Here is a 55325-nt window from a genome sequence, read left to right as displayed (position 1 = left end):
CCATGACGGGCCAGTCGGAGTCCGACCCCATGACGATGCCTACAACAGGGCTCATTCGGTGATCGTGCCTCTCAGGTAGCCGGCTGCGTGACGGGCGCGCTCCAGCACGTCGTCCAGGTCGTCGCCGTAGGTGTTGACGTGTCCGACCTTGCGGCCGGGCTTCACGTCCTTGCCATACATGTGGATCTTGAGCTTGGGGTCGCGGGCCATGCAGTGCAAGTACGCGGAGTACATGTCGGGGTAGTCGCCGCCCAGGACGTTGGCCATCACGGTCCACCGGGCGCGCGGGCGCGGGTCGCCCAGCGGCAGGTCCAGGACCGCGCGGACGTGGTTGGCGAACTGCGAGGTGATCGCGCCGTCCATGGTCCAGTGGCCGGAGTTGTGCGGGCGCATCGCCAGCTCGTTGACGAGGACGCGGCCGTCGCGGGTCTCGAACAGCTCGACGGCGAGGTGCCCGACGACGTCCAGCTCCTTGGCGATGGTCAGGGCCATCTGCTCGGCGTGCAGGGCCAGGTCCTCGGGCAGGTCGGGCGCGGGTGCGATCACCGTGTCGCAGACGCCGTTCACCTGCCGGGACTCCACCACCGGGTAGGCGACGGCCTGGCCGTGCGGGGAGCGTACGACGTTGGCGGCCAGCTCGCGGGCGAAGTCGACCTTCTCCTCGGCGAGGACCGGCACGCCGGCCCGGAACGGCTCGGAGGCCTCCTCGGCGGTCTCCACGACCCACACGCCCTTGCCGTCGTACCCGCCGCGGACGGTCTTGAGGACGACCGGGAAGCCGTCCCCCTCGGCCGCGAACCGGACCACGTCCTCCGGGTCGGCGACGATCCGGTGCCGGGGGCACGGGATGCCGATCGCGTCGAGCTTCGCGCGCATCACGCCCTTGTCCTGGGCATGCACGAGCGCGTCGGGGCCGGGGCGCACGGGGATGCCGTCCGCCTCCAGGGCCCTGAGGTGCTCGGTGGGTACGTGTTCGTGATCGAAGGTGATCACATCGCAACCACGCGCGAACTCACGGAGCGTGTCCAGGTCGCGATAGTCGCCGATGACGACCTCTTGTACGACCTGCGCCGCGGAATCCTGGGGAGTGTCACTGAGAAGCTTGAACCTGATGCCCAACGGGATGCCCGCTTCGTGCGTCATACGCGCGAGCTGCCCCCCGCCGACCATGCCGACTACCGGGAACGTCACACCCCTAGCGTATCGGCCACGCCGGTGCGGCCGGATCGCGTCCCTCCCACGGCCTCTTACCCGGCGCTTCCCCGCCTCTTTCCGACCTGTTTCCCGGCTCTCGCCCGGTCCACGGGCACCGGCCGTCCGGCGCGGCTAGCATGACGGGGTTGACGAAACCTACCGACGGGAGCTGCCCAGCCATGGAACCTCGTTCCTCGGGGCTGCAACGGCTCGTACGCGAGGTGGTCAGGTTCGGCGCCGTCGGCGGCGCCGGTGTCCTGGTCAATCTCGGCGTGTTCAACCTGGTCCGGCACGTGTCAGACCTGCCGGTGGTGCGCGCCAGCATCATCGCGACCGTCGTGGCGATCGTCTTCAACTACGTCGGGTTCCGTTACTGGACGTACCGGGACCGCGACAAGAGCGGGCGCACCAAGGAACTCACGCTGTTCCTGCTGTTCAGCGCGGTCGGCCTGGTGATCGAGAACGGTGTGCTGTACCTGGCGACGTACGGGTTCGGCTGGGACAGCCCGCTGCAGAGCAACGTCTTCAAGTTCGTCGGCATCGGCGTCGCGACCCTGTTCCGGTTCTGGTCGTACCGCACCTGGGTGTTCCGGACGCTGCCGGGCCGGGAGGCCGTGGCCGGCGCCGAATCGATTCTGGAGCGGGAGTCGGAGCGGCCGGCGCAGAGCGAGCGCGTCCCGTAGTCCTCGGCGCCTCGGCCCCGCGGCCTCTCGCTAGCGGACCGTCGGCCGGTCCCCGTCCGGCTTGCGCGCCGGGTGCGTGCGGGAGAGGAACAGGCCGAAGACCGGAGGCTGTGCCTGGAGCAGCTCAAGCCGGCCGCCGTCGGCCTCCGCGAGGTCCCGGGCGACGGCCAGGCCGATGCCCGTGGAGTTCCGCCCGCTGATCGTGCGCTCGAAGATCCGCGCGCCGAGGTCGGCCGGCACACCGGGCCCCTCGTCGGTGACCTCGATCACGGCCTGGTTGCCGGTGACCCGGGTGCGCAGGGCGACCGTGCCGCCGCCGTGCATGAGCGAGTTCTCGATCAGCGCGGCCAGCACCTGCGCGACCGCGCCCGGCGTGCCCACGGCCTTCAGATGCCGCTTGCCGGAGCTGACGATGGCCCGGCCGACGCTGCGGTAGGCGGGCCGCCACTCGGCGAGCTGCTGCTGGATGACCTCGTCCAGGTCGAAGGAGACCGCGGAGCCGGTGCGCGGGTCGCGCGAGTTGGTCAGCAGCCGCTCCACCACGTCGGTCAGCCGCTCGACCTGCGTCAGCGCGATGGTCGCCTCCTCCTTCACCGTGTCCGGGTCGTCGGTGAGGGTGATCTCCTCCAGGCGCATGGACAGCGCGGTCAGCGGCGTACGGAGCTGGTGGGAGGCGTCGGCCGCGAGGCGCCGCTCGGCCGTCAGCATGCGCCCGATCCGCTCGGCGGAGGAGTCCAGCACATCGGCCACCCGGTCCAGCTCGGGGACGCCGTACCGCTTGTGCCGCGGGCGCGGGTCGCCGGAGCCGAGGCGCTCGGCCGTCTCGGCGAGGTCGGTCAGCGGGGAGGCGAGCCGGTTGGCCTGCCGTACGGCGAGCAGCACCGCCGCCACCACCGCGAGCAGCGCGACCAGCCCGATGATCAGCAGGGTCCGGCCGACCTCGCGGGTCACCGCGGAGCGGGGCTCCTGCACGGTGACCGTCTCGCCCTCCTCGCCGCGCTGCGTGGAGTGGATGGTGTCGCCCTGGGGCTTGCTGCCGATCTCGATGGGCGCCCTGCCGGGCATGCGGATGACCGCGTACTGGTCCTTGCTGACGGGATTGCGCAGCACGTCCGCGTTGACGTTCTCCGCGGCGAGGATCCGGCTGTCCACGATGCTGGCCAGCCGCACCGCCTCCGACTCCACCCGCTCCTGGGCGCTGTTGCTGATCGTCCGTGTCTCGACGATCACCAGGGAGACCCCGAAGACGGCGATCACCACGAGGACGACGGCGAGGGTGGACTGGATGAGACGTCGGCGCATGTTCCGTTACCTGAAGTGATCGCTCGACCCGGGGAAGGGCTCAGCTTTTCTCGAAGCGGAAGCCCACTCCACGCACCGTCGCGATGTACCGGGGGTTCGCCGCGTCGTCGCCGAGCTTCTTGCGCAGCCAGGAGATGTGCATGTCGAGGGTCTTGGTCGACGACCACCACGTCGTGTCCCAGACCTCGCGCATCAGCTGGTCCCGGGTCACCACCCGGCCGGCGTCCCGCACCAGCACCCGCAGCAGGTCGAACTCCTTGGCGGTCAGCTGGAGTTCCTCGTCGCCCATCCAGGCGCGGTGCGACTCGACATCGATCCGCACCCCGTGGGTGGCCGGCGGCTGCTGCGGTTCGGCGGCGCCGCGCCGGAGCAGGGCCCGTACCCGGGCGAGCAGTTCGGCGAGCCGGAAGGGCTTGGTGACGTAGTCGTCGGCGCCCGCGTCCAGACCGACGACGGTGTCCACCTCGTCGGCCCGCGCGGTCAGGATGAGGATCGGCACGGTGTGGCCGTCGGAGCGCAGCCGGCGGGCGACCTCCAGGCCGTCCATGCCGGGCAGGCCCAGGTCCAGCACGACCAGATCGACACCGCCCTGCATTCCGGCGTCGAGCGCGGCGGGTCCGTCCTCGCGCACCTCGACCTCGTAACCTTCCCGGCGCAGGGCGCGGGCCAGCGGCTCCGAGATGGACGCGTCGTCCTCGGCGAGCAGTACACGGGTCATGAGGTGATGGTAGACCGCCCGCGCACGGTGCCGAGGTGTGATGAGCACCAGGGATTCTTACCTTCGCGTCCCGCTGGTACGAACCATTGACCTGGGGATGCGATCGTAGGAGAGACCTTCGAATGCAGTTGCGTGGTTCCCGCGACACCTGTGATCCGCGTCTCAAGTCCTTCCATATCCGGCACTGTCCTGCCGTATGGTGACCTGAACGCCTGTAGCACACACCGGGGACCTTTGGCGGGCACTAGACGCTGAAGGTCTCTTTTGTGTGCGGGCTGACAAAGATCAGCCTCGAAAGGAATGACCTCTGGCCGGGCTCCGGACGCAGCGACGCGTCGTGGGGCGTGGATCCCGGTGGTCGCCGTCCGCCGCGCCGTGATCCGGAGCGGACTCCCCCCTGGGCGTGGGGGGTGGACGACCGACCCTGCCGGTGCCGGCCGCACCCCCACCGGGCGCGCAACGCTCCAGCGCGCGTCCCGACCAGCAAGGAACGACCATGGCGTCCAGCCTGACGAAGGACTCGGTCCGCCCGGGCACCCCCGGTTCCGAGAAGACCTTCTTCGGCCACCCCCGCGGACTGGCCACTCTCTTCATGACCGAGATGTGGGAGCGCTTCAGCTTCTACGGCATGAGGGCCCTGCTCGTTGTCTACCTGCTCTCCGGCGGCCCTGACGCCAAGAAGGGCAGCATGGGCGGCGGGCTCGGCATGGACCTGGCCACGACGACCGCGATCTACTCGGTCTATCTGTCGATGGTGTACCTGCTCGCCATGCCCGGCGGCTGGCTCGGCGACCGTGTCTGGGGCCCCCGCAAGACCGTCGCCATCGCGGCCGTCACGATCATGGCCGGTCACGTCGTACTGGCCCTGCCCGGCGGTCAGGCGCCCTTCTTCGCCGGTCTGGGACTGGTGGCGCTCGGCTCCGGTCTGCTGAAGGCCAACATCTCCACCATGGTCGGCCACCTGTACAACGGGCCCGACGACCCGCGCCGGGACGGCGGCTTCACGATCTTCTACATGGGCATCAACGCCGGTGCCTTCTTCGCGCCGCTCGTCATCGGCACGGTCGGCCAGGAGGTCAACTGGCACCTCGGCTTCGGTCTCGCCGCGGTCGGCATGGCCATCGGTCTCGCCGCGTTCCTGCTCGGCACCCGCAACCTGAGCCCGCAGAGCAACGTCGTCCCGAAGCCGCTGGCGGCCGAGGAGCGCGCCACCTGGCTGCGCAAGGGCCTGATCTGGCTGGCCGTCGCCGCCGTCTTCTACGGCATCGTCGGCTTCACCGGCCACTTCACCCTGAACTGGGCGATGATCCCGCTGACCGTCATCGGTCTGGTCATCCCGGCCGGCGTGCTGCTGCGCATCAAGCGCGACAAGGACCTCTCGGACGTCGAGCAGTCCAAGATGACGGGCTACATCTGGTTCTTCGTGGCCGCCGCCGCCTTCTGGATGATCTACGACCAGGGCGGCTCCACCGTCCAGGCCTTCGGTGAGAACAAGGCCGCCGGCTCGCTGTTCGGCCTCGACTTCCCGTCCTCGTGGTACCAGTCGCTGAACCCGGTGTTCATCATGGCGCTGGCCCCGGTCTTCGCCTGGGTCTGGCTGTGGCTGAGCCGCCGCGGCAAGGAGCCGAGCACGGTCGCGAAGTTCGCCGCCGCCCTGTTCTTCATCGGCGTCTCGTTCTTCTTCTTCCTTCTGCCGCTGGGCATGGCGTCCGACGGCACGAAGGTCAGCCCGATGTGGCTGGTGGGCATCTACCTGATCCAGACCGTCGGCGAGCTGTGCCTGTCGCCGGTCGGCCTGTCGGTCACCACCAAGATGGCTCCGGCCAAGTACGCCAGCCAGATGATGGGTGTCTGGTTCCTCGCGGTCACCGCGGGCGACTCGGTCACCAGCCTGCTGTCCAACCCGGCCATCGCCGGCGTCGACCTCAGCGGGTCCGGCGCGGTGCTGGTGGAGGCGATCCTCGCCGCCGTCGCGGGTGTCGCGGTCTACATGTACCGCCGCAACGTGAAGTCCCTGATGGGCGACGTGCACTGACCTGACCCCAGGTTCCGGGAGGGCCACCGCATCCTCGGATGCGGTGGCCCTCCGTCGTCACCGGCGGGCCCGGCGCCCCGGCAGGAACGTGAACACCGCGCCGCCCAGCAGGATCGCGGTGCCCGCCACCAGGCCCAGGGCCTTCAGCGCGCCGTGGTCGCTCGCGCCGGTCTCGGCGAGCCCGCCGTCGTCGCCGGTGGTGCCGGAGGAGGTCCCGGACGAGGACGAGCCCCCCGAACCCCCCGAGCTTCCCGAACCGCCCGAGGTCGACGTGCCGCCCGCCGCGCCGCCGGGCTGCTCCGCGGTGTCCAGGGTGAGCGAGACCTCCGTCTTCTCCGGCGTGCACGTGGTGGTCGTACCGAGCGCCTTGACCGTCAGCACGCCCGGGGACAGCGTCGAGGAGCCGCTGGCGCCGGGCTTGTAGATGCCGGTGAGGTCCGGGATCTCGATCGGGTCGCCGGCCTTGATGGGCTCGGCGTTCGTCGGCCCCTCCACATGGACGGTGCCCTTGTCGGCGCCGCCCAGCACCACCTCCATGGACGGCTTCACGGAGTCCTTCGGGATCTCGGCGGGGCTGTCCATCACCGACTTCTTGAACTGCACGGTGAGGGCGTAGTCGCCCCCCTTCTTCCTGGCGTCGATCTGCACCGGCGAGGTCGCCTTCTTGTCGCCGATCGGCGTCTTGCAGGCGTAGGGGACCTGGACCTCCTTGCCCTTGAAGTCGGTGCCGCCGGTCGGGGTCGCGCTCTTCGTCGGTGTCGTCGACCGGGTCGGGGGCGGGCTGGACGTGCCGCCGCCCGCCGTCACCTGGATCGTGGCGGCCTTCTGCACGGCCTCCTTCGGCGTGCACTTGGTGTCGGTGGACATCGCGTTGACGGTGTACGCGTCCGGCGTCAGCGTCACCTCGCCGGCCGCCGTCAGCTTCAGGCTGCCCTTCATGTCGGACAGCACCATGTCCCCGCCCTTGGGGATCGCGGGGTTCTCCCGCGGGCCCTGCATCGCGATGTCGGCGGTCTGCGCGCCGGCCGCCTTCAGCACGCCGGACGGCTGGACCGAGTTCGCGGGCAGGTCGATGATGTCCGGGTTCTTGGACGCGGCCTGGGCGAACTTCCACACGATGTCCACGGTGTCGCCCACCTTGGCCGTGGCCGGCGCGGTGATCCCGACCTTCGTGGTGCCGTCGACGGGATCGATGCCCGCGGGCGGCACGCAGTGGGTGGCGTACGACACGTCGGCCGCCAGCGCGGGTGCCGCGGCCACGCCCAGCAGGACGCCCGCACCGCCCAGCGCCAGCGCGGCGCCCGCCGCCGCCAGTCTGCGTCCCCCGGCCGCTGTGCCTCTCCTTCGCATGCTCACGCTGGTCCCTTCGTGGTCGGAGTCGTAGGACTCGTCGGGCTGTCGTCGTGCGGTGCGGAGGGCCGGCCGGCCGGGCCGCCCGGAACGGCGTCCGGGGTGAACCACGGCAGGGTCGGAGTCGGGGCGTCCGCGTCGGCCGTGCGGGCCGGGGGCCCGGCCGTACGGGAGCGCGGCAGGGGCAGGGGCAGGCGCAGGCGCGCGGCGGGCCGGGGCGGGCGGCGCCGGTGCCCGGTGCCGCCCGGGCGGCGCGGCCGGATCCGGTCCACCACGGCCATGCCGACGCGGAACAGCGCGGTCGGCACGACCAGGCAGAGCAGGATCCAGAACAGCGTCACGCCCCACGGCCGGCCCACGCCCCAGGGCTGTTCGGCGAGCACCCGGCCGGCGTACTTCAGCGTCACGGTGTAGTCGCCGTGCGCCCCTGCCGACAGTTCGACCGGCAGCTCGACCTGCGCCTTCTTCCCGGGTGCCAGGGTGCCGTGCCACTGCCGCTCGTCCCACTCGGGGGCGAAGACGCCGTGCGCGGTGCCGACCCGGAACACCGGGTTCTCGATCGCGCCGGTGCCGGTGTTGCCGACGGTGAGGACCAGGGTGCGGCTCGGCGGCGCCCCGAACCAGGTCAGCAGGCCGCTCGACCCGGTCAGCCGGGTGTCGGAGAGCACGGCCAGCCGGCCGGCGGAGGGCTCGGCGGGCAGCGGGGCCACCGGATGCCCGGCGACCTCCAGGACGGCGTCGGCCTCCGCCTCGGCACCGGTGACGGTGGCCACGTGCACCACGCAGGGGCAGGGCACGGGCGGTTCGGCGACCGGGAGTCTCCGGCTGAAGGCGCCGTCGGCGTCGGTGGTCACGGCCCGGCCGTCGCCGTTGGCACAGGAGTTGGTGCCGCCGATGACACCCCGGGCCGGGGTGGCCCGCCCGCAGACCAGCACCATCAGCAGCGTCCGGGGCCGCCAGCCGGTGCCGCCGACGGTGACCGAGCCGCCGGCGCCGGCCTGCGCCGCCGACAGCTTCACCGCCGGCCCGTCCGCCGCCCGTACCGGCCCGGCCAGAGGGGCGAGGACCAGCAGCAGCGCGACGAGCACCGCCCCCGCGACCCGCCTCACGACACCGCTCCCGCCAACTCGCCCTCGCCGGACCGGAGGTGCCCGCGCCGCCTGAGGAGAAACACAGCCACACCCGCCGCCACCGCACCCACGCCGCCGGCCACCGCACCCCACGGCACGTACGCGGCCGACGTGCCGGCCGTGTCGCTCGCCCCGCCGGCCGCCGTCACCGTCAGCCGGACCCGTACCTCGTCCAGCACCGGACGGCCGGGCCACGGCTCGTCGAGGGTGCGCCGGGCACCCGGGGGCAGCCGGACCGGGAGGGTGCGCGGGGCGCGGTCCAGGACCCGGCCGAAGAGACCGTCGGCGCGTACCGCGAGCTTCGGCACGAGCACCGTCGTACCGCGGTTGACCAGCTCGTACGTGATCCGGTCCCCGTGCACGGCGAGGTGCTCGACGGTCAGCGCGGCGAGCGCGGGGCCGCCGACCCGCAGCCGGACCGGCACGGTCGCGGTACGGCCGTGCGTGTCCCGCGCGACGATCGCACCGGTGCGGTCACCGGGCGCGGCACCCTGCGGCACGGTCACCGTGAAGGGCACCTCGGCCCGGGTCCGGGCGGGGATCCGGACACCGCTCCGGGCGAACACCGCCGGCACACCGGTGCCGCGCAGCCGCACCGTGACCGCCGTCCGCCCGGCGTTGGTCACGGACACGGTGTCCCGCAGCACCGCTCCGGGAGCACCCTCGGCGTAGAACGCGGGCCGCCCGTCCCCCAGAGGCGCGAGCGACCACCCGCCGGACTGCGCCACGGCGGGCGGGGCGGCGGTCAGCAGGGAGAAGAGGAGGGTGAGGACGGCGGTGCCCACAGGGTGCGGGGCGCCCGAGGGCGGGCCGAGGACGCGTGCGGCGGGCGGCATGGGCGGCTCCAGCGGTGGTGGCCGGACGGTTCGGCGGGCGGCACGGGGTGCGGTCCGGGCGGGTCGGTCAGCGACGGGCCGGCTGGCCGCGCCGGGTCAGCCACAGGGCGCCCGCCGCTCCGGCCAGGAGGACCGTGCCGCCGAGCGTGCCCAGGGCGACCGCGGAGTCCTCGGGGCCGGTCTGCGGCAGCTGCCCGCCGGAGGTCGTACCGCCCGAGGACGACGAGGAGCCGCCGCCGGAGGACGAGCCGCCGGCCGCCGTGACGTCCAGGGTCAGGGACGGCTTCGGGTTGTTGGTCGGCGTGCAGGTCGTCGTCGTACCGAGCGCCTTGATGGTGAGCGTGCCCGCCGTGAGGGTGACCTTGCCGCTCTTCCTCGGCGTGTACGTGCCGCTCAAGTCGCTGATCTTTATCGGGGTGTTGGCCGGGATCGCGGCGGCGTTCGCGGGGCCGCTCACCGCGAGTGTGCCGCTGTCGGCGCCGCCCAGCTTGATGGTGGCGCTCGGGCTCATCGCCCCTTTGCCCAGCTCGACCGGGCTGGAGGAGACGCCCTTCTGCCAGGACATGGTGACCTTGTAGCCGCTGCCGCTCTTGACGCCCTTGATGTCGATGGGCGAGACGGCGCTCTTGACGCCGATCGGCGTCTGGCAGCGGTAGTTGACGTCGACGACGTCGGCGTGGGCCGCCGGCGCGGCCAGCAGCACCGCCGAGCCGGCCAGGGCCGCGGCGGACACGAGCGCGGCGGTTCGTTTCGGGTACGACACGGTCGGTCCACCCCATTCATTCCTGACGGCATATCAGATTCGGCCGTCAAGGTACGCCGGGGGTCGTGAGGAAGGAAGACACGTCACACGCCGGAGTTGTGGTGATCCGGCGCGTGCGAAGGGGTGCCGGAGTGGAGACGGGGGCTCGGGTGCCCGCCGGCAACGGTCAGGCGGGCGCGCCCAGTTCCGCCCACACGGTCTTGCCCGAGCGGCCCGGGGTACGTACGACGCCCCAGTCCAGGCACAGTCGCTGCACGATGAACATGCCGTGGCCGCCGGGGCGGCCGGCGCGGTGCGGGGTGCGCGGGGCCGGCTGGCCGGTGCCCCGGTCGGAGACCTCGAGCCGGATCACCTTGTTGTCGCAGGCGATGACCACTTCCTCGGGGCCCTCGGCGTGCAGGCAGGCGTTGGTGACCAGTTCGGAGACGACGAGCAGCACATCCTCGGCGGCGGCCCGCTGGTCGGCGGTGGCGGCGGGCAGCCAGCCCCATGCGTACAGCGCCTGGCGGGCGAAGTCGCGGGCCAGCGGAACGACCCCGCTCTCGCCCTCCAGGGGGAGTCTGCGCACGCGTCGGCCCGCGGCCGGCGGTGTGCCGTCGGCCGGTCCGGACGTCACGGACGGCGCGGCTGCCCCCGTGGCTGCGCCGGCGGACGGCGCCTCCCCCTCGGACACCCCGGAAGCGCCGCTGGGCTCCGGGCCGCGGTCGCCCGGCGAGCAAGGCCGGGTGGTGCTCATCAGCGCTTCACCTCACCGATTCACCAGTTCACGATTCAATAGTCCGGTCAGCAGTCCGGACCGCGGCCCGGCGAGCAGCCGGGTCACCGGTCCGGCACGGTCGACGCCGGCCGGTCGTACGCCGTCCGGCCGCCGGCCGGGCACCGCCCGCCCACCACCGGGGCGGGGTCCCGTACCGGACAGATCCTGCCTTCTTCTGCCCTCTCCTGCCCGACCGATCCGGCGGAACACCCCCCTCTTCGGCGTGACGGACGCGACGCCCGCGAAGGCCGGTGCGCGGACCGGGCCGGCGGGGAGGGTCGACGGGGTCAGTCGGCACCGTCGGCCAGGGCCGCCTCCACGGAGTCGTGGACGGTGAAGACCGCCTCGGCCCCGGTGATCTCGAACACGCGGGCGACCACCGGCTGCATTCCGGCCAGATGGACCCCGCCCCCGGCGGCCTCGGCCTTCAAGCGGGCACCGAGCAGGACGTTCAGCCCGGTGGAGTCACAGAACTCCAGGCGTGTGCAGTCCACCACGAGCCGCGAGAAGCCCTTGTCCAGGAGGTCGTCGAGGGGCTCGCGCAACAGATCGGCGGTGTGGTGGTCCAGCTCACCCGCCGGTGTCACAACGGCGCTGGAGCCCTCTTCCCGCACCTCCACCAGAAGCCGGCCCGACTGTGCGCTGCCGACCGTCCCGTGGTCCATGCCGTCTCTCTCCCGAGGTCGTGGCTGCTGATGCCCGTGGCTGCTGATGCCCTCGAACATTACGCCCTCCCTGCGCACTCCGACACCCGAACATCCGCACAGAATCGGACATACTACCACAGAACGCACTTGCGACCCGCTCGGTGTACCGGGTAGGGCTAGTAAGGACACACATTCCTACACGCCGGCTTCGGAGGCGCCGCACACCGCAGTGCACGTACTGGCTTCGGCAGCCATATGCCGAGAACGATGGAGGACACCCATGTCACCCCGGCTCGACGCATCGCATACCCCGATCGCGACGTCGACACCCCCACCGGAACAACTGGATCATCCCATCGACCCCCTCGACTCCTTCGAGGGACTCCCGGAGATCCCCCCGTACGACGAGATCGGCCCGGTCGATGCGCGGGCCCTGTCCAAGACCCTCTTCGAGCGGCTGGAGTCGCTGGAGGAAGGGACGCACGAGTACTCGTACGTCCGCAACACCCTCGTCGAGCTGAACCTCGCGCTCGTCAAGTTCGCCGCCTCCCGCTTCCGCTCACGCAGCGAGCCGATGGAGGACATCATCCAGGTCGGCACCATCGGCCTGATCAAGGCGATCGACCGCTTCGAACTCTCCCGCGGTGTGGAGTTCCCCACCTTCGCGATGCCGACCATCATCGGCGAGATCAAGCGGTTCTTCCGTGACACCTCGTGGTCCGTGCGCGTCCCGCGCCGGCTGCAGGAGCTGCGGCTCGACCTCGCCAAGGCGGGCGACGAGCTGGCGCAGCAGCTGGACCGCGCCCCCACGGTCACGGAACTCGCCGAGCGCCTCGGCATCTCCAACGACGAGGTCGTCGAGGGCATGGCCGCCTCGAACGCCTACACCGCCTCCTCGCTGGACGCCCAGCCCGAGGAGGACGAGTCCGAGGGCGCGCTCGCGGACCGCATCGGGTACGAGGACCACGGGCTCGAAGGCATCGAGTACATCGAGTCGCTCAAGCCCCTGATCGCCGAACTCCCGCCCCGGGACCGGAAGATCCTCTCCCTGCGCTTCGTGGCGAACATGACCCAGTCGGAGATCGGCGAGGAACTCGGCATCTCCCAGATGCACGTGTCCCGGCTGCTGTCGCGCACGCTGGTACGGCTGCGCAAGGCGCTGACGCTGGACGAGTGACGCCTGGCGTGCCGCGGTGAGCGGTCCGGCCGACGACGCCGGGCCGCCGCGCGGCACCCGGGCCACCACACCGGGTGGTGGGTACCCGAAGCCCCAACCGTTATGCGGTTACTCACGGAAACATCTATCCGCGACGCACCCCGTCCACCACTATGGCCCCCCAACCGGCTGGTATGTCAGCTGCTTTCGGGACGGGGGTGTCGCATGGCCGAGGCGGGCCACGTCACGGCGGAGGGCCACGAGGACGCGCCGGACGCACGGCTGACGGAGCTGCTGCGCTCCGCCACCGCAACGGCGTACCCGGCGCTCCAGGAGCTGCGCCGGCGGCACCACCCGGCGGTCCTCCGCTACGCCCGGCTGTGCGCGGTGAGCGAGCCCGTGGCCGGCCGGCTGGCGGCCGAGGCGTTCACCACGGCGGCCCGCGAGACGGCCCGGGGCGTCGAGCCGGCCGTCCCCCTGCGGCACCGGCTGCTGCTGCTCACCGCCCGGCTGGCGGCCGGCTGGGCGCACGACGAACGCTCGGCCGGAGTCGACCCGGGCCTGCTGCTGGTGCTGAACGCCGCCGGCCGGCCCGAGGGTCCGACCCCGCCCCTCCTCCCGGCGTTCCAGTCCCTGCCGTCCCGCACCCAGGGCCTGCTCTGGTACGGCGTCCTCGACGCGGAACCCGCGGAGCGCACCGCCGCCTTCCTCGGCCTGAGCCGCACCGACGTCGCCTACGGCACCCCGCAGGCCGTCAAGGCCCTGGCCCAGGCCTGCCTGCGGCACCGCCTGGCCGCCTCCGACGATCCGCGCTGCGCGGACTTCCGGCGGCTGATCGAGGAGGCGGTACGGCCGAACGCGCCGCGCCACAGCGCCGACCTGGACGCCCACATGGCGCGCTGCCCGCACTGCACGGCCGCGTTCGAGGACCTGCGGGCACTGCGGGACGCGCCGCGGCAGGCCCTGGCCGAGGGCCTGCTGCCGTGGCGCGGAACGGCGTACCTGCGCCAGGACGAGCCGACGGCGCCCGCGCCCGTACCCGCCGGGGCGGACCGGGCGGGCCGGCACCGCGTCCTTCTGGGCTCGGCGGCCCTGGGCGTGGCCCTGGTCCCGCTCCTGGTCCTCCTGCTCGCCCCCGCGCACTCCGACGACCGGCAGCCGACGGCGGCCACCCCGGCCCCCGTCGCCGTGACGGTGACGGCGACGGTCTCCGTCACCCCGTCTCCGTCCCCGTCCCCGTCCCCCTCCTCCTCTCCGTCCCCGTCCCCCACCTCCAAGTCCCCTTCTCCCGAGCCGACTTCCCGCCGTCCGGCCCCGCCCCCGTCCCCGCCGCGCCGGAAGACCCCCAGCCCGACGCCCCCGCCCGCCCCGCCGGGCACCGCGTACGCCCAGGTGGTGAACCTCGGCACGGGCCGCTGTCTGGACATCCGCTACGGCGACCTGTCGCAGGGCAACGACGTCGTCACGGCCCCCTGCACCTCCTCCGCCACCCAGCGCTGGCGCGTCGACCCCTATATGGGCGTGCTCCGCTCGGCGGCCGACGACGCGTTCTGCCTGGACAGCCGGGGCTCGGTCGACCGGGGCGTGGGCATCTGGGAGTGCGACGCGGTCTACAGCCGCAACGGCGCCAACCTCCGCTTCACCGTCGACCCCGACGGCACGATCCGCCCGGCCATCGCCATCGAGACGGCGGTGACCCCGGACGGGGAGGACGGCGTGGCCCTGCGGTCGCTGGACGGCGGCCGGGACCAGCGGTGGCGGGCGGGCGCGGCCTGAAACGACCCGCGCTTAGGCTGTCCGGGCCCGGTGACCTGCGACTGGGCGACGACTGCCGCACGCCGTACTCGGTGACCCCGGTGCGCCCGCCGTCGGCTCTTCCCCGCTTCCCGCACGTCCCCGAGGAGTGTCCATGCCCGTCACGGCGGCCCGCAGCGGCCGACTGGCCGATCTTCCCGTTCTGCTGGTCGCGGTGGTCTGGGGCTCCAGCTACCTGGCCGCCAAGGGCGTCACCACGGAGCGGACCGTGCTCGCCGTGCTGGTGCTGCGGTTCGCCGCGGCCCTGCCGGTGCTGATGGCCGCGGGACGGCGGCGGCTGCGCGCGCTGAGCGCGGTGCAGCTGCGCGGCGCCGGGCTGCTGGGGCTGATCCTCGCCGGGATCTTCCTGCTGGAGACGTACGGGGTGGTGCACACCTCGGCGACGAACGCGGGCCTGATCATCAGCCTCACCATGGTGTTCACCCCGCTCGCCGAGAGCGCGGTGCGCGGCACCCGGCTGCCGGGGTCCTTCCTGGCCGCGGCCGGGCTGTCGGTGCTGGGCGTGGCGCTGCTGACCCAGGGCGCGGGTTTCACCGCCCCGACCGGCGGCGACCTGCTGATGCTCGGTGCCGCCGTGGCCCGTACCGTGCACGTCCTCGCCATGTCCCGGATGGAGTCGGTGCGCGGCGCGGACGCGCTGTCGCTGACCACCGTCCAACTGGGCGGGGCCGTCCTCGTGTTCGCCGCCCTGGTGGCGCTGCCGGGCACCGGCGCCTCGCCCTGGTCGGCCGCGGCCGGCTTCGACGGCGGGGACTGGCTGGGGCTGCTGTACCTGGCCGTGTTCTGCACGCTGTTCGCGTTCTTCGTGCAGATGTGGGCGGTCCGCCGTACCTCCCCGTCCCGGGTCAGCCTGCTGCTCGGCACGGAGCCGGTGTGGGCGGCGGCCGTCGGCATCGCCGTCGGCGGCGACCGCCCGGGCCTCCTCGGCCTCCTCGGCGCGGTCCTGGTGCTCGCCGGTACGGCGTGGGGGCGGTCGGTGGCGGACCGGGAGCGGGACGTCGCCGGGACGGGTACCGGCGACGGGAAGGCTCCTGCGGGCGGGGGCGTTCCGGAGAGCGGCGCGATGGAGCGCGCCTGACCGGCGCGGCCTGGCCGGTCGTCAGACGACGCGTGCGCCCCTGCGCCACACCTCGCTGACCAGCGGCACGCCCGGCCGGTACGCCAGGTGGACGTGGCTCGGGGCGTCGAGCAGGACGAGGTCCGCCCGGGCGCCGGGGGTGAGCCGGCCGATGTCGGTGCGGCGGAGGGCCGCGGCGCCGCCCGCCGTGGCCGACCAGACCGCCTCGTCCGGGGTCATCCGCATGTCCCGGACGGCCAGGGCGATGCAGAACGGCACGGACGAGGTGAAGGACGAGCCGGGGTTGCAGTCGGTGGAGAGGGCGACCGTCACGCCCGCGTCCAGCAGGCGGCGGGCGTCGGGCCACTCGGCGCGGGTGGAGAACTCGGCGCCGGGCAGGAGGGTGGCGACCGTGCCGCTGTTGGCCAGGGCGTCGACGTCCGCGTCCGTGAGGTGGGTGCAATGGTCGGCGCTGGCCGCGTCCAGCTCGACGGCCAGCTGGACGCCGGGGCCGTAGGAGAGCTGGTTGGCGTGGACGCGCGGGTGCAGGCCCTTGGCCTTGCCGGCGGTGAGGATCGCGCGGGCCTGGTCGCCGTCGAAGGCGCCCTTCTCGCAGAAGACGTCGATCCAGCGGGCGTGCGGCGCGCAGGCGTCCAGCATTTCGCCGGTGACGAGGGCGACGTAGGCCGCCGGGTCGTCGGCGTAGTCGGGGGAGACGATGTGCGCGCCGAGGTACGTCACCTCGTCGGTGTGCTCGGCCGCGATGCGCAGGGCGCGGGACTCGTCCTCGACGGTCAGGCCGTAGCCCGACTTGGTCTCGAAGGTGGTGGTGCCCTGGCGGAGCGCCTCCGTCAGGTAGTGGGTGAGGTTCGCCTCCAGTTCCGCGTCGGTGGCGGCGCGGGTGGCCGCGACCGTGGTGCGGATGCCGCCCGCCGTGTACGAGCGGCCGGACATGCGGGCGTTGAACTCCTGGGTGCGGTCGCCGGCGAACACCAGGTGGGAGTGGGAGTCCACGAAGCCCGGCAGCACCGCCCGGCCGCCCGCGTCGACCCGGTTGTCAGTGGCGGGTGCTTTGCTGGATTCACCGGTCCACGCGACGCGGTCGCCGTCGATGACGACGGCCGCGTCCTGGATCAGACCGAGAGGGGAGCCGTCACCGAGGGAGGGGTCGTTGGTGACCAGCGTGGCGATGTTGGTGATGACGGTGCTGCTGCTCATGGTGTCCTCAAGGATGACGATGGGGTTCAGCCGCGCAGGGCGTCGATGGCGTCCGCGAGCGCTGCCGGCACGTCCGGTACGAGCTGGTGGACCCCGTCCCGTACGACCTGACGTCCGCCCACGACCGTGTGGCGCACGTCCGCCGCGGAGGCGGCGAATACGGCGGTCTCCGCGCCGAGTCGCGGCACCGGTCCCGCTGTCCTGACGGAGTCGAGGGCGACGGTGGTGAAGTCGGCGAGCGCCCCCGCCTCCAGCGTGCCCGCGTCCTGCCAGCCCAGAGCCGCGTGGCCGTCCGCCGAGGCCGCGCGCAGCAGAGCCGCGGCCGTCCAGTGGCCGCGGGTGCGGGTGCGCAGCCGCTCGTTCAGCTCCATCGCGCGCGCCTCTTCGAGCAGGTCGATGACGGCGTGGCTGTCGGAGCCGAGGGAGAGCGGGGAGCCGGCCCGCTGGAGGGCGACGGCGGGGCCGATGCCGTCGGCCAGGTCCCGCTCGGTGGTGGGGCACATGCAGGTGCCCGTGCCGGAGCCGCCGAGCAGGGCGATGTCCTCGTCGGTGAGATGGGTGTTGTGCACGCCGGTGGTGCGCGGCCCGAGGACACCGTGGTCGGCGAGCAGCCGGGTGGGTGTACGGCCGTGCGCGGCGAGGCACGCGTCGTTCTCGGCGGTCTGCTCCGACAGGTGCACGTGCAGCGGGGCCCGCCGCTCCTCCGCCCACCCGGCCACGGTCGCCAACTGCCCTGCGGGCACGGCCCGTACGGAGTGAATCGCCGCCCCGATCCGCGCGTGATCCCGCTCCTTGAGAACTGCACAGCGTTCGGCCCAGGCCTCCGCGCTGCCGTCGGAGAAGCGCAGCTGGTGCCTGTTCGGCGGCTCCCCGAAGCCGGAGGAGAGGTAGCAGGTGTCGAGGAGGGTGATCCGGATGCCGGCCTCGGCGGCGGCGGCGATCAGCGCCTCGCCCATGGCGTTGGGGTCGGCGTAGGGGGTGCCGCCGGGGGCGTGGTGCACGTAGTGGAACTCGCCGACACAGGTGATGCCGGCCAGCGCCATCTCGGCGTACACCGCGCGGGCGAGCGCGTGGTAGGTCTCCGGGGTCAGGTGGTCGGCGACGGAGTACATGACCTCGCGCCAGGTCCAGAAGGTCCCGGAGCCGACCTGGACGGTGCCGCGCAGGGCGCGGTGGAAGGCGTGGGAGTGGGCGTTCGCCAGGCCCGGGAGGGTCAGACCGCGCAGGATCTCGGCGCCGGGCGGCGGGGTGGGGACGCCGGTGCGGACGGCGGTGATCCGCCCGCCTTCCACGTCGACGGCCACGCCCGGCTCGACGTGGGTGTCGAGCCAGGCGTGCTCCAGCCAGTACGTCCGTGTGGTCACGTGCAGGCCAGCCCTTCCAGTACGTCGGCGAGTGCGCGCACCCCGGCCACGCAGTCGTCCTCGGCCGCGAACTCGGCCGGGGAGTGCGAGACACCGGTGGGGTTGCGCACGAACAGCATGGCGGTCGGGATGCTCCCGGAGAGGATCCCGGCGTCGTGTCCGGCCCCGGTTCCCAGGACGGGCACCGTCAGGCCGGTGTCCTGGCCCAGGATGCGGCCGAGTTCGTCCCGCAGGGCGTGGTCGAACTCCACGACCGGGGTGAAGGACTCCCGGACCACGTCGAGATCGATGCCGTGCGCGGTGGCGTACTCGCGCGCGGCCTTCTCCACTCCCCCGACGACCGCGTCCAGGGTCTCCTGGTCGGCGGCGCGGGAGTCGAGCCAGCCGCGCACCAGCGAGGGGATCGCGTTGACCCCGTTCGGTTCCACCGCGATCTTCCCGAAGGTGGCGACGGCACCGGCGAGGGCGGCCTCCCGGCGGGCGGCGAGCACGGTCTCGGCGTACGACAGCATGGGGTCGCGCCGGTCGACCAGCCGGGTGGTGCCGGCGTGGTTGGCCTCGCCGCGGAAGTCGAACCGCCACCGCCCGTGCGGCCAGATGGCACTGGCGATGCCGACCCGGTCACCGGAAAGGTCCAGCGCGCGGCCCTGCTCGACGTGCAGCTCCACGAAGGCGCCGATCCGGGCCAGCCGCTCGGGGTCGGGTCCGATGCCGTCGGGGTCGTACCCGGCGGCCTCCATGGCCTTCGGCAGGCTGATCCCGTCACCGTCGGTGAGCCGGTGGGCCTGCTCGACGGTCAGCTCCCCCGCGGTGAGCCGGGACCCGACACAGGCCAGCCCGAACCGGGCGCCCTCCTCGTCACCGAAGTTGACGATGGCGAGGGGCTTGCGCGGCCCCGCTCCCCGGCCGCGCAGTTCGTCCAGGGCGGCGAAGGAGGACACGACCCCGAGGGGCCCGTCGAAGGCGCCGCCGTCCGGCACGGAGTCCAGATGCGACCCGGTGACGACGGCGTCCCCGGCGGCCGGGTCCCCGAGCCAGGCCCACTGGTTCCCGTTCCGGTCGACCTCGTAGGTCAGCCCCCGCGCCTCGGCCTGCTCCTTGAACCAGGCCCGGCAGTCGGAGTCGGCACCGGTCCAGGCGTAGCGGCGGTAGCCGCCGGAGGCGGAGCTGCGGCCGATCGGCAGCAGCTCCGCCCACATGCTGTGGAAGGTCACGCCTGGTCACCCTCGCGCATAGGCACCCGCACCCCGCGCTCCTGCGCGACCGACTCCGCGATGTCGTATCCCGCGTCCACGTGCCGGATGACGCCCATACCGGGGTCGTTGGTGAGCACGCGACGGATCTTCTCGCCGGCCAGCTTCGTACCGTCGGCCACCGTGACCTGCCCGGCGTGGATGGACCGGCCCATCCCCACGCCACCGCCGTGGTGGAGGGACACCCACGACGCACCGGACGCCACGTTGACCATCGCGTTCAGCAGCGGCCAGTCGGCGATGGCGTCGGAGCCGTCGAGCATGGCCTCGGTCTCGCGGTAGGGGGAGGCCACGGAGCCGCAGTCGAGGTGGTCGCGGCCGATCGCCAGGGGAGCCGCCAGCTCACCGCTCGCGACCATGTCGTTGAACCGCTCGCCGGCCTTGTCGCGCTCGCCGTAGCCGAGCCAGCAGATGCGGGCGGGCAGACCCTGGAAGTGGACGCGCTCGCCGGCCATCTTGATCCAGCGGGCCAGGGACTCGTTCTCGGGGAACAGCTCCAGGATCGCCTTGTCGGTCTTGGCGATGTCGGCCGGGTCGCCGGACAGGGCCGCCCAGCGGAACGGGCCCTTGCCCTCGCAGAAGAGGGGCCGGATGTAGGCGGGGACGAAGCCGGGGAAGGCGAACGCCCGGTCGTAGCCGGCGAGCTGGGCCTCGCCGCGGATGGAGTTGCCGTAGTCGAAGACCTCGGCACCGGCGTCCATGAAGCCGACCATGGCCTCGACGTGCTTCGCCATGGACTCACGCGCGCGGGTGGTGAAGCCGGCCGGGTCCTTCGCGGCGGCGTCGGCCATGTCCTCGAAGGCGATGCCGACGGGCAGGTACGACAGCGGGTCGTGGGCGGAGGTCTGGTCCGTGACGATGTCGATGGGGGCGTTCATCGCGAGCAGCTGCGGGACCAGCTCGGCCGCGTTGCCGAGGACGCCGATGGACAGCGGGCGGCGGGCGTCGCGGGCCTCGGTGGCCAGCTGGAGCGCGTGGTCCAGCGAGTCCGCCTTGACGTCCAGGTAGCGGTGCTCGATGCGGCGGTCGATGGCGCGCGGGTCGCAGTCGATGCAGATGGCGACGCCGTCGTTCATGGTCACGGCGAGCGGCTGGGCGCCGCCCATGCCGCCGAGGCCGGCGGTGAGGGTGATCGTGCCGGCGAGGGTGCCGCCGAACTTCTTCGCGGCGACGGCGGCGAAGGTCTCGTAGGTGCCCTGGAGGATGCCCTGGGTGCCGATGTAGATCCAGGAGCCGGCGGTCATCTGGCCGTACATGGTCAGGCCGAGGGCCTCCAGGCGGCGGAACTCCTCCCAGTTGGCCCAGTCGCCGACCAGGTTGGAGTTGGCGATGAGGACGCGCGGGGCCCACTCGTGGGTCTGCATCACGCCGACCGGGCGGCCGGACTGGACCAGCATGGTCTCGTCCTGCTTGAGGGTCCTCAGGGTGCGGACCATGGCGTCGAAGGAGCGCCAGTCACGGGCGGCCTTGCCGGTGCCGCCGTAGACGACGAGCTTGTCGGGGTGCTCGGCGACCTCGGGGTCCAGGTTGTTCTGCAGCATGCGCAGTGCGGCTTCCTGCTGCCATCCCAGGGCGCTGAGTTCCGTGCCGCGCGGTGCTCGTACGGGGCGGGGTCCCGACATCGTCTGCCTCCTCCTGTGCCTACGTCTATTCACATCCTGTCGTTCTGAATAGAGCTAGTCAATACATCGGGGCGAGCGCGTCCGGGCACGGCGGGTGTTTGGCTGGAAGCACCTAGACCCTGACAGGACGGGGAAGCCGTGGAAGAGATCGAGACCATGGAGGACATCGAGAGCGAGGCCCGGGAGCGGGCGGACCGGCGGGACCAGGCGGTGCGGGCCGCGGTCGAGCGGGGACTGCTGGGCCCGGACGCGGCCGTCGTGGGCCTGCTGGACGTCACCGGCATCCAGGAGTCGGCGGCGGCCCTGCGGTCGGCGTTCGAGGCGGTGACCGCGCCCGGCACCCCCGTGCTGCACGCCTTCGCGGTGAAGGCGACCCCGCTGGTGCCGGTGGTGCGCCTGCTGCACGAGGCCGGCATCGGCGCGGAGGTGGCGAGCCCCGGCGAGCTGGCGCTGGCCCGCGCGGCCGGGGTGCCGCCCGCCCGGACGGTGCTGGACTCGCCGGCCAAGACCCCGGCGGAGCTGCGCGAGGCGCTGGCCCTGGGCATCGCCGTGAACGCGGACAACCCGCAGGAGCTGGACCGCCTGGACGCCGCCATCGGCTCCGCGCCCACCCGGTCCCCGCTCGGCCTCCGGGTCAACCCGCAGATCGGCGCGGGCACGATCGGGGCGACCTCGACGGCGACGCGGACCTCGAAGTTCGGGGTGGCACTGCGGGACGAGGGGGCGCGCGCCTGGGTCGTGCGGGCGTACGCGGCCCGGCCGTGGCTGACCCGGCTGCACGCGCACACCGGCTCGCAGGGCATCCCGCTGCCGCTGCTGGCCCAGGGGGTGGCGGAGGTGTACGCGCTCGCGGAGGAGATCAACGCGGCCGTCGGACGGCGGCAGGTCGACACGATCGACATCGGCGGCGGGCTGCCGGTGAACGTCACGTCGGAGGAGACGGCACCGTCGTATGCGCGGTACGCGCGGCTGCTGGCCGCACAGGTGCCGGGGCTGTTCGACGGGCGGTACGGGCTGGTGACCGAGTTCGGACGGTCGCTGATGGCCAAGAACGGGACGGTGGTGGCCCGGGTGGAGTACACCAAGAGCGCGGGCGGGCGGCGGATCGCGGTGACGCACGCGGGCGTGCAGGTGGCGGCGCGGACGGTGTACATGCCGGGGGCGTGGCCGCTCAGGATCGCCGCGTACGACGCCGAGGGGCGGCCGAAGACGGGGCCGGAGACGGTGCAGGACGTGGCCGGTCCGGCCTGCTTCTCGGGCGACCTGCTCGCCGAGGGACGCGCGCTGCCCCTGCTGGAGCAGGGCGACTACGCGGCGGCGCTGGACACCGGCGCGTACTACTTCGCCCACCACTACGCCTACAACTCCCTCGCCCGGCCGGGCATCCACGGCTTCGCCCCGGACGGCGCCGGAGGCATCGCCTTCGCCGTCGTGCGGGAGCCGCAGACCGTCGCGGAGGTGGTGGCGGAATCCGGAGGGGCGCACGCGTCCGCGCTGACCACCCTCCGCGCCCCCGGGAGCCGTTGACACGCCCCGGCCACCCCTCGAACAAATGGACCAACTGCCGTGACACACACGTCAGTTGACCAACACTAGTACGCCGCAAGCATGTTCCACCGGAAAATGCCAAAGGCCTCACTCCCCGCGCACACGTTGCGTAGTGTCGACGTCACTCAGCCGGAGTCCCAGGCGGGAGGGGAGCCACGGTGCCCGGAATCGACGAGTGCCTGCTGGAAGCGATGCGACTGCCCGGCGCGCGGGGAGCCGCGCTGGTGGACTGGACGAGCGGACTCGCGCTCGGCACGGTCGGGGAGGCGCCCGGCGACGATCACGAGACGACCGCCGCCGAGGCCGCCGAGCTGGCCCGGATGGCGGCCGAGCACGGCACCTTCGCGGCGCGCGGCGCCGACCCGGCGCCGGTGGAGGACGTGATCATCAGCAACGGGGACAGCTACCACCTGCTGCGCTTCGTGGACACGTCCTTCGACAGCAGCGTGTTCCTGCACCTGTGGGTCGACCGTGAGGAGGGCAACCTCGCGCTCGCCCGGATCCGGCTCGGCGAGATGGCCGCCCGGCTGGTGCTGGGATGACCGTGGTCAGGACACCACCGCCGGCGCTGCCCGTGCGGGACAGGCGGGCCACGCGCGCCCTGTCCCCGATGCTGACCCGGCTCGCCGAGGAGCGGGCCACCGGCGTCCTGGTCCGCGAGCACGGCACCCTCCACCTGGCCGAGGGCCGGGTGGTGCACGCCGAGAGCCCCCTCGCCCCCGGCCTGGACGTGCTCCTCACCGCCCACGGCACCCTCGCGGCCACCGCCTGGCAGCAGGCCGCGGCACGGGCCCCGGGGCCCCCGCACGCGGCCGAACTCCTGCTGCGCTCCGGAGTGCTGCCCACCGGCGCGCTGGAGCTGTGCCACCTGGACGCGCTGTACGACGCCGGGTACTTCGCGCTGGCGCCGAGCGGCACCCCGGGCCGGTTCCGCTACGACCCCGCGCCCCGGCTCGGCCCGCTGCCCTCGGTCCCCGTCGTCGCGCTGGAACGCGAGACGCTGCGCCGCCGTCTGCTGCTGCACCGGCTGTGGCCCGACCCGGCCGCCGACAGCGCCCCGCTGAGCCGCGCGGACCCGGCGGGCCGCACCGCGGCGGCGCCGGTCACGCCCCGACAGCGGGCCGTCCTGGACCGCGTGGACGGCGTCCGCACGGCCGCCGACATCGCCCGGAACCTGGGCCGGCAGGCGTTCCACACGCTGGTCGACGTGCGCCGGCTCACCGCGGCCGGGCAGATCACGCCCGTGTCCACGGCACCGGCCCCGCCGCCACCGCCCCCATCACCGCCACCGCCCCACATGGTCACCACCGACCCCGACATCGCGCTGCTGAAGAGGCTCAGGGATGCGCTGGAGGCGCTTTGAACGGCACCGCCCCGCCGAGAGGAGACACCTGATGGCGACCGAGGAGGACCTGCGGACCGTCCTGGCCGAGCTGCACCGGCTGCGCGCCCGGGTACCGCAGCTCACCGGCGCCCTCGCGGCGGGCGTCGACGGCCTCGTCGTCGCGCACGACACCCCCGGGGCCGACCCGGAGGGCCTTGCCGCGCTCACCGCCGCCGCGCTCGGCGTCGCCGTGCGGATCACCGACGCCACCGGCAACGGCGGCTTCCGGGAGCTGCTCGTGCGCGGCGAGCGCGGCTACATCGCCACCTACGCGGCCGGCCGCACCGCCGTACTGACCCTGCTCGCCCAGGACCGGGTGAACGTCGGCCGGCTGCACCTGGAGGGCCGCCGGGCCGGCGCCCGCATCGGGGAGCTGCTGGACGCCGCCGAGGCCGCCGCCCAGGCCGCCAGCCCGCCCGGCAGGGCCCTGGGCGCCGTCAGCGCGGCGCCCCCGACCCGCACCCGGACCACCCGGACCACCCGCACCGCGAGCGCCGAAGCGCGCACCGCGACCGACAGTTGAACCCTTCGAGAGGAACGGCCATGGCCAACACCGAGACCGCACTGAAGGAAGCCCTCACCTCCATCGAGGGCGCCACCGGCGTCGCGCTCGTCGACTACACCAGCGGGATGGCGCTGGGCACGATGGGCGGCAGCAAGAGCTTCGACCTGAACGTGGCCGCCGCCGGCAACACCGACGTGATCCGCGCCAAGATGCGCACGATGGAACACCTGGGCCTCAAGGGCGAGATCGAGGACATCCTGATCACGCTGTCGGACCAGTACCACCTGATCCGCCTGCTCAAGGGCCGCGGCGGCAACGGCCTGTTCCTCTACCTGGTCCTGGACTCGTCCCGGGCCAACCTGGCGATGGCCCGGCACCAGCTCAAGAGGATCGAGGAGGACCTGGAGGTCTGACGGCACCTCAGACGTGCGCCGCGGTACGGCGGCGGGCCCCGCCCGGGGCCGCGTCGCCGGCCGCGATGCCCGTACCGCGCAGGCCCTTCACGGCCTTGCCCGCCGGGCGCCCGCCGCGCCGGTCGAGCCAGTCGACGCGCACCCACAGCAGCGTCTGCCCGGCCCGCTCCAGCCGCCCGAGCCAGGCGGCCTTCAGCCGCAGCCCGGTGCCGAGCCCGGCCAGCAGCATGCCGCCGGCCGCGGGCACCGCGAAGGCGGAGCCGAGCGCGACCGCCCAGCCGAGCAGCAGCCACCAGCGGTGCCCCCGGCGCCAGGCCCGCACGGTCACCGCCCGGTCCTGGAGGACGTCGTACTTGCCCGCGCGGGCCGCCCCGCGGGCGAGGGCCCGGTACCGGCCCCGCCGGACCAGCGGCACCACGGCCGCGCCGATCAGGAACAGCGCCGCCCCCGCCAGTACGCCGATCCGGCGCCCGGTCACTCCCTCCGGTACGGCACCGACCCCGGCGGCGACCACTCCGAGCCACCACAGCGGCGCGGCCCCCGCCCGTACGACGACGGCCATCCGGGCCAGTCCCTGTCCTCCACGTCCTCCACGCGCCACGTCAGCCTCCCGCGTCACATGTTCCACACAGCGCATGCGTCTCACAGGGACGCTAAGGGCAGAACGTGAGACGAGTCTGAGAAAGGCCGTGCGGGAGAGTCACTCCACGAACAGCCCGCGGGCCGCCGCCTTCGCGTCGAACTCCTCCAGGCGGGCCTGGGCGTCCGGCAGGTCGTCGCAGAGCGCCTCCAGCAGCACCCGGCCGAGCAGCATCGGCGCGCACGCGGTGTCGAAGGCGAGCCCGGTGCCGACGGCGGCGGGCAGCAGCAGGTCGGAGTACTTGGCGACCGGCGCGAACGCCGAGTCGGCGACCGTGACGACGGTCAGGCCCGCGTCCCTGGCGTAGGAGAGGGTGTCCACGACCTCGCGCGGATGCCGGGGCAGCGCGAAGCACAGCAGGGCGGTGGCGCCGGCCCGGACGGCGGCGTCGACGCGGTCGTGGATCATCGTGCCGCCCTCGTGGAGCAGCCGGACGTCCGGGTGGACCTTGGCGGCGAAGTAGGCGAAGCCGTAGGCCTGGGAGGCGGCGGCGCGCAGTCCGAGCACCGGCAGCGGGCGGGAGGCGGCGAGGATCCGGCCGGCCTTCTGCACCGGCCGCGGGTCGGCGAGCAGCTCGGCCAGGTGCTTCAGGTTCTCGATCTCGGCCTCGACGGCCTGCTGGTACTCGTTGTACGCACCCGCCTCGGCGGCCGGCTCGGCGGGCACGACCTCGCGCAGGTGCTTGCGCAGGGCGGGGTAGCCGTCGAAGCCGAGGGCCACCGCGAACCGGGTCACCGACGGCTGGCTGACCCCGGCCAGCTCCGCCAGCTCCACGCTGGACAGAAAGGGCACGTCGGCGGCGCGGCGCACCATGCTGTGCGCGATGCGGCGCTGGGTCGGTGTGAGCCGGTGGCCCTCGAAGAGCACCTGCAAGCGGTTCGCAGGGCTGTCGTTCGCGCTCATGACGTACTCCCCCTCCAGATCTCCTCGACGCCCCGGGAGAGTACAGCGCCGAGGCATTGACAAACACCGGCCACCTATTCAGACAGTGTGTCGCTGCATACCGTTATACAGCCCGGCGTGGGGAGAACGCATGGCACAGCTCGTGGAACTGCGCTCCATCGACGTCGTCCCGGACGAGGAACGGCACGGCACGGCCTTCAGTCAGTTCACGCTCTGGCTCGGCGCCAACCTGCAGATCACGGCCGTCGTCACGGGCGCCCTGGCGGTCGTCTTCGGCGGTGACGTGGTGTGGTCGGTCACCGGACTGCTGCTCGGCAACCTGCTCGGCGGCGCGGTGATGGCCCTGCACTCCGCCCAGGGCCCGCGCCTCGGCCTGCCGCAGATGATCCAGTCGCGGGCCCAGTTCGGGGTGCGCGGGGCGGTCGTACCGCTGCTGCTGGTGATCGTGATGTACGTCGGCTTCTTCGCGTCCGGCAGTGTGCTCGCCGGGCAGGCGGTGGGCGAGCTGACCCACACGAACGACACCACGGGGATCGTCGTCTTCGCGGCCGTCACCGGGGTCATGGCGACCGTCGGCTACCGGGTCATCCACGCCCTGGGCCGGATCGCGAGCACGGTCTGCGCGCTCGCCTTCGTCTATCTCGCCGTACGCCTCCTGGACCGCGCCGACACCTCCGCGCTGCTGCACGACGCGCACTTCTCGCTGCCGGTGTTCCTGCTGGCGATGTCCCTGTCGGCGTCCTGGCAACTGGCGTTCGGACCGTACGTGGCGGACTACTCGCGCTATCTGCCGCGGACGACGTCCCCGAGGGCGACCTTCGGGTGGACCCTGGCCGGCTCGGCACTCGGCTCGCAGTGGTCGATGACCTTCGGGGTGCTGGTCGCGGCCACGGCGGGCGAGGAGTTCCTGGACAGCCAGGTCGGCTATGTCGTCGCGCTCGGCGGCACCGGCCTGGCCGCGTCCTTCTTCTACCTCGTCATCGCGCTCGGCAAGCTCACCGTCAACGTCCTCAACACCTACGGCGGCTTCATGTCGATGGTGACGAGCGTGAGCGGCTTCCGCGGGCAGCGGCGACTGTCCCGGGCGGGCCGGGCCGGGTACATCGCGCTGGTCATGGTCGCCGGCACCGCGGTGGCCCTGCTGGGCAAGGACAGCTTCCTGGCCTCCTTCAAGGACTTCCTGCTGTTCCTGCTGACGTTCTTCACGCCCTGGTCGGCGATCAACCTGGTCGACTACTACCTGATCTCCAAGGAGCGGTACGACCTCCCCGCCCTCGCCGACCCGCACGGCCGCTACGGCGCCTGGCGCTGGGACGCCCTCGCCGTCTACGCGCTCGGCCTCCTCGCCCAGCTGCCGTTCCTCTCCACCGGCTTCTACACCGGCCCGCTGGTGGACCCGCTCGGCGGCGCGGACATCTCCTGGATCGTCGGCCTGGCCGTGCCCGCGGCGCTGTACTGGCTGGTCGGACGGCGGAACGCGGTGGCCGTGCCGGACCCGGACCAGGGGGCTAGCCCCAGTGCGGCGGAGCGCACCGCTCCCTAGGCTGACGGCATGAACACTCTCGATCCGCGTGACGACGTCGACCTCGGGAAGGACCCCCACCTCGGGAAGGAGCTCGACGCGACCGTACGGGCCCGCAGGGAGCTGGGCGAGGAGTACGACTCCGCGCTGGTGGAGTCCTTCCTGGAGAAGGTCGAGCAGCGGATCGACGACGCGGTGGACCGCCGGGTGCGGCGGTCGCTGGCCGAGCGGCAGATGGCCACGGCCCGCGAGACCCGGCGGCCGAAGCCGTCCGACTCCTGGACCGAGCGGTACGGCTTCGCCCTGCTCACGCTGGTCCTGGCGATCCCGTTGTCCGCGATCGCCGGCGCCCTCGCCGGTCTTTCCGGGATGGTGGTCACCTGGATCGGCATCGTCGGCGTCAACGCGGTGCAGGCCGTACGGCTCAACCCGGAACTCCTCGCCGGCCGCCACGGCCAGGACAGCCCCGCCCGGGACGCCGGCTGAGACGGCGTCACGCCTGCCGGGTCGGCAGCACCATGATCTGGCGGAGGTTGACGTGCCGGGGCCGGCTGGTGGCGTAGGCGACGACGTCCGCGACCTCCGCCGCGGAGAGCGCGCCGATCGCGTCCAACATGCCGTCCAGCTGCCCGGCCAGCTCCGCGCTGTCGATGTGGTCCTTCAGCTCGGTGCCCGTCAGTCCCGGCTCGATGTTCGTCACCCGCACGTCCTGCGGCCCGAACTCGGTGCGCAGGGACTGCGAGAGATAGGTGACGGCGGCCTTCGTGGCGCCGTACACCGCGTAGTCGGGGAAGGGGATGTGGGCGCCGATCGAGGAGATGTTCACCAGGTCGGCAGTGCGGCCCTCGCCGGCGGCGGCCACCAGGTCGGCGCCGAAGGCGCGGATGACCCGCAGCACCCCGGTGACGTTGGTGTCGAGCATCCGCTGCCACTCGTCGAGCCGGCCCTGCGCGATCGGGTTCGGCAGCATGACTCCGGCGTTGTTCACGACGAGGTCGACGGCGCCGAAGGTCTCGTGCGCCAGATCCCGGGCGGCCGTCACGGACGCGTCGTCGGTGACGTCGGCGGCCACGGCGAGCGCCTCGCCCCCCTCGGCCCGGATCTTCTCCACCAGCGCCTGAAGCCGGTCCGCGCGCCGGGCGAGCAGCACCACCCGGGCGCCCTCCGCGGCCAGTTGCAGGGCCACGGCCTCGCCGATCCCGCTGGCGGCTCCGGTGACGACGGCGGTACGGCCGGACAGGTTCTCGTACGACATGGGGGTTCCCCCTGGGTGTGGGCACCGGGGCGGTTCCCCGGCGGCTGACACCACCCTCGCCGCCTCCGCCGGCCGTACCCAGGGATGCGCTTTTCCTGGGTCTGCCAGTACCAGGTTGGCGGCCGGCCGCTCGCCTACGATCGCCTTATGGACGGGGACTGGCTGGAAGGGGAAGTCGGCGACTTCCTGCGCTCGCGACGTGCACGGATCCAGCCCGAGGAGGTGGGGCTGCCCAGCCACGGGCGGCGCCGCGTACCGGGCCTGCGCCGCGAGGAGGTGGCCCAGCTCGCGGGGGTCAGCGTCGACTACTACATCCGCCTGGAACAGGGCCGGGGTACGAGCGTCAGCGACGCCGTGCTGGACGCGATCGCCCGGGTGCTGCGGCTGGACGGGACCGAGCAGGCGTATCTGCGGACGGTGGCCCGTCCCCGCCGGCAGCGCGGGCGGCAGCGGCAGACCGCGCCCCGCGTCCGCCCCGGCGTCCAGATCCTGCTCGACGGCATGGAGCGCAGCCTCGCGTTCGTGCTGGGCCCCCGCATGGAGGTCCTCGCCTGGAACGCCCTCGGCGACGCGGTGAACGGCTTCAGCCGCCTGGAACCGGCGGAGCGGAGCATGCCCCGGCAGGTCTTCCTCGACCCCGCCGCCCGGGAGCTCTACCCCGAGTGGCACGCGGTCGCCGCTCAGACGGTGGCCCACCTGCGCGTCAACGCCGGCCGGTACGCCGACGACCCCGAGTTGTGCGCGCTGGTCGGCGAACTCGCCCTGAAGAGCGAGGACTTCCGCCGGCTGTGGGCCGACCACGAGGTCAGGGAGTGCGCGTACGGCGTCAAGAAGCTACGGCACCCGGTGGCGGGCCTGCTGACCCTCCCGTACGAGACCCTCACGATCCCGGCGACCCCGGAGCAGACGATCGTGGTGTACACCCCGGAACCGGGATCGGAGACGGCCGAGCGCCTCGCTCTGCTGGGAAGCTGGGAATCCAGCACCGCTCGCTGAGCCGCCGGCAAAAGATATGCGCGGGGACCGCCGCACCCCCGTTGCCGGGGGGCGGGACGACGGCGGTCCCCGCGAGGGACGCGGGCCGGGTCAGGGCCGGGCTGCGCGTCCGTGGCGTCCATGGAGGTCCGGGAGCCGCTCCGGAGGTCCTTGGCGCCGTTCGGCGCCGGCCTGGGTGGGGAGCCGCTCCCACCCCTGCCGACACCCACCAATCTGCCGGACCCGTGTTAAGCGAGTGCTGCGCGGACGTGACACCCTCGTACCACTTCCGCGAACCCCGGTCCTCGGCCGAGTCGGCTACTTGTTGCCGCCCTTGGCAGAGTGCTGCCGGTGCCGCCCGTGGACGTACGCCCCCCCTCCCGGTCCGCCCGACCGGAGCAGGAAAGACCTTGTACGCGTGCCCAAGCCACGCCACGCAGTTTCCGCCCAGTCCTGCTCTCGAAGAGCTGCACTTGGGCACGTGAGCAAGGGCTGAGAGGGGCGGGCGGGCTGCTCGTCCCTGAGCACAGTGGACGCCGCCTGGGGTGATGCGGAGCTTCCGCCCACCGGTTTTAGAGAGAACGACGAAGGTTCATGATGGAGGAGTGCAGTTCGCCGGGCTCATTCTCTCCGCCATCGCGGTCTTTTATGCGGTGCTTGCCTATCACCGGCCCCCCACACCGAGGCAAACAACGCAGCAGAGCAACCCAGCCCACAATGCTGATCGAACTTCGGCTCCGTCACGGTCTATGCCTGGTTCTGGGATGGGTCGCAGTCGCGCCTCTACCGCGTATCGTGGCCCTCAGCTGCCACCGCCAGCGCCGCACGGTCGTCAAGGTGGATCACGGATGGCGGCCAGGACCAAGCCAAAGTGGCTGATCTTCGCGCTAGGTGTGGGGCTCGCAGCCGCGCTCGCCTGGCTCGTATCTCCAAGCCTCACGCTCGTGGTAGGGGTGCCGGCCATTCTCGTCGTCCTCATAAGGCAAAGCCGCAGGTGAGAGCGCTTCGCCCGGTCACGGCGCACCCATCGGCGGCCACGGCACTCTCCGGGGTACCGAGTACGCGTGGAAGTCCGGCCGACACACCCCGTGAGCTGTCTGACCACCTGGACCAGCGCGCACCGAGAGCCGCCAGACACAGCACGGCCCCCCGCTCGACTACTCGGGAGCAGGGGGCCGTTGTCTGCGGCTAGGCATCCAGGGTCAGGCAGCCTGAGGACTGATCACGGTCCAGACCTCCGCCCACGACTCCTCAGTGATCTTGGGAAGGAGCTTGCTCAACTCCTGGGCAACCCACTCGTTGAGGTCTTGCGTCGTCTCGGTCTTCTCGGCCATCTGCACTCCTGTGTGGTCTCACGTTGCCGGATTCGCGAGGAAGGCCAGGAGGTCTTGACGGGTGACGATGCCGGCGGGCTTGCCGTCGACCAGGACCACTGCGGCATCGCGGCCCTCAAGGGCAGTCATCAGCCGTTCCACAGGTTCGCCGGATCCAACGACGGGCAGGGGCTCCGACATGTACTTCTCCAGCGGAGCGTCAGAGGGGGCGTGATCGGTGATCAGGGCGTGAAGCAGTTCCCGCTCTTCCACAGCGCCGATCACCTCTCCCGCCATCACGTCGGGGTGTCCCGCTCCCGGGGCCACCACAGGCATCTGAGACACTCCGAACTCTCGAAGCACGCTGATCGCCTCCCCTACGGTCTCCGTGGGGTGCATGTGCACAAAGCTCGGGATGCCTCCCTCCGCGCTGACCTTCTGCGTCAGAACTGCCCCGACCGTCTGGCCGGTCGAGGTGTCCTCGCTGAACCCATGTTGACCGATCCACTCGTCGTTGAAGATCTTGCTGAGGTAGCCCCGGCCGCTGTCCGGCAGCAGGACGACCACGACGTCGTCCGGGCCGAGCCGCTCGGCGACCTCCAGCGCGGCCACGACGGCCATGCCGCAGGAGCCGCCCACCAGCAGGCCCTCCTCCTTGGCCAGCCGGCGGGTCATCTGGAAGGAGTCCTTGTCGGAGACGGCGACGATCTCGTCCGCGACGGTGCGGTCGTAGGCGGTGGGCCAGAAGTCCTCACCGACACCCTCGACCAGGTACGGCCGGCCGGAGCCGCCGGAGTACACCGAGCCCTCGGGGTCGGCGCCGACGACCTTGACCTTCCCCTGGCTGGCCTCCTTCAGGTAGCGGCCGGTGCCGGAGATGGTGCCGCCGGTGCCGACGCCCGCCACGAAGTGGGTGATCTTCCCCTCGGTCTGCTCCCACAGCTCGGGGCCGGTCGAGTGATAGTGCGAGAGCGGGTTGTTGGGGTTGGAGTACTGGTCGGGCTTCCACGCGCCGGGCGTCTCACGGACGAGCCGGTCGGAGACGTTGTAGTAGGAGTCCGGGTGCTCCGGGGCCACGGCGGTCGGGCAGACGACGACCTCGGCGCCGTACGCGCGCAGCACGTTGATCTTGTCGGTGCTCACCTTGTCGGGGCACACGAAGATGCACTTGTAGCCCTTCTGCTGGGCCACGATGGCGAGACCCACACCGGTGTTCCCACTGGTCGGCTCGACGATCGTGCCGCCCGGCTTCAGCTCCCCGCTCTGCTCGGCGGCCTCGATCATGCGCAGGGCGATGCGGTCCTTCACGGAGCCGCCGGGGTTGAAGTACTCCACCTTGGCCAGGACCGTCGCCTGGATGCCCTTGGTCACGTTGTTGAGCCGCACCAGCGGGGTGTTGCCGACGAGGCTGATCATCGAGTCGTGATATTGCACCGTTGTCTCCGGTCGCTGCAAAAGAAGTGTTTTCAGTGGTGTCGCCAGCCTAAGGCCAGCGATGTGGCGAGCGCGGCCGTTCACTCCCCGTTGAGATTGGCGCACGGCCTGTACGGGGCAAGGAGTGGGTGTACGGCTACAAGGAGGTGGCGGCGACGCATGACGAGCATGTCGAGGGCGAGGGTGGCCCGGCGCATCGCGGCCGGGGCGGCGTACGGCGGGGGCGGGGCCGGTCTGGTCGGCGCGGCGGTCGTCGGTCTGGTGCTGGCGGAGGTACGGCTGGCGCGGCGGCATGTGGGCAACGGCAGCGGCGGGCGGGTGCCGGTGGCCGACGGCGTGTACGGCCACGCGTACGACATCCCCGGCGAGCCTCCCCTCCGCCTGACCATGCTCGGTGACTCCACGGCCGCGGGGCAGGGCGTGCACCGGTCGGGCCAGACCCCGGGGGCGCTGCTGGCGTCCGGCCTTGCGGCGGTGGCCGAGCGGCCGGTGGAGCTGCGGAACGTGGCGCAGCCCGGCGCCCAGTCCGACGACCTGGACCGCCAGGTGGCGCTGGTGCTCTCCTGTCCGCTTCCCGTCCCCGACATCTGCGTGATCATCATCGGCGCGAACGACGTGACCCACCGGATGCCGCCGACCCGCTCGGTGCGGCACCTGTCCGCGGCGGTACGGCGGCTGCGCACGGCCGGCGCCGAGGTGGTGGTCGGCACCTGTCCCGACCTCGGCACGATCGAGCCGGTGCAGCAGCCGCTGCGGTGGCTGGCCCGGCGGGCGTCGCGGCAGCTGGCGGCGGCCCAGACGATCGGGGTGGTGGAGCAGGGCGGGCGCACGGTGTCGCTGGGCGACCTGCTCGGCCCCGAGTTCGAGGCGAACCCGCGGGAGCTGTTCGGCCCGGACAACTACCACCCGTCGGCGGAGGGGTACGCCACGGCGGCGATGGCGGTGCTGCCCACGGTGTGCGCGGCGCTGGGGCTGTGGCCGGCGGAGGAGGAACGGCCGGACGTGTCCCGCCGCGAGGGCTTCCTGCCCGTTGCCCGGGCGGCGGCCGAGGCCGCGTCGGAGGCGGGCACGGAGGTGACGGCGGCGATGCCGACGGGTCCGCGGGGACCGTGGGCGCTGCTGAAGCGCCGGCGTCGTCGGCGGGTACCCGAGGCGGAACCGGCGACTCCGTCGCTCTGACCCCGTTTGCCCGCGAAACGGAGGCTCTTGACCAAGCAAGCGCTTAGACAATTGCGGTCAGTGTCACACGGCAACACCGGTGACCCGGCCCATACGTACGGGTAACTTCCCAACCGGCCCTGCCCAATCCCTGTTCACTGGAGCCGTGATGCCCGAAGCCGTCATCGTCTCGACCGCCCGCTCCCCCATCGGACGCGCCGGCAAGGGTTCCCTCAAGGACCTGCGCCCCGACGACCTGACCGCGACCATCATCCAGGCGGCGCTCGCCAAGATCCCCGAGCTGGACCCCCGGGACATCGACGACCTGATGCTCGGCTGCGGCCTCCCCGGCGGCGAGCAGGGCCACAACCTCGGCCGGATCGTCGCCGTGCAGATGGGCATGGACCACCTGCCGGGCTGCACGGTCACCCGCTACTGCTCCTCCTCCCTCCAGACCTCCCGCATGGCCCTGCACGCCATCAAGGCCGGCGAGGGCGACGTCTTCATATCGGCCGGTGTCGAGACGGTCTCCCGTTTCGCCAAGGGCAGCTCCGACGGTCTCCCGGACACGCACAACCCCCTCTTCGCCGAGGCCGAGGCCCGCACCGCCGCCGTCGCCCAGCAGGAGGGCACCACGTGGCACGACCCGCGTGAGGACGGTCTGGTCCCCGACGCGTACATCGCGATGGGCCAGACCGCCGAGAACCTCGCCCGCTGGAAGGGCGTCACCCGCCAGGAGATGGACGAGTTCGGCGTCCGCTCGCAGAACCTCGCCGAAGAGGCCATCAAGAACGGCTTCTGGGAGCGCGAGATCACCCCGGTGACCCTCCCGGACGGCACGGTCGTCAGCAAGGACGACGGCCCGCGCGCCGGCGTCACCCTGGAGGGCGTGGCGGGCCTCAAGCCGGTCTTCCGCCCGGACGGACTGGTCACCGCCGGCAACTGCTGCCCGCTCAACGACGGCGCCGCCGCCCTCGTCATCATGAGCGACACCAAGGCCCGTGAGCTGGACCTGACCCCGCTCGCCCGGATCGTGTCCACCGGCGTCTCCGGCCTCTCCCCGGAGATCATGGGCCTCGGCCCGGTCGAGGCGAGCAAGCAGGCGCTGCGCCGCGCCGGCCTGACCATCGACGACATCGACCTGGTCGAGATCAACGAGGCCTTCGCCGCCCAGGTGATCCCCTCCTACCGGGACCTCGGCATCGACATCGACAAGCTGAACGTCAACGGCGGCGCCATCGCCGTCGGCCACCCCTTCGGCATGACGGGCGCCCGGATCACCGGCACGCTCATCAACTCGCTGCAGTGGCACGACAAGCAGTTCGGCCTGGAGACGATGTGCGTCGGCGGCGGCCAGGGCATGGCGATGGTGATCGAGCGCCTCAGCTGACCCACCGTCCGTAGCGAGCCACGCACGGTATGTCGCAGCAGGGCCCGGACCCGAGGGAACACCAAGGTTCCGGGTCTTTCCGTGATCCAATCTCCCCCAGGATGTGACCTATCTCGCCCACCTGGCACATCGATGCAGGTCAGGGCGGGTCAGCACGGCGTACGACCACATAGCAAGACCAAAGTCCTGCCCGTTTCGTGACGTTACGCACTGACAGCTGGATAGTCCGCCCTTCAAGCTGATGTAGGAAGTCGGGGGTCGACTTTGAACCGGGAGTATGTCAGTGAGCGCCATGCCGATCGCCCTGCTGCTCACCACGGCTGCCACCGGCGCCGTGGGCGTCGCCGTCCTGCGCACCGTCCTGAAGCTGCGCCGCCAGCTCACCGAGCTGCAGCGCCGGCTGGCCGAGGACCAGGCGGCGGCGACGCGCGCCCTGCTGCCGCACGCCCGCACCACCGCGGACGCCGGGGAGATACGCGCGGCGGTGGCCGAGGCGCTCGCCGAGGAGCGGGAGCGCGAGCTGGCCGAGGCGCGCGCCTTCTGGGCGGCGCAGGAGGCCCGTGACGCCTCCGACGCGCCGCTGTTCGGGCTGCCGGAGGCCGACCTGTTCATGCCCCGGCAGGCGGACTTCGTGGGCCTGGAGCCGCTGGAGCCGGTGGCCGAGCCGGCCGTCGAGGCCGACGAGTTCTCCCCGAAGGACTTCGTCCAGGGAGGAGCCCCGGCGGAGTCCCCGGAGCTGGCCGCGGCCCGCCGCCGGCACCCCTCGCACCCCGACTTCGTGCCGGTGCAGTCGCCTGCCGTGAACGACCACGAGCGCACGGTCACCGCCCTGGAGCAGCTGGCCGCCGAGCGCGTCGAACTCTCCGATGTCCGCCCCGGCCCGCTGGGCACGCTCGACGTCTACGTCTTCGCCGACGGCACCACCCTGTGCATGACCCCGGGGCACCGCGAGACGGCGGAGCGCCTGGCGGCAGCCCTGGAGTCGGGCGAGACCCCGTACCTCCTGGGCGGCTCGGGCATCTCCGGCGCCTACACCCTGACGTTCGCGTGCGGCGAGGACATGGTCTACATCCTGGCGGACAGGGTCATCGCGTCCCTCTGACGGTGCTTCGCGTCAGACCCCCGCCCTCCCCCGCGCCTCCTCGACCACCCGCACCGCTTCGGCGACCTCGTCGTCGCTCTTCAGTACGAGGGCCAAGTCATGCGCGGCCACCAGGATCTGGTCGGCCGCCGCGAACATTCCCGCGTCCGGCATCTCCCGGGGTTCGGCCCCCGGCTCCTCGACAGCCTGGGCGCGCCGGGCCAACTCCCGGGCGAGCGCCAGCGCCTCCGCGGCAGCGCCCCGCTGGAGCCGGCTCTGCGGCGCCGCGCGCAACCTGTCGGCGAAATGATCCACTGCTTGGGTCAAGGGCGTCGTATCAACCACGCGCCGAGCGTAACGCGCCGCACTGTTGCCAATACGCGAACGCTCAGGCACGGTGACGTGAAGGACCGGCTTACATCCCCTTTGCGTTCGGAGGCGCCGATGTCCCACGTCTTCTCCGAGGAGACCCACCGCAATCTGCTCGCCCGCATCCCGCACTGCACCGGTCGTGAAGTCTCCGACTGGCTGCGCACCGTCGAAGAAGGCCCCGCACTGTTCCGCTTCGAGGAGAAGGTCAGCTGGCTTCGGCACGAGTACGACCTGGCGTACGGCCACGCCAAGGCGATCGTGCACGAGTACGACCTGAGGAGGGCGGCCCGCAAGCTGCTCTGAACGCCGAAGGGCCCCGGGCGGATTGCCCGGGGCCCTGTGCACGACCGGCGGACGCGCTAGTCGTTGCTGCTGAAGATCGCCACCAGCCGCAGCATCTCCACGTAGATCCACACCAGGGTCATGGTGAGGCCGAACGCGGCGAGCCAGGACTCGCTGCGCGGCGCGCCGTAGGCGATGCCGTCCTCGATCTGCTTGAAGTCGAGGGTCAGGAAGAACGCGCCGAGCACGATGGCGATGATGCCGACGAGCGCGCCGAGCGGGCCGAAGCTGCGCAGTCCGCCGTCGTCGGCGACGCCGAAGACGACGAGCAGCAGGTTGACCGCCATGACCACCAGGAAGGCCATCGCGATGGCGAGGCCGATGCGGGCGTAGCGGGCGGTGACGCGGATCCAGCCGGCCTTGTAGATCAGCAGGGTCGCGCCGGAGACCGCCATGGTGCCGAGCACCGCCTGGAAGGGGGCGCCGCTCCAGCGGCTGTTGTACATCTCGCTGAAGACGCCGAGGAAGACGCCCTCGAAGGCGGCGTACCCGAGAATCAGCGCGGGCGACGGGGTGCGCTTGAAGCTCTGGACCATCGCCAGGACGAACGCGATGAGCGCGGCGCCGACGGCCAGGCCGTAGCTGGTGCCCGAGACCGGCAGCAGCGCCCAGGCGAGGACGGCGCCGACGGCGACGGTGCCGAGCGTGATGGCCGAGCGGACGACGACGTCGTCCATGGTCATCCGGTCGGTGGTGGCCGGGGCCTGCGGCGGGGCGCCGTACTGGACGTCCGCCTGCGCGTACGGGTTCTGCGCGTACGGGTTCTGCGCGTAGGGGTTGCCCTGTGCGTACCCGGCCTGCGGTGCGGTGTTGAAGCCGGCGTAGCCGTTGTCGCGGCTGAACCCCCGTCGCGAGAAGACCGGGTTGCTGCTCCTCATTTCACTCCTCCATGGCTGCCGAGCGCAGCCTTGGCTCAAGAGTAATGGATTGGCAAAGGACCGACCATGATACCTGAGGAGGATCTTTCCCCTGCCGTGGTGCGCAACACGCTACGCGGGCGGCTGATTCCCGGCCATGGACACACGGCTAACCGAGCGGAAACCCTGTGTACGCCTCGGCCAGATCGGTCTCGGCCGCGCGGGAGGAGGCGATCCGCTCCAGCCGGGCCAGTTGGAGGCGGTCGTCGAAGGCGGTGGCGTCCGGGGCGCGGTGCAGCAGGGTCGTCATGTCGGAGGAGAACCGCTCGGCCTGCCAGATCCGGCGCAGGCAGGTCGCGGAGTAGGCGTCGAGGAGGTCGGGGGAGCCGGTCTCCCGCTCGTGGACGAGGGCCCGGGCGAGGGTGACGACGTCACCGACGGCGAGGTTCAGGCCCTTGGCGCCGGTCGGCGGCACGATGTGGGCGGCATCGCCGGCGAGGAGGAGCCGGCCGTGCCGCATCGGCTCGTGCACGAAGGAGCGCATGGGGGTGACCGACTTCTGGGTGACGGGCCCGCGCTCCAGCCGCCAGCCGTCGTCCGTCTCGAAGCGGCGCTCCAGCTCGTCCCAGATCTCCTCGTCGCTCCACCGCCCGGCCTCCGTGCCGGCGGGCACCTGGAGGTAGAGCCGGGAGACGGACGGGGACCTCATGGACAGCAGCGCGAAGCCGCGTTCGTGGCGGGCGTAGACGAGTTCGTCGTGCGAGGGCGCGACGTCGGCGAGGATGCCGAGCCAGGCGTAGGGGTACGACCGCTCGAACACCCGCGAGACCCCGGCCGGTACGGCCCCGCGGGCCACGCCCCGGAAGCCGTCGCAGCCGACGGCGTAGTCGCACTCCAGCACCCCCTCGCGCCCCTGGTGCCGGAAGGGGATCCGCACCCGGTCGCCGTCCGCCCCCTCCACCGCCAGCGCCTCGGCCTCGAACAGCAGCGGCCCGCCCTCCTTCAGCTGGAGCGCGATGAGGTCCTTGCAGACCTCCGTCTGGGCGTAGACGGTCACGGACCGCCCGCCGGTGAGCGCGGGGAAGTCCACACGGTGCCGGCGGCGGCCGAAGCGCAGCTCGATCCCGTCGTGCCGCAGCCCCTCCCGGTCCATCCGCTCCCCGGCCCCGGCGGCGCGCAGCACGTCGACGGTGCCCTGCTCCAGGATCCCGGCGCGCTGCCGGCGCTCGACATAGGCGCGGTCGCGACTCTCCAGGACGACGGACTCGACACCGGCGCGATGCAGCAGCCGCGCGAGGAGCAGCCCGGCCGGCCCCGCTCCGATGATCCCGACGGTGGTACGCATCGACCGTCTCCTTCTCCGCCACGCCTTCTCCGGCCTGGCGTTCGCCTGGTGAAGTTTCCTTCACCGTCCCATGGGCGTGAGTCTCCGGCCGCACGCGTCCCGCTGTCAACGGTCGCGCGGCGGTTCCAGGGTGAGTTCAGGCGCGGAAGGTGCCCGGAGCCGGACTTGAACCGGCACGCCCGCGAAGGGGCAGCGAGGTTTAAGCTCGCCGTGTCTGCATTCCACCATCCGGGCAGGCCATGGGCTCCGCATCGAGGTTCCGAGCCTATCGGGACCCATCCCCCGAACAGCGGAAGGGTGGACCGATGTTGTCTTATTTTATTGACGTCTGAGGGTGCATCAGCCTACGGAACGCGCCATCCGCACTTGCCAATAGCCTGACGTGACGGGTGTACGCGCGCACACGAAATGACGGAATTTCACCGTCCGAACGAGGGCGTTCCACCTGTTCTTGACAGACCGGCCGGGTGTCCTCCCTTTCTCGGGGTCGGCCGTCCTCCCCAGGTATGACACGGCGGCCTTCCGTCCGACCCGAGTCGCCCCCCGGAACGGGAGCAGCGACTGACTACACGCGCGCCTCGCGCCGAGACGATGGACCGGTCCCCAGGAACACACGTCGTCCCGACAGGAGCACCGTCCCGTGACCACCACACCCACCGCCGGCCGGACCACGGCCGTGGCCGCGCGCGCCACAGAGCTGTCGAAGATCTACGGGCAGGGTGAGACCCGGGTGGTCGCCCTGGACCGGGTCTCCGTCGACTTCCGGCAGGCCGAGTTCACCGCGATCATGGGGCCGTCCGGTTCCGGCAAGTCCACGCTGATGCACTGCGTGGCCGGTCTGGACACCTTCTCCTCGGGGTCCGTCAGGATCGGCGACACCGAGCTGGGGTCGCTGAAGGACAAGCAGCTCACCAAGTTGCGCCGGGACAAGATCGGCTTCATCTTCCAGGCGTTCAACCTGCTGCCGACGCTGACCGCCCTGGAGAACATCACCCTCCCGATGGACATCGCGGGCCGCAAGGCGGACAAGGGATGGCTGGATCAGGTCATCCAGATGGTCGGGCTGTCCGGGCGGCTCAGCCACCGGCCCTCCCAGCTGTCCGGCGGTCAGCAGCAGCGTGTCGCCGTCGCCCGGGCCCTCGCCTCCAAGCCGGAGATCATCTTCGGTGACGAGCCGACCGGAAACCTGGACTCCCGCTCCGGCGCCGAGGTGCTCGGCTTCCTGCGCAACTCGGTGCGCGAGCTGGGCCAGACCGTCGTCATGGTCACGCACGACCCGGTCGCGGCCGCCTACGCCGACCGCGTCGTCTTCCTGGCCGACGGGCGGATCGTCGACGAGATGTACGGCCCCACCGCCGACTCGGTCCTCGACCTGATGAAGCAGTTCGACGCGAAGGGCCGTACCAGCTGATGTTCCGCACCGCCCTGCGCAACGTTCTCGCGCACAAGGCCCGGCTCCTGATGACCGTGCTCGCCGTCATGCTCGGCGTCGCGTTCGTCTCCGGGACGCTGGTCTTCACCAACACCATCTCCGACGCCTACCAGAAGAGTTCCGCCAAGGGCTTCGACCGGGTCGACGTCGCCGTACGGCCCAAGTACCAGGACTCGAAGGGCGACAAGGTCGGCAGGACGCCCGAGCTGACCGAGGCCCTGCTCGACAAGGCCGCCAAGGTCCCCGGGGCGGCCTCCGCCACCGGGGTCGTCACCGGCTTCACCGCCGTCGCCGACAAGGACGGCAAGCTCGTCGGCGGCGACTGGCAGTCCGCCGGCGGCAACTACTGGGGCACCGAGGACCCCCGCTACCCGCTCGTCAGCGGCCACGCCCCGCGCGGCAAGGACGAGGTGCTGATCGACTCCGCGACCGCGAAGCGCGCCGGCTTCGAGGTCGGCGACACCGTGCGCCTCTCCGTCGACGGCCCGGTCCTCACCCCGACCGTCAGCGGCGTCTTCACCACCGACGACGGCAACGTGGCCGCGGGCGGCAGCCTCACGCTGTTCGACACGCCGACCGCGCAGGCCCTGTTCGGCAAGAAGGGCACGTACGACGAGATCGACGTGCGGGCCGCGGCCGGCACCAGCCAGTCGGCGCTCAAGTCCGCGCTGGACAAGGCCCTGCCCGCCGCGTCCGTGGAGACCACCACCGGCAAGCAGCTCGCCGACGACCAGGCGCAGATGATCTCCTCGTCGATGAGCGGCCTGAAGCAGGCCCTGCTGGTGTTCGCCGGCATCGCCCTGTTCGTCGGCACGTTCATCATCGCCAACACCTTCACCATGCTGGTCGCCCAGCGCACCCGGGAGCTGGCCCTGATGCGCGCGGTCGGCGCCTCCCGCCGCCAGGTCACCCGCTCGGTGCTCTTCGAGGCGTTCGCGGTCGGCGCGGTCGCCGGTGTGGCCGGTCTGGCCGCCGGCATCGGCATCGGCGCGGGCCTGCGCGGCCTGCTGGGCTCCTTCGGCGGGAGCGTGCCCGACGGGCCGCTGGTGATCAGTCCCGGCACCGTGGTGGCCGCCCTCGCGGTCGGCATCCTCATCACCATGCTGGCCGCCTGGCTGCCCGGCCGCCGGGCCGCGAAGATCCCGCCGGTGGCGGCGATGAGCAGCGTGCACGCCAAGGCGACCACCAAGTCGCTGGTGCTGCGCAACACGCTGGGCGCGCTGTTCTCGGCGGCCGGCGTCACGGCGGTCCTCGCGGCCACGACGATGGACACCGACTCCGGCCAGGGTGCGATGGGGATCGGCGCGGTTCTGCTGATCATCGGCGTGTTCATCCTGACCCCGCTGCTGTCCCGCCCGCTGATCGCCGCCGCGTCGCCGGTGCTGCGCGCCTTCGGGGTGTCGGGCAAGCTGGCCCGCCAGAACTCGGTGCGCAACCCGCGCCGTACCGCGGCCACCGCCTCCGCGCTGATGATCGGCCTGACCCTGATCACCGGCATGACGGTGATGGCGGGCAGCCTGCAGACGTCCATCGACAAGATGGCCAGCTCGGCGATCCGCGCCGACTACGTCGTCTCGATGGCCAACCGGGGCCCGCTCTCCCCCGATGTGGAGCGGAAGCTCGCCGGCGCCGACGGTGTCACCGCGAGCAGCCCGATGCGCAACGGGGAGTCCCGCATCGACGGCCGGACGGAGTACCTGACCGGCGTCAACGGCGCGGCCATCGGCAAGCTGACGGACCTGAAGGTGACCGACGGCTCCTTCTCCGTGGGCGGCACGCGGGTCGTCGTGGACGAGGACCGGGCCAAGGACTTCGGCTGGAAGGCCGGTTCGGAGTTCACCGCGCACTTCGAGGACGGCAAGGCCCGGCGGCTGACGGTCGCGGGGGTGTACGAGGGCAACGACATGCTCAACGGCATCATCCTCGACAACAAGGTCCTCACCCCGCACCTGGCCGATCCGGCCGACATGCAGGTCATGGTCAAGACCGCGGACGGCACCTCCGACGCGGCCAAGGACGGGCTGGAGAAGGTCCTCGGCGACAACCCGGCGATCAAGGTCCAGGACAAGCAGGACATCTCCGACGAGATCGCGAAGATGTTCACGCTGATGCTGAACATGCTCTACGGCCTGCTCGGCATGGCGGTGATCGTCGCGGTCCTCGGGGTCATCAACACCCTGGCCATGTCGGTCTTCGAGCGCTCCCAGGAGATCGGCATGCTCCGCGCGATCGGTCTGGACCGCAGGGCGGTCAAGCGGATGGTCCGTCTGGAGTCGCTGGTGATCTCCCTGTTCGGCGGGGTGCTCGGCATCGGCCTGGGCGTGTTCTTCGGCTGGGCGGCCGGTGAGCTGCTGGGCACGAAGATGCCGACGTACGAACTGGTGCTGCCGTGGGGCCGGATGACGGTCTTCCTGCTGCTGGCGGGCGTGGTCGGCGTCCTGGCCGCCCTGTGGCCGGCCCGCCGCGCGGCCCGGCTGAACATGCTGACGGCCATCAAGGCCGAGTAGCCGTAGCCGTACGGCACGCAGGAGGGGCCCCGCGGCTGCGGGGCCCCTCCTGTCGTACCGCCGTCCTACGGCCTGTCAGCCGTGCCAGGTGCGGGGCCGCGGCGGGAGCCCCGCGGCGCCGGACTCGGGGGTGCGGACCGCCAGGACCTGGTTGACGCCGATGCGGTTGCGTTCGAAGGCGAGCGCGGAGGCGGCCATGTACAGCAGCCAGACGCGGGCGCGGCCGGGGCTGGTGAGCCGGACCGCGCGGTCCCAGTCGGCCTCCAGGTTGACCACCCAGCGGCGCAGGGTGCGGGCGTAGTGCTCGCGGATCGACTCCACGTCCCGGACCTCGAAGCCGGCCCGCTCCAGCTGGGTGACGGTGGTGCCGATCGGAGCGAGTTCGCCGTCCGGGAAGACGTAGGCGTCGATGAACGCGTCGACCTCGTACGCCGACTCGTCGCACTGCGGGCGGCGGGCGATCTGGTGGTTGAGCAGCCGGCCGCCGGGCTTGAGCAGGGCGAACAGCTGGCGGGCGTACTCCAGGTACTGTTCGGCGCCGACGTGTTCGGCCATGCCGATGGAGGAGATCGCGTCGAAGGGGCCGTCCGTGACGTCCCGGTAGTCCTGGACCCTGATCTCCACCTTGTCGGTCAGTCCCTCGTCGGCGATGCGCTTGCGGGCGTACACCGCCTGCTCCTGCGACAGGGTGACGCCGACGACGCTCACGCCGTGCTCGCGGGCCGCGTGGATGGCCATGGAGCCCCAGCCGCAGCCGACGTCCAGGAGCCGCCGGCCCTCCCTCAGGCCCAGCTTGGCGCAGATCAGTTCGAGCTTGTCCCGCTGGGCGGACTCCAGGGTCCCGCCGTCCTCCCAGTAGGCGCAGGAGTACACCATGGAGGGGCCGAGGACGATCTCGTAGAAGTCGTTGCCGACGTCGTAGTGGTGGCTGATGGCCCGCTTGTCGGTGTGGCGGGTGTGCAGACGCCGGCGCGGTCTGCGGGCCTCCTCGCGCGGCGGGGCCGGCGGGAACGGCGGGCCGGCCAGTTTCAGCAGGTCGCGGACGGCGGCCCGGACGGCGGGGTCGCGCAGGGCCTGGAGGAGGGTGCGGTCGTCCTCCCCGCGCTCCCAGACGAGGCCCGCCATCACGTCGAGCGTGGTGTACAGGTCGCCCTCGACGTCCAGGTCGCCGGCGACCCAGGCGCGGGCGAGGCCCAGCTCGCCCGGTTTGAACAGCATGTGACGCAGGGCCCGTCGGTTGCGCACGACGAGCGCCGGCGCGTCCGGTGGCCCGGCCTGCGATCCGTCCCAGGCCTTCAGCCGTACCGGGAGCGGGGCTCCCAGCACCTGTTCGGCAACACTCCTCAGCCGCTGCGCGGCGTCGGCCATGGCGCACACCTCCAAGAGGACGATCCCGGATGCCGGTTACCACGTAAACACCGAGAGTGCCTCCGCGCAGTCCCGCAAAGGAGTTACGACTGGGCAAAACAGGTGTACGCACCATGGAGACGGCGGCCCGGGAACGCCGAAAGACCTCCCGCACCACGGATGGCGGGAGGTCTTTCGGTCAGCCGTGACCAGAGGTCAGGAGGCCTTGGCCTTCTCCTCGGTCTTCGCGGCGGCGACCGGCGCCGGCTTGGCCGCCTCGTAGAACTCCTCGCGCGGGTTCTCCATGGCGCCGAGGGAGACGACCTCGCGCTTGAGGAACATGCCGAGGGTCCAGTCGGCGAAGACGCGGATCTTGCGGTTCCAGGTCGGCATCGCCATGCCGTGGTAGCCGCGGTGCATGTACCAGGCGAGGCGGCCCTTGAGCTTGATCTTCATCTTGCCCATGACGATCATCGCCACGCCCTTGTGCAGGCCGAGACCGGCGACCGCACCCTTGTTGGCGTGCTCGTACTCCTTCTGCGGGAAGCCCCGCATACCGGAGATCACGTTGTCGCCGAGGACGCGGGCCTGGCGCAGCGCGTGCTGGGCGTTCGGCGGGCACCAGGCGTTCTCGTTGCCCGCCTTGCGGCCGACGAGGTCGGGGACCTGGGCGTTGTCACCGGCGGCCCAGATGTAGTCCGTGCCCTTGACCTGGAGCGTGGGCTCGCAGTCGACGTGGCCGCGCGGGCCGAGGGGCAGGCCGAAGCGGGCGAGGGCCGGGTTCGGCTTGACGCCGGCCGTCCACACGATGGTGTTGGAGTCGACCTCGAGGCCGTTCTTCAGCACCACGTGGCCGTCGACGCAGGAGTCCATCGAGGTGGAGAGGTAGATCTCCACGCCCCGGCTCTCCAGGTGCTCCTTGCCGTACTGGCCGAGCTTGGGGCCGACCTCGGGGAGGATCTTGTCGGCGGCGTCGACGAGGACGAAGCGCATGTCCTCGCGGGAGACGTTCTTGTAGTACTTGGCCGCGTCCCGGGCCATGTCCTCGACCTCGCCGATGGTCTCCGCGCCCGCGAAGCCACCGCCGATGAAGACGAAGGTGAGCGCCTTGCGGCGGATCTCCTCGTCGGTCGTGGAGTCGGCCTTGTCCAGCTGCTCCAGGACGTGGTTGCGCAGGCCGATGGACTCCTCGATGCCCTTCATGCCGATGCCCTGCTCGGCGAGGCCGGGGATCGGGAAGGTGCGGGAGACCGCGCCCATCGCGATGACGAGGTAGTCGAAGGGCAGCTCGTACGCCTCGCCCACCAGCGGGGCGATCGTGGCGACCTTGCGGTCCTGGTCGATGGTGGTGACCCGACCGGTGAGGACCTCCGCCTTCGGCAGCACGCGTCGCAGCGGGACGACGACGTGGCGAGGGGAGATGCTGCCGGCGGCGGCTTCGGGGAGGAAGGGCTGGTAGGTCATGTACGACCGGGGGTCGACGACCGTGACGGTCGCCTCGCCGTAGCGCATCTTCTTGAGGATGCGCCGAGCTGCGTACAGGCCTACGTACCCACCGCCTACTACGAGGATCCTGGGACGCTCCGTGGTGCTCATGCCATCGAGTATCCACCCGCCATCCGGGGGTCGCTCGTGCGCCCCTTCACAAGCTCCGACAGGGCCTGTGTTAAACTCCGCGGCCCGCGTGACACAGGTCATGCGGGCCGGGGGGAACCGCGGGGCGGTTCGCCCCGTTGTCAATGCCGCGTGAGCTGCCTCTCCGGGTCGCCGGGGTGACCGTGAGGGTGTGGCGACACCCTCGGAACAACCCCTTCCGGGCCCCTTCCGCGCCCTCCATCTGAACATGTTCAAACGGCTCTTGACGCCCCGCAAGGGCCAATGGGCCCCCTTCCGGGGCCCGACGGGAGGGAATTCCTTGTGAAGAACTTCACGAAGTTTTCCGCACCGACATGACCGAGGGCCCCTCAAGGGGGCCCCGGGCGCCGCTCAAACGGTATCCAACCTGCTCAGCAGATGGCTACCAGTGAGTAACAAAAGAGAGCTACGCCACCGACCACGCGATGCCGTCGAGGATGTCGTGCTCGCTGACGACGACCTCCTCGGCGCCGGTCCGCTCCATGACGGCCAGCAGGACCAGGGCGCCCGCGCCGATGACGTCGACCCGGCCCGGGTGCATGGACCCGATCGCGGCGCGCTCGGCGTGCGTGGAGCGCAGCAGCCACTCGGTGATCTCCCGCACCCGGTCCCGGGAGATCCGGGAGTGGTGGATGCGCGCGGAGTCGTACTCGGGCAGTTCCTGGGCGATCGCGGACACGGTGGTGACGGACCCGGCCAGGCCCACCAGGGTGCGCGCCTCGCGCAGCGGGACGCTCTCCTCGGCGAGGTCCAGGGCGGCCTCGATGTCCGCCCTCATGGCGGCGATCTGCTCCTCGGTGGGCGGGTCGGTCACCTTGCCGTCGCGCAGCAGGTGCCGCTCGGTCATCCGCACACAGCCGACGTCCACCGAGCGTGCGGCGCGCACATGGTCGTCGCCGACGACGAACTCGGTGGAGCCGCCGCCGATGTCCACCACCAGGTAGGGCTTGGCGAGGTCCTCGCGGCCCTTGAGCTCCTTGGTGGCGCCGGTGAAGGAGAACTCGGCCTCCTGGTCGCCGGTGATGACCTCGGGCTCGACACCGAGGATGCCGAGGACGCCCCGCACGAAGTCGTCGCGGTTCTCGGCGTCGCGGGAGGCGGAGGTGGCGACGAACCGCACCTTCGTAGCGCCCAGTTCGCGGATGACGTCCGCGTACTCGCGGCAGGCCGCGAAGGTCCGCTCCAGCGCCTCGGGGGCCAGCCGGCCGGTGCGGTCCACGTCCTGGCCGAGCCGCACGATCGTCATGCGCCGGTCCAGCTCCAGCAGCTCACCGGTGGCCGGGTTGACGTCGGCGACGAGCAGCCGGATGGAGTTCGTACCGCAGTCGACGGCGGCGACCCGGGTGAACCCCTCGGCGGCCAGGGGCCGGTAGGCGCCGCTGCGGGCCTCCGCGGGGTCCGCGACCACGCCGTCCTCGCCCGGATGCTCGTCCGCCGGGTCGGGTGCGGCGAGCGGCTGCACGCACGGGCCCTTGCGCCACCACTCCGGCAGCATCGCGATGGCCTCGTCGCCGAGCGGGTTCACCCCCGGGCCCGCGACCAGCGAGTGGGCCACCAGCACGTGCAGGCACTTCACCCGGTCGGGCATGCCGCCCGCGCTCGGGAAGCCCGCCAGGACCTCGATGGCGTCACGGCGCGCGATGTAGTCCTCGTGCGCGGCCCGGTAGGCGGCGGCGAGTTCCGGGTCGGTCCCCAGCCGCTCCGTCATCTCCTTCATGACGCCGTTCGCCTCCAGCGTGCCGATCGCCGAGGCGGCGCGCGGGCACGTCAGGTAGTACGTCGTCGGGAAGGGCGTGCCGTCCGGCAGTCGTGGAGCCGTCTCCACGACGTCCGGCTGCCCGCACGGGCACCGGTGCGCGATCGCCCTCAGCCCGCGCGGCGGACGCCCGAGCTGCTGCTTGAAGGCCTCGACGTCCGCGTCGGTCGGCTCGGTACGCGGAGTGGGCGGCGGAGGCGTTTCCATGACTGTCTTCAGCTGTCTTTCTGTCGGTTCACTGGTCGGAGGCGTCGGACTTGTCGACACCGTCCCAGACGTTCGCGTACCAGGGCCGCTGGGCGGCCCCGAGGTCGGCGCGGGACTGCTTGGCCGCGCCCGGGTCGATGACCACGTACCCGGTCTCACCGGGCATCACATAGTGCAGCCGGCGCCGGATCTGCTGTTCGGCGTAGGCGTCGTCCTGCCAGCGCGCCTTCAGGTCGCGCAGCTGTTCGACGCGTCGGCGGGCCTCCTCCTGCTTCCGCTGGAGGTCGGCGATCTCCGCGCGCTGGGAGACGTACTGCCGCATCGGGTAGGCGAGGGCGACGACCAGCGAGCACAGCACCAGCGCGAGCAGCGCGGCGCGGCCGGTGAGCCGGGAGCGGCGGGCCTGACGCTTGGTCTGGGAGCGGTAGACGCGTGCCGCGGTCTGCTCGCCGAGCAGCCTGAGCCTGGTCGCGGTGGAGAACCGGTCCCGGTCCCTCACGGCCATCTTCCCGCCTCCCGTCTCACACGTGCGTACGTCCCCGCACACGGTACGGGACCGAGTACGGGGACGTACGTACGACGCTTCCTACTGGTGTCAGCCGTGCGGCTGTCAGCCCTTGAAGCGGGGGAAGGCGCTGCGGCCGGCGTACACCGCGGCGTCGTCGAGGATCTCCTCGATGCGCAGCAGCTGGTTGTACTTGGCGACGCGCTCGGAGCGGGCCGGGGCGCCGGTCTTGATCTGGCCGCAGTTGGTGGCGACGGCCAGGTCGGCGATGGTGACGTCCTCGGTCTCGCCGGAGCGGTGCGACATCATGCACTTGAAGCCGCTGCGCTGGGCCAGCTCGACGGCGTCCAGCGTCTCGGTCAGCGAGCCGATCTGGTTCACCTTCACGAGCAGGGCGTTGGCGGTGCCCTCCTCGATGCCGCGGGCCAGGCGCTCCGGGTTGGTGACGAACAGGTCGTCGCCGACCAGCTGGACCTTGTCGCCGAGGCGGTCGGTGATGACCTTCCAGCCGGCCCAGTCGTCCTCGAACAGCGGGTCCTCGATGGAGACGAGCGGGTAGGCCGCGACGAGCTCCTCGTAGTACTCCGTCATCTCGGCGGCGGAGCGCTCCTTGCCCTCGAAGAGGTACTTGCCGTCCTTGTAGAACTCGGAGGCGGCGACGTCGAGCGCGAGGGCGATCTGCTGGCCGGGGGCGTAGCCGGCCTCCTTGATGGCCTCCAGGATGAGGTCGAGGGCCTCACGGTTGGAGCCGAGGTTCGGGGCGAAGCCGCCCTCGTCGCCGAGGCCGGTGGACAGGCCCTTGCTCTTCAGGACCTTCTTCAGGGTGTGGTAGACCTCGGTGCCCCAGCGCAGGGCCTCGGAGAAGGACTCCGCGCCGATCGGGGCGATCATGAACTCCTGGATGTCCACGTTGGAGTCGGCGTGCGAGCCGCCGTTCAGGATGTTCATCATCGGCACCGGCAGCAGGTGCGCGTTCGGGCCGCCCAGGTAGCGGAAGAGGGGGAGGTCGCTGGCCTCGGAGGCGGCGTGGGCGACGGCGAGCGAGACGCCGAGGATGGCGTTGGCGCCGAGGGAGCCCTTGTTGTCGGTGGCGTCCAGGTCGAACATGGCCTGGTCGATCAGGCGCTGCTCGGTGGCGTCGTAGCCGACCAGCTCCGGGCCGATCTGCTCGATGACGGCGAGGACGGCCTTCTCGACGCCCTTGCCCTGGTAGCGGTTCGGGTCACCGTCGCGCAGCTCGATGGCCTCGAAGGCGCCGGTCGAGGCGCCGGACGGAACGGCGGCACGACCCGTGCTGCCGTCGTCGAGGCCGACCTCGACCTCGACCGTGGGGTTGCCTCGGGAGTCCAGGATTTCCCGGGCTACGACGACGTCGATGGACGGCACGAGCATCTCCTTCTTGGATGTGACGCTGGAAGTGCGGGGCGTTGTGCCTTACGGCTGTGCCTTGCGACTAGAGCCTAACCGTCCCAGGGGCGTCGGCCACCGACCGACCGCCCCGTGGACAAGCCGACGGTACCTTTTGTTTCTGCCCGAAACAAAGGGGGCCGGGAAGCTCGGGCACAAAAAAGCCCCGCCCCGGTGCGTACGGGGGAACACGCACCGGGGCGGGGGCCCGTGGGGACGGGGGTGGCCCGCACGGGGGCCTTGAGTGGGGCCCGCGGAGATGTGCGGGCCCTGTACTCCGGCTGGGAACCGGATGTCACTTCAGGTGCAGCTGCTGACCCGGGTAGATGAGGTCGGCGTCCTCGACGATGTCCTTGTTCAGCTCGAACAGCTTCTGCCAGCCGCCCTTGACCTTGTGCTTCTCGGCGATGGTGCTGAGGGTGTCACCCTCGGCGACCTTGTACTCGCCGTCGCCCTTCTTGACCTTCTTGCCGGTCGGGGTGGTGACGGTCTGGCTCTTGCTCGCGCTCGCGGCCGGGCGCTCGGCGGAGCGGGAGGCGGCCTGCTCGTCGGCGGAGCGGGTGGTGGTGCTGCCCGAGGTCGAGGTGGTGGTGCCGCCGGAGGTCGAGGGGGTGCTCGGGGCGGAGCCGCCGTAGGGGGTGCTGGACAGGCCCGTGCCGCAGACCGGCCAGGCGCCCTTGCCCTGGGCGGCGAGGACCTTCTCGGCGACGGCTATCTGCTGCGCCTTGCTCGCCTGGTTGGCCTGCGGGGCGTAGGCGGTGCCGCCGTACGCGGCCCAGGTGGAGGCGGAGAACTGCAGACCGCCGTAGTAGCCGTTGCCGGTGTTGATGGACCAGTTGCCGCCGGACTCGCACTGGGCGACCTTGTCCCACTCGGAGGCGGTGGCGGCGGAGGCGTTGCCGGCCGCCATCAGCGGGGCGGCGACGGCGGCGCCGGTGACACCGGCCAGCGCGACGGCGCGGACGGCCTTGGACGGACGACGGTGCTTGCCCTTGCCGGAAAACAGCATGGATCGATCCCCTCACCGACGCCTGCGAGGTGAGCTGTCGGGTTCGGGCCGGTTGAGTTGCCCGGCCACACCTCTCGCTGTGCGCGAGGCGCGGCTTCACCCCAAGCCGGTTCCAGCTTCAACTGCTGGGCCCGGCACTTACCTTGGGTCCCCCGCTCCTGCCTACGGCGCTTGACGCGTCGACTGTTCCCGGGCAACCGCTGGCAGGATTCGGCGTTGCGGTGCCGGGGCTCGCGGTGACGAGCGGCCTTGACCGTAGACACGCGATCGACGGAATTTCAAAGACGATCAGGGCTTCTGAGACTCATCCCACACTTTCGCCAAACCGGACATTAGGGCGGTAAGTGGGGCGCCAACTACCCCTAGTCGCCGTCCGTTTCGCCCCCGACTTCCAGGGTCTGACCGGCACTGATGCGGTTCGGGTCGGCCCCGATGGCCTTCTTGTTCCCGGCGTACAGCGCGTGCCACCCGCCGTCGACGTCAAGGGAGTCGGCGATGGAGGCGAGGGAGTCGCCCTCGCGGACGGTGTAGGTGCCCGGGTCACGGGAGGCGTGGCGGCCGGACGGCGCGTCGCTCTGACCGTTCGTCACGCCTTCTTCCGCGCTCGCGCCCCGATGGCGTCCGCCCCCGGCGAGCGCGCCGGTGTCCACCAGGCTCCAAGAACCGGCGGCCTGCTGGGGGTTGTCCGCGACCCCGGTGTCCGGCGTGACCGTGGGAGTGCCGCCGGCGCCCTGCGAGCTTCCGGTGTCCGGCGAGGAGGACTTGTCGGACTTGGGAGCGTTGGTCCCGGTCGAGCCGGCGGAACCGGTGCCCTTGTCGGCAGCCTTGCCCTTGCCCGGCTTCCCGTGCGACGTGCCGTCCGCGGGCGAGGAGGAGTCGTCGGCCGAGCCCGAGTTGCCGTCCGAGTCCGCATCCTTGGAGGGAGACGAATCCGGCAGACCGGACGAGTCGGAGGTGTCGGAGTTGTCGGAACTCCCGGAATTCCCGGAAGTGTCATCCGATCCGGACGAGTCGCCCGGCCCCTTGTCGTCGGAGCCGCCGACGCCCGTGTCGACGTCCGCCGAGCCCGAGTCCGAGGTCAGACCGGACAGCAGGGCGCAGGTGGCCCAGGGGGTGGTGCCCTTGTCGGCGAGGATCTTCTCGGCGACGGCGATCTGCTGCTGGCGGCTGGCCTGGTCGGCGCTGGTCGCGTACTGGCCGCCGCCGTACGTGTCCCAGTCGTCCTGCGAGATCTGCAGGCCGCCGTAGTAGCCGTTGCCGGGGTCCGCGCTCCAGGAGCCGCCGCTCTCGCACTCGGCCACCTTGTCCCATGTGGTGCCGTCCGCCGCGTTGGCGCTCGCCGCGCCGAGGAGCGGGATGGCGATGGCGGAGCCGGTCACTCCAGCCGCGACGAGGAGGGCCGGAGCCTGGCGGGGGCGACGGTGTCGACCGTTCCCGGAGAGCATGCAGAAGCCTTTCGAGCGACAGCAGGACCGGCGCGGCGAACGAGGCCGGTCGCCGCGCTGATGGGTGAACGTATCGGCAGACGATCACTTGTCACAAGTTCATGCCGCGCAGATCACGTGAAGATCACAGAGTTGAAGGTTTGTCATCTCCTCCCGCGTGGCACCGGATCCTCCCCTCCTGCCCGCTTTGTCACCCGTCGGGCACGGCGGCGCCTCACGCCCGGCGCACGGTGCGGCCGCGACCATGGACCGGACATGACCGCCCGGGGGGCTTCCCGTCCAGGAGGACACGATGGCGCGGCACACCCGGCTGCCCGGTGAGTCCGCGGACTACCTCGCCGCACGCGAGGAACTCCGCGACGCCGAGATCGAACTCATGCGCCACCGCGAGAAGGTCGCGGCCCTGCGCAGGGCGCTTCCACCCGGGCCCGACGTCGACGACTACGTCTTCCTCGAAGGCCCCGCCGACCTCGACGCGGGCGACATGCCCGTCCGCGAGGTCAGGTTGAGCGAGCTGTTCACCGGCCCCGGCCGGCCCTTGATCGTCTACCACTTCATGTACGGCAAGCGGCAGACCGACCCCTGTCCGATGTGCACCCTGTGGATCGACGGCTTCAACGGCGTCGCCCACCACGTCGCCCAGAACGCCGACCTCGTCGTCGTCGCGGCCGCCGACCTTCCCACCCTGCGGCAGCACGCCCGCGATCGCGGCTGGTCCCGGCTGCGGCTGCTGAGCGCCGGGGACAGCACCTTCAAGTACGACCTGGGAAGCGAGGACGAGGACGGTGCGCAGGACTCCACCGTCTCCGTCTTCACCCGGGACGCGGACGGTACGGTCCGCCACTTCTACTCCGCCCACCCCCGCATGGCCGAGGACATCGACCAGCGCGGCATCGACCTCCTCAATCCCGTCTGGCACCTCCTCGACCTGACGCCGGGCGGCCGGGGCGACTGGTTCGCGGGCCTGGACTACTGACCGCCGGCGCCCGCCCGGAGGGGCGTGAACTCCACCGGCAGGGTGCGCAGGCCCCGCATGATGAGTCCGCCACGCCACCTCAGGTCGGCCGGATCGGCGGCGAGCCGCAGGTCGGGCAGGCGGGTGAGCAGGGTGGCGAGCGCGGTCTGGCCCTCCAGCCGGGCGAGCGGCGCGCCGAGGCAGTAGTGGATGCCGTGGCCGTACCCGAGGTGCTGGTTGTCGCGGCGGGCCAGGTCCAGCACGTCCGGGTCGGCGAACCGCTCCGGGTCCCGGTCGGCCGCGGCGAGTACGACGAGCACCGGATCGCCGGGCGCGATGTCCTGCCCGCCGAGGGTGAGCGGCTCGGTGGCGAACCGCCAGGTGGCCAGCTCCACCGGGCCGTCGTAGCGCAGGAGTTCCTCCACCCCGGTCTCCAGCAGGTCCCGTTCCCCGCGCGCCAGGGACTCCTGCAGCCGGCGGCGCTGCTCGGGGTGGGTGAGCAGGGCGTAGGTGCCGTTGCCGATGAGGTTGACGGTCGTCTCGAAGCCGGCGAAGAGGAGGATGAAGGCCATGGCGGCGGCCTCGTTCTCGGTGAGGTGCTCGCCGTGGTCGGAGGCGCGGATGAGGCCGGAGATCAGGTCCTCGCCCGGGGTCGGCTCGGCGGGCAGCGCCTCCCGCTTGCGGTGGATCAGCTCGGCGAGATAGCCGCGCATCTTCTTCACGGACCGGGCGACCCCGCCCCTCGGTCCTCCCCCGTGCCGGATCATCATGCCCGCCCAGTCCCGGAAGTCGTCCTGGTCCTCGCGCGGGACGCCGAGCAGGTCGCAGATGGCGTAGATGGGCAGCGGGAAGGCGAACTCGTGGATGAGGTCGGCCGAACCGGTCTGCGCGAACCGGTCGATGAGGTGGTCGGTCAGCTCCTGCACACGGGGGGCGAACTCGGCGACCCGGCGCGGCGTGAACGCCTTGCTGACGAGCCTCCTGAGCCGGGTGTGGTCCGGCGGGTCGATGTTCAGCAGATGCGTCATCAGCTCGGCCTTGCGCTCGCCCGGGATGCCCGTCTTGCCCTTGGCGTGCGCGGGCTCGTCGTGATGCGCCGGGTTCTTGCTCAGCCGCTGGTCCGCCAGTGCCTGCCGGGCATCGGCGTACCGGGTGACCAGCCACGCCTCCACCCCACTCGGCAACCGCGTCCGCCGCACCGGCGCGTACTCACGCAACCAGGCGTAGGCGGGGTAGGGATCAGCGGCGAACTCCCAGGTGAAGAGGTCCGGGGGCGCTGGGTGGGGGTGGGCAGCGTGGTCGGGGTGGAACTGGTCGGTCACTCCTCGACCGTATCCGGCTCGCCGTGGGGCGTCCGGCCGGGTGGGGGGAGCGGGCCGTTCCGCGCGGCGGGGCCGAGGCATCCCGGGCAGGCGGGCGGGCGGCGGTGCCGGGCGATCACTCCGAGACGGTGTCCGGCTCTCCGTCGGACCGCCGGCCGGGGGTGGGGAGCGGCCGTTCCACGGGGCGGGGCTGAGGCATCCCGGGCAGGCGGGCGAAAGGCGGTGCCGGGCGGTTACTCCGTGACCGTGTCCGGCTCGCCGTCGGACCGCCGGCCAGGCACGGGGAACGGGCCGCTCCACGCGGCGGGGCCGAGGCAACCCGGGCAGACGGGCGGGCGGCGGCGCCGGGCGATCACTCCGAGACGGTGTCCGGCTCGCCGTCGGACCGCCGGCCAGGCACGGGGAACGGGCCGCTCCACGCGGCGGGGCCGAGGCAACCCGGGCAGACGGGCGGGCGGCGG

Annotated in this window: 50 protein-coding genes, 1 tRNA gene, 1 pseudogene and 1 riboswitch (1 of these 53 cut by a window edge); of the genes and pseudogenes, 20 read left to right on the top strand and 32 right to left on the bottom strand. The window is 71.9% G+C overall.

The features are described from left to right. Both purE and ABZ937_RS30405 read right to left on the bottom strand, forming a co-directional pair. Positions 1 to 55, bottom strand: the start of a protein-coding gene (gene purE, locus ABZ937_RS30410; protein ID WP_361696526.1) for a 5-(carboxyamino)imidazole ribonucleotide mutase. Its footprint begins 470 nt before the window's first position; the window shows 55 of its 525 coding nt (coding positions 1-55); its start codon is at positions 53 to 55; the stop codon falls past the left edge of the window. After that, entirely contained in the window at positions 52 to 1191 is a 1140-nt protein-coding gene (locus ABZ937_RS30405; protein ID WP_361696525.1) for a 5-(carboxyamino)imidazole ribonucleotide synthase, read from the bottom strand. Before ABZ937_RS30405 ends, purE begins: the two co-directional genes overlap by 4 nt. Positions 1192 to 1373: 182 nt before the next feature. Between ABZ937_RS30405 and ABZ937_RS30400 the strand changes: the two genes are divergently transcribed. Further along, positions 1374 to 1877, top strand: coding sequence for a GtrA family protein (locus tag ABZ937_RS30400; RefSeq protein WP_361696524.1), 504 nt, complete (start codon positions 1374 to 1376; stop codon positions 1875 to 1877). 30 nt (positions 1878 to 1907) lie between these two features. Here the strand turns inward: ABZ937_RS30400 and ABZ937_RS30395 are convergent, their stop codons facing one another. Next, on the bottom strand, positions 1908 to 3179 hold the full coding sequence (locus ABZ937_RS30395; RefSeq protein WP_361696523.1) for an ATP-binding protein: 1272 nt from the start codon (positions 3177 to 3179) through the stop codon (positions 1908 to 1910). Between the two features lie 40 nt (positions 3180 to 3219). Further along, positions 3220 to 3897 (bottom strand): response regulator transcription factor, encoded by a 678-nt coding sequence (locus tag ABZ937_RS30390; RefSeq protein ID WP_100571005.1) that lies wholly within the window; start codon positions 3895 to 3897, stop codon positions 3220 to 3222. Positions 3898 to 4393: 496 nt separating this feature from the next. On the opposite strand from ABZ937_RS30390, the gene ABZ937_RS30385 reads away from it, so the two are divergent. After that, positions 4394 to 5932 (top strand): oligopeptide:H+ symporter, encoded by a 1539-nt coding sequence (locus ABZ937_RS30385; protein ID WP_361696522.1) that lies wholly within the window; start codon positions 4394 to 4396, stop codon positions 5930 to 5932. A 57-nt stretch (positions 5933 to 5989) separates the two neighbouring features. Here ABZ937_RS30385 and ABZ937_RS30380 read toward each other — a convergent pair whose 3' ends face one another. The 6 genes from ABZ937_RS30380 to ABZ937_RS30355 form a co-directional block, all read right to left on the bottom strand. Beyond that, positions 5990 to 7282, bottom strand: a complete 1293-nt coding sequence (locus ABZ937_RS30380; RefSeq protein WP_361696570.1) for a hypothetical protein — start codon at positions 7280 to 7282, stop codon at positions 5990 to 5992. 2 nt (positions 7283 to 7284) lie between these two features. After that, entirely contained in the window at positions 7285 to 8391 is a 1107-nt protein-coding gene (locus ABZ937_RS30375) for a hypothetical protein (protein WP_361696521.1), read from the bottom strand. Next, the gene (locus tag ABZ937_RS30370) at positions 8388 to 9248 is read right to left on the bottom strand and encodes a hypothetical protein (protein ID WP_361696520.1); all 861 of its coding nucleotides are present in this window, start codon (positions 9246 to 9248) and stop codon (positions 8388 to 8390) included. The genes ABZ937_RS30375 and ABZ937_RS30370 overlap by 4 nt, the downstream gene beginning before the upstream one ends. Before the next feature lie 67 nt (positions 9249 to 9315). Continuing rightward, positions 9316 to 10011, bottom strand: a complete 696-nt coding sequence (locus ABZ937_RS30365) for an LPXTG cell wall anchor domain-containing protein (protein WP_361696519.1) — start codon at positions 10009 to 10011, stop codon at positions 9316 to 9318. Between the two features lie 166 nt (positions 10012 to 10177). Next, on the bottom strand, positions 10178 to 10747 hold the full coding sequence (locus tag ABZ937_RS30360; protein WP_361696518.1) for an ATP-binding protein: 570 nt from the start codon (positions 10745 to 10747) through the stop codon (positions 10178 to 10180). Positions 10748 to 11055: 308 nt separating this feature from the next. Then, on the bottom strand, positions 11056 to 11433 hold the full coding sequence (locus tag ABZ937_RS30355; RefSeq protein WP_055706505.1) for an STAS domain-containing protein: 378 nt from the start codon (positions 11431 to 11433) through the stop codon (positions 11056 to 11058). A gap of 262 nt (positions 11434 to 11695) precedes the next feature. Between ABZ937_RS30355 and ABZ937_RS30350 the strand changes: the two genes are divergently transcribed. From ABZ937_RS30350 to ABZ937_RS30340, 3 genes are all read left to right on the top strand, one after another. Beyond that, positions 11696 to 12592: an RNA polymerase sigma factor SigF gene (locus ABZ937_RS30350; RefSeq protein ID WP_361696517.1), complete on the top strand. Its 897-nt coding sequence runs from the start codon at positions 11696 to 11698 to the stop codon at positions 12590 to 12592. A gap of 204 nt (positions 12593 to 12796) precedes the next feature. Continuing rightward, entirely contained in the window at positions 12797 to 14347 is a 1551-nt protein-coding gene (locus ABZ937_RS30345; protein ID WP_361696516.1) for an RICIN domain-containing protein, read from the top strand. A 133-nt stretch (positions 14348 to 14480) separates the two neighbouring features. After that, positions 14481 to 15464 (top strand): DMT family transporter, encoded by a 984-nt coding sequence (locus ABZ937_RS30340; protein WP_361696515.1) that lies wholly within the window; start codon positions 14481 to 14483, stop codon positions 15462 to 15464. 21 nt (positions 15465 to 15485) lie between these two features. Here ABZ937_RS30340 and hutI read toward each other — a convergent pair whose 3' ends face one another. From hutI to hutU, 4 genes are read right to left on the bottom strand one after another with little or no spacing between them, the layout of a single operon-like run. After that, a complete protein-coding gene (hutI, locus tag ABZ937_RS30335; protein WP_361696514.1) occupies positions 15486 to 16661 on the bottom strand; it encodes an imidazolonepropionase in 1176 nt (391 codons plus the stop codon). Between the two features lie 26 nt (positions 16662 to 16687). Continuing rightward, positions 16688 to 18025, bottom strand: a complete 1338-nt coding sequence (locus ABZ937_RS30330; protein ID WP_361696513.1) for a formimidoylglutamate deiminase — start codon at positions 18023 to 18025, stop codon at positions 16688 to 16690. Then, positions 18022 to 19239: an allantoate amidohydrolase gene (locus ABZ937_RS30325; RefSeq protein WP_361696512.1), complete on the bottom strand. Its 1218-nt coding sequence runs from the start codon at positions 19237 to 19239 to the stop codon at positions 18022 to 18024. The genes ABZ937_RS30330 and ABZ937_RS30325 overlap by 4 nt, the downstream gene beginning before the upstream one ends. Further along, a complete protein-coding gene (gene hutU / locus ABZ937_RS30320; RefSeq protein ID WP_361696511.1) occupies positions 19236 to 20900 on the bottom strand; it encodes a urocanate hydratase in 1665 nt (554 codons plus the stop codon). Before hutU ends, ABZ937_RS30325 begins: the two co-directional genes overlap by 4 nt. A gap of 156 nt (positions 20901 to 21056) precedes the next feature. Here hutU and ABZ937_RS30315 point away from each other — a divergent pair, with 156 nt between their 5' ends. The 5 genes from ABZ937_RS30315 to ABZ937_RS30295 all read left to right on the top strand — a co-directional run bounded on the left by ABZ937_RS30315 (position 21057) and on the right by ABZ937_RS30295 (position 24750). Then, on the top strand, positions 21057 to 22427 hold the full coding sequence (locus ABZ937_RS30315; RefSeq protein WP_361696569.1) for a diaminopimelate decarboxylase: 1371 nt from the start codon (positions 21057 to 21059) through the stop codon (positions 22425 to 22427). Positions 22428 to 22606: 179 nt separating this feature from the next. Further along, positions 22607 to 22990 carry a hypothetical protein gene (locus tag ABZ937_RS30310; protein ID WP_361696509.1) on the top strand — a complete coding sequence of 128 codons (384 nt, stop codon included), beginning with the start codon at positions 22607 to 22609 and terminating at the stop codon, positions 22988 to 22990. Further along, positions 22987 to 23811, top strand: coding sequence for a transcriptional regulator (locus ABZ937_RS30305; RefSeq protein WP_361696508.1), 825 nt, complete (start codon positions 22987 to 22989; stop codon positions 23809 to 23811). The genes ABZ937_RS30310 and ABZ937_RS30305 overlap by 4 nt, the downstream gene beginning before the upstream one ends. Before the next feature lie 31 nt (positions 23812 to 23842). Then, the gene (locus tag ABZ937_RS30300; protein WP_361696507.1) at positions 23843 to 24355 is read left to right on the top strand and encodes a roadblock/LC7 domain-containing protein; all 513 of its coding nucleotides are present in this window, start codon (positions 23843 to 23845) and stop codon (positions 24353 to 24355) included. Positions 24356 to 24375: 20 nt separating this feature from the next. Continuing rightward, a complete protein-coding gene (locus ABZ937_RS30295) occupies positions 24376 to 24750 on the top strand; it encodes a hypothetical protein (protein ID WP_361696506.1) in 375 nt (124 codons plus the stop codon). A 7-nt stretch (positions 24751 to 24757) separates the two neighbouring features. Here ABZ937_RS30295 and ABZ937_RS30290 read toward each other — a convergent pair whose 3' ends face one another. Together ABZ937_RS30290 and ABZ937_RS30285 are read right to left on the bottom strand one after the other, a co-directional pair. Continuing rightward, positions 24758 to 25312 (bottom strand): hypothetical protein, encoded by a 555-nt coding sequence (locus tag ABZ937_RS30290; protein ID WP_361696505.1) that lies wholly within the window; start codon positions 25310 to 25312, stop codon positions 24758 to 24760. Between the two features lie 138 nt (positions 25313 to 25450). Then, a complete protein-coding gene (locus tag ABZ937_RS30285) occupies positions 25451 to 26293 on the bottom strand; it encodes a MurR/RpiR family transcriptional regulator (RefSeq protein WP_361696504.1) in 843 nt (280 codons plus the stop codon). 130 nt (positions 26294 to 26423) lie between these two features. Here ABZ937_RS30285 and ABZ937_RS30280 point away from each other — a divergent pair, with 130 nt between their 5' ends. Both ABZ937_RS30280 and ABZ937_RS30275 read left to right on the top strand, forming a co-directional pair. Then, on the top strand, positions 26424 to 27836 hold the full coding sequence (locus tag ABZ937_RS30280; protein ID WP_361696503.1) for a cytosine permease: 1413 nt from the start codon (positions 26424 to 26426) through the stop codon (positions 27834 to 27836). A 9-nt stretch (positions 27837 to 27845) separates the two neighbouring features. Next, positions 27846 to 28301: a hypothetical protein gene (locus ABZ937_RS30275; RefSeq protein WP_361696502.1), complete on the top strand. Its 456-nt coding sequence runs from the start codon at positions 27846 to 27848 to the stop codon at positions 28299 to 28301. A 7-nt stretch (positions 28302 to 28308) separates the two neighbouring features. Here the strand turns inward: ABZ937_RS30275 and ABZ937_RS30270 are convergent, their stop codons facing one another. After that, complete coding sequence (locus tag ABZ937_RS30270; RefSeq protein ID WP_361696501.1) at positions 28309 to 29070, bottom strand: SDR family oxidoreductase; 762 nt, start codon at positions 29068 to 29070, stop codon at positions 28309 to 28311. A gap of 147 nt (positions 29071 to 29217) precedes the next feature. Here ABZ937_RS30270 and ABZ937_RS30265 point away from each other — a divergent pair, with 147 nt between their 5' ends. Beyond that, a complete protein-coding gene (locus ABZ937_RS30265; RefSeq protein ID WP_361696500.1) occupies positions 29218 to 30066 on the top strand; it encodes a helix-turn-helix transcriptional regulator in 849 nt (282 codons plus the stop codon). Between the two features lie 1181 nt (positions 30067 to 31247). On the opposite strand, the gene ABZ937_RS30260 is transcribed toward ABZ937_RS30265, so the two are convergent. Both ABZ937_RS30260 and ABZ937_RS30255 read right to left on the bottom strand, forming a co-directional pair. Then, positions 31248 to 31379: a hypothetical protein gene (locus ABZ937_RS30260; RefSeq protein WP_361696499.1), complete on the bottom strand. Its 132-nt coding sequence runs from the start codon at positions 31377 to 31379 to the stop codon at positions 31248 to 31250. Between the two features lie 18 nt (positions 31380 to 31397). Beyond that, positions 31398 to 32792, bottom strand: a complete 1395-nt coding sequence (locus ABZ937_RS30255) for a cystathionine beta-synthase (RefSeq protein WP_361696498.1) — start codon at positions 32790 to 32792, stop codon at positions 31398 to 31400. A 159-nt stretch (positions 32793 to 32951) separates the two neighbouring features. On the opposite strand from ABZ937_RS30255, the gene ABZ937_RS30250 reads away from it, so the two are divergent. The 3 genes from ABZ937_RS30250 to ABZ937_RS30240 all read left to right on the top strand — a co-directional run bounded on the left by ABZ937_RS30250 (position 32952) and on the right by ABZ937_RS30240 (position 36442). After that, the gene (locus ABZ937_RS30250) at positions 32952 to 33971 is read left to right on the top strand and encodes an SGNH/GDSL hydrolase family protein (RefSeq protein ID WP_361696497.1); all 1020 of its coding nucleotides are present in this window, start codon (positions 32952 to 32954) and stop codon (positions 33969 to 33971) included. A 148-nt stretch (positions 33972 to 34119) separates the two neighbouring features. Then, on the top strand, positions 34120 to 35340 hold the full coding sequence (locus ABZ937_RS30245) for an acetyl-CoA C-acetyltransferase (protein ID WP_361696496.1): 1221 nt from the start codon (positions 34120 to 34122) through the stop codon (positions 35338 to 35340). Between the two features lie 292 nt (positions 35341 to 35632). Then, complete coding sequence (locus ABZ937_RS30240; protein WP_361696568.1) at positions 35633 to 36442, top strand: hypothetical protein; 810 nt, start codon at positions 35633 to 35635, stop codon at positions 36440 to 36442. A 12-nt stretch (positions 36443 to 36454) separates the two neighbouring features. Here ABZ937_RS30240 and ABZ937_RS30235 read toward each other — a convergent pair whose 3' ends face one another. Further along, positions 36455 to 36736, bottom strand: coding sequence for a hypothetical protein (locus tag ABZ937_RS30235; protein ID WP_361696567.1), 282 nt, complete (start codon positions 36734 to 36736; stop codon positions 36455 to 36457). Positions 36737 to 36865: 129 nt separating this feature from the next. On the opposite strand from ABZ937_RS30235, the gene ABZ937_RS30230 reads away from it, so the two are divergent. Next, positions 36866 to 37096, top strand: coding sequence for a DUF4287 domain-containing protein (locus ABZ937_RS30230; protein ID WP_030653267.1), 231 nt, complete (start codon positions 36866 to 36868; stop codon positions 37094 to 37096). Positions 37097 to 37152: 56 nt separating this feature from the next. Here the strand turns inward: ABZ937_RS30230 and ABZ937_RS30225 are convergent, their stop codons facing one another. The 3 genes from ABZ937_RS30225 to ABZ937_RS30215 form a co-directional block, all read right to left on the bottom strand. Beyond that, on the bottom strand, positions 37153 to 38013 hold the full coding sequence (locus ABZ937_RS30225) for a Bax inhibitor-1/YccA family protein (RefSeq protein WP_361696495.1): 861 nt from the start codon (positions 38011 to 38013) through the stop codon (positions 37153 to 37155). 148 nt (positions 38014 to 38161) lie between these two features. Then, the gene (locus tag ABZ937_RS30220) at positions 38162 to 39337 is read right to left on the bottom strand and encodes a 4-hydroxybenzoate 3-monooxygenase (protein WP_361696494.1); all 1176 of its coding nucleotides are present in this window, start codon (positions 39335 to 39337) and stop codon (positions 38162 to 38164) included. A gap of 150 nt (positions 39338 to 39487) precedes the next feature. Continuing rightward, a tRNA-Leu gene (locus ABZ937_RS30215) sits at positions 39488 to 39571 on the bottom strand. A 406-nt stretch (positions 39572 to 39977) separates the two neighbouring features. Here ABZ937_RS30215 and ABZ937_RS30210 point away from each other — a divergent pair. Together ABZ937_RS30210 and ABZ937_RS30205 are read left to right on the top strand one after the other, a co-directional pair. After that, on the top strand, positions 39978 to 40748 hold the full coding sequence (locus ABZ937_RS30210) for an ABC transporter ATP-binding protein (protein WP_361696493.1): 771 nt from the start codon (positions 39978 to 39980) through the stop codon (positions 40746 to 40748). Then, on the top strand, positions 40748 to 43276 hold the full coding sequence (locus ABZ937_RS30205) for an FtsX-like permease family protein (protein ID WP_361696492.1): 2529 nt from the start codon (positions 40748 to 40750) through the stop codon (positions 43274 to 43276). The genes ABZ937_RS30210 and ABZ937_RS30205 overlap by 1 nt, the downstream gene beginning before the upstream one ends. 75 nt (positions 43277 to 43351) lie before the next feature. On the opposite strand, the gene ABZ937_RS30200 is transcribed toward ABZ937_RS30205, so the two are convergent. The 8 genes and pseudogenes from ABZ937_RS30200 to ABZ937_RS30165 form a co-directional block, all read right to left on the bottom strand. Continuing rightward, positions 43352 to 44644 carry a cyclopropane-fatty-acyl-phospholipid synthase family protein gene (locus ABZ937_RS30200; RefSeq protein ID WP_361696491.1) on the bottom strand — a complete coding sequence of 431 codons (1293 nt, stop codon included), beginning with the start codon at positions 44642 to 44644 and terminating at the stop codon, positions 43352 to 43354. Between the two features lie 195 nt (positions 44645 to 44839). Further along, positions 44840 to 46219, bottom strand: a complete 1380-nt coding sequence (locus tag ABZ937_RS30195; protein ID WP_361696490.1) for an NAD(P)/FAD-dependent oxidoreductase — start codon at positions 46217 to 46219, stop codon at positions 44840 to 44842. Positions 46220 to 46664: 445 nt separating this feature from the next. Continuing rightward, on the bottom strand, positions 46665 to 47621 hold the full coding sequence (locus tag ABZ937_RS30190) for a Ppx/GppA phosphatase family protein (RefSeq protein ID WP_361696566.1): 957 nt from the start codon (positions 47619 to 47621) through the stop codon (positions 46665 to 46667). Between the two features lie 150 nt (positions 47622 to 47771). Continuing rightward, positions 47772 to 48221 (bottom strand): annotated as a pseudogene (locus tag ABZ937_RS30185) (DUF501 domain-containing protein); the annotation flags it as partial. A 28-nt stretch (positions 48222 to 48249) separates the two neighbouring features. Continuing rightward, the gene (locus ABZ937_RS30180) at positions 48250 to 48726 is read right to left on the bottom strand and encodes a septum formation initiator family protein (protein WP_361696489.1); all 477 of its coding nucleotides are present in this window, start codon (positions 48724 to 48726) and stop codon (positions 48250 to 48252) included. A gap of 105 nt (positions 48727 to 48831) precedes the next feature. After that, positions 48832 to 50118, bottom strand: a complete 1287-nt coding sequence (gene eno / locus ABZ937_RS30175) for a phosphopyruvate hydratase (protein ID WP_225822594.1) — start codon at positions 50116 to 50118, stop codon at positions 48832 to 48834. 310 nt (positions 50119 to 50428) lie between these two features. After that, positions 50429 to 51142 (bottom strand): transglycosylase family protein, encoded by a 714-nt coding sequence (locus ABZ937_RS30170; protein ID WP_361696488.1) that lies wholly within the window; start codon positions 51140 to 51142, stop codon positions 50429 to 50431. Positions 51143 to 51146: 4 nt separating this feature from the next. After that, positions 51147 to 51322: riboswitch (cyclic di-AMP (ydaO/yuaA leader) on the bottom strand. A 182-nt stretch (positions 51323 to 51504) separates the two neighbouring features. Further along, positions 51505 to 52587 (bottom strand): transglycosylase family protein, encoded by a 1083-nt coding sequence (locus ABZ937_RS30165; protein ID WP_361696487.1) that lies wholly within the window; start codon positions 52585 to 52587, stop codon positions 51505 to 51507. Between the two features lie 292 nt (positions 52588 to 52879). Between ABZ937_RS30165 and ABZ937_RS30160 the strand changes: the two genes are divergently transcribed. Next, complete coding sequence (locus ABZ937_RS30160) at positions 52880 to 53563, top strand: DUF899 family protein (RefSeq protein ID WP_361696486.1); 684 nt, start codon at positions 52880 to 52882, stop codon at positions 53561 to 53563. On the opposite strand, the gene ABZ937_RS30155 is transcribed toward ABZ937_RS30160, so the two are convergent. After that, complete coding sequence (locus tag ABZ937_RS30155) at positions 53557 to 54864, bottom strand: cytochrome P450 (RefSeq protein WP_361696485.1); 1308 nt, start codon at positions 54862 to 54864, stop codon at positions 53557 to 53559. The genes ABZ937_RS30160 and ABZ937_RS30155 overlap by 7 nt on opposite strands. Positions 54865 to 55325 lie beyond the last annotated feature (461 nt).

Origin of the sequence: Streptomyces sp. NPDC046727 (assembly GCF_040645635.1) — a bacterium.
Classification (GTDB): Bacteria; Actinomycetota; Actinomycetes; order Streptomycetales; family Streptomycetaceae; genus Streptomyces.
Note: the sequence above shows the minus strand (reverse complement) of the source record. Positions and strands in the feature narration are given on the sequence as shown.

Excerpts from the sequence above, each read along its gene's own strand:
- ABZ937_RS30400 (WP_361696524.1), top strand. The coding sequence starts at position 1,374 with ATGGAACCTCGTTCCTCGGGGCTGCAACGGCTCGTACGCGAGGTGGTC.
- ABZ937_RS30395 (WP_361696523.1), bottom strand. The coding sequence starts at position 3,179 with ATGCGCCGACGTCTCATCCAGTCCACCCTCGCCGTCGTCCTCGTGGTG.
- ABZ937_RS30390 (WP_100571005.1), bottom strand. The coding sequence starts at position 3,897 with ATGACCCGTGTACTGCTCGCCGAGGACGACGCGTCCATCTCGGAGCCG.
- ABZ937_RS30385 (WP_361696522.1), top strand. The coding sequence starts at position 4,394 with ATGGCGTCCAGCCTGACGAAGGACTCGGTCCGCCCGGGCACCCCCGGT.
- ABZ937_RS30380 (WP_361696570.1), bottom strand. The coding sequence starts at position 7,282 with ATGCGAAGGAGAGGCACAGCGGCCGGGGGACGCAGACTGGCGGCGGCG.
- ABZ937_RS30370 (WP_361696520.1), bottom strand. The coding sequence starts at position 9,248 with ATGCCGCCCGCCGCACGCGTCCTCGGCCCGCCCTCGGGCGCCCCGCAC.
- ABZ937_RS30360 (WP_361696518.1), bottom strand. The coding sequence starts at position 10,747 with ATGAGCACCACCCGGCCTTGCTCGCCGGGCGACCGCGGCCCGGAGCCC.
- ABZ937_RS30355 (WP_055706505.1), bottom strand. The coding sequence starts at position 11,433 with ATGGACCACGGGACGGTCGGCAGCGCACAGTCGGGCCGGCTTCTGGTG.
- ABZ937_RS30350 (WP_361696517.1), top strand. The coding sequence starts at position 11,696 with ATGTCACCCCGGCTCGACGCATCGCATACCCCGATCGCGACGTCGACA.
- ABZ937_RS30345 (WP_361696516.1), top strand. The coding sequence starts at position 12,797 with ATGGCCGAGGCGGGCCACGTCACGGCGGAGGGCCACGAGGACGCGCCG.
- ABZ937_RS30340 (WP_361696515.1), top strand. The coding sequence starts at position 14,481 with ATGCCCGTCACGGCGGCCCGCAGCGGCCGACTGGCCGATCTTCCCGTT.
- hutI (WP_361696514.1), bottom strand. The coding sequence starts at position 16,661 with ATGAGCAGCAGCACCGTCATCACCAACATCGCCACGCTGGTCACCAAC.
- hutU (WP_361696511.1), bottom strand. The coding sequence starts at position 20,900 with ATGTCGGGACCCCGCCCCGTACGAGCACCGCGCGGCACGGAACTCAGC.
- ABZ937_RS30315 (WP_361696569.1), top strand. The coding sequence starts at position 21,057 with ATGGAGGACATCGAGAGCGAGGCCCGGGAGCGGGCGGACCGGCGGGAC.
- ABZ937_RS30305 (WP_361696508.1), top strand. The coding sequence starts at position 22,987 with ATGACCGTGGTCAGGACACCACCGCCGGCGCTGCCCGTGCGGGACAGG.
- ABZ937_RS30300 (WP_361696507.1), top strand. The coding sequence starts at position 23,843 with ATGGCGACCGAGGAGGACCTGCGGACCGTCCTGGCCGAGCTGCACCGG.
- ABZ937_RS30295 (WP_361696506.1), top strand. The coding sequence starts at position 24,376 with ATGGCCAACACCGAGACCGCACTGAAGGAAGCCCTCACCTCCATCGAG.
- ABZ937_RS30290 (WP_361696505.1), bottom strand. The coding sequence starts at position 25,312 with ATGGCCGTCGTCGTACGGGCGGGGGCCGCGCCGCTGTGGTGGCTCGGA.
- ABZ937_RS30285 (WP_361696504.1), bottom strand. The coding sequence starts at position 26,293 with ATGAGCGCGAACGACAGCCCTGCGAACCGCTTGCAGGTGCTCTTCGAG.
- ABZ937_RS30280 (WP_361696503.1), top strand. The coding sequence starts at position 26,424 with ATGGCACAGCTCGTGGAACTGCGCTCCATCGACGTCGTCCCGGACGAG.
- ABZ937_RS30275 (WP_361696502.1), top strand. The coding sequence starts at position 27,846 with ATGAACACTCTCGATCCGCGTGACGACGTCGACCTCGGGAAGGACCCC.
- ABZ937_RS30270 (WP_361696501.1), bottom strand. The coding sequence starts at position 29,070 with ATGTCGTACGAGAACCTGTCCGGCCGTACCGCCGTCGTCACCGGAGCC.
- ABZ937_RS30265 (WP_361696500.1), top strand. The coding sequence starts at position 29,218 with ATGGACGGGGACTGGCTGGAAGGGGAAGTCGGCGACTTCCTGCGCTCG.
- ABZ937_RS30260 (WP_361696499.1), bottom strand. The coding sequence starts at position 31,379 with ATGGCCGAGAAGACCGAGACGACGCAAGACCTCAACGAGTGGGTTGCC.
- ABZ937_RS30250 (WP_361696497.1), top strand. The coding sequence starts at position 32,952 with ATGACGAGCATGTCGAGGGCGAGGGTGGCCCGGCGCATCGCGGCCGGG.
- ABZ937_RS30245 (WP_361696496.1), top strand. The coding sequence starts at position 34,120 with ATGCCCGAAGCCGTCATCGTCTCGACCGCCCGCTCCCCCATCGGACGC.
- ABZ937_RS30240 (WP_361696568.1), top strand. The coding sequence starts at position 35,633 with ATGCCGATCGCCCTGCTGCTCACCACGGCTGCCACCGGCGCCGTGGGC.
- ABZ937_RS30230 (WP_030653267.1), top strand. The coding sequence starts at position 36,866 with ATGTCCCACGTCTTCTCCGAGGAGACCCACCGCAATCTGCTCGCCCGC.
- ABZ937_RS30225 (WP_361696495.1), bottom strand. The coding sequence starts at position 38,013 with ATGAGGAGCAGCAACCCGGTCTTCTCGCGACGGGGGTTCAGCCGCGAC.
- ABZ937_RS30220 (WP_361696494.1), bottom strand. The coding sequence starts at position 39,337 with ATGCGTACCACCGTCGGGATCATCGGAGCGGGGCCGGCCGGGCTGCTC.
- ABZ937_RS30205 (WP_361696492.1), top strand. The coding sequence starts at position 40,748 with ATGTTCCGCACCGCCCTGCGCAACGTTCTCGCGCACAAGGCCCGGCTC.
- ABZ937_RS30200 (WP_361696491.1), bottom strand. The coding sequence starts at position 44,644 with ATGGCCGACGCCGCGCAGCGGCTGAGGAGTGTTGCCGAACAGGTGCTG.
- ABZ937_RS30195 (WP_361696490.1), bottom strand. The coding sequence starts at position 46,219 with ATGAGCACCACGGAGCGTCCCAGGATCCTCGTAGTAGGCGGTGGGTAC.
- ABZ937_RS30180 (WP_361696489.1), bottom strand. The coding sequence starts at position 48,726 with ATGGCCGTGAGGGACCGGGACCGGTTCTCCACCGCGACCAGGCTCAGG.
- eno (WP_225822594.1), bottom strand. The coding sequence starts at position 50,118 with ATGCTCGTGCCGTCCATCGACGTCGTCGTAGCCCGGGAAATCCTGGAC.
- ABZ937_RS30170 (WP_361696488.1), bottom strand. The coding sequence starts at position 51,142 with ATGCTGTTTTCCGGCAAGGGCAAGCACCGTCGTCCGTCCAAGGCCGTC.
- ABZ937_RS30165 (WP_361696487.1), bottom strand. The coding sequence starts at position 52,587 with ATGCTCTCCGGGAACGGTCGACACCGTCGCCCCCGCCAGGCTCCGGCC.
- ABZ937_RS30160 (WP_361696486.1), top strand. The coding sequence starts at position 52,880 with ATGGCGCGGCACACCCGGCTGCCCGGTGAGTCCGCGGACTACCTCGCC.